General features: G+C 37.0%; 55 protein-coding genes, 2 tRNA genes and 4 pseudogenes (1 of these 61 running past the window's edge). 14 read left to right on the forward strand and 47 right to left on the reverse strand.

All coding sequences use genetic code 11. From position 1 onward, the window contains the following. Positions 1 to 777 (forward strand): polyprenyl synthetase family protein (locus PHO70_05770; GenBank protein ID MDD5432476.1); only part of this gene is annotated, 777 nt, incomplete at its 5' end. 4 nt (positions 778 to 781) lie between these two features. Here PHO70_05770 and PHO70_05775 read toward each other — a convergent pair. Next, positions 782 to 1,660, reverse strand: coding sequence for a tetratricopeptide repeat protein (locus PHO70_05775; GenBank protein MDD5432477.1), 879 nt, complete (start codon positions 1,658 to 1,660; stop codon positions 782 to 784). Then, entirely contained in the window at positions 1,657 to 1,956 is a 300-nt protein-coding gene (locus PHO70_05780) for a lycopene cyclase domain-containing protein (protein ID MDD5432478.1), read from the reverse strand. The genes PHO70_05775 and PHO70_05780 overlap by 4 nt, the downstream gene beginning before the upstream one ends. Positions 1,957 to 2,439: 483 nt before the next feature. Between PHO70_05780 and PHO70_05785 the strand changes: the two genes are divergently transcribed. Together PHO70_05785 and ispH are read left to right on the forward strand one after the other, a co-directional pair. Beyond that, entirely contained in the window at positions 2,440 to 3,300 is an 861-nt protein-coding gene (locus PHO70_05785; GenBank protein MDD5432479.1) for a phytoene/squalene synthase family protein, read from the forward strand. Continuing rightward, positions 3,297 to 4,133 carry a 4-hydroxy-3-methylbut-2-enyl diphosphate reductase gene (gene ispH, locus PHO70_05790; GenBank protein MDD5432480.1) on the forward strand — a complete coding sequence of 279 codons (837 nt, stop codon included), beginning with the start codon at positions 3,297 to 3,299 and terminating at the stop codon, positions 4,131 to 4,133. The genes PHO70_05785 and ispH overlap by 4 nt, the downstream gene beginning before the upstream one ends. Here ispH and crtI read toward each other — a convergent pair. Genes crtI through PHO70_05810 form a run of 4 tightly spaced genes read right to left on the reverse strand, consistent with a single transcriptional unit; the run spans position 4,130 to position 7,547 of the window. After that, positions 4,130 to 5,578, reverse strand: a complete 1,449-nt coding sequence (gene crtI, locus PHO70_05795) for a phytoene desaturase family protein (protein ID MDD5432481.1) — start codon at positions 5,576 to 5,578, stop codon at positions 4,130 to 4,132. The genes ispH and crtI overlap by 4 nt on opposite strands. Positions 5,579 to 5,583: 5 nt before the next feature. Continuing rightward, positions 5,584 to 6,753: a tRNA pseudouridine(13) synthase TruD gene (gene truD / locus PHO70_05800; protein MDD5432482.1), complete on the reverse strand. Its 1,170-nt coding sequence runs from the start codon at positions 6,751 to 6,753 to the stop codon at positions 5,584 to 5,586. A 60-nt stretch (positions 6,754 to 6,813) separates the two neighbouring features. Next, entirely contained in the window at positions 6,814 to 7,200 is a 387-nt protein-coding gene (locus tag PHO70_05805) for a DUF3568 family protein (protein ID MDD5432483.1), read from the reverse strand. Positions 7,201 to 7,220: 20 nt separating this feature from the next. Then, positions 7,221 to 7,547: a hypothetical protein gene (locus PHO70_05810; GenBank protein ID MDD5432484.1), complete on the reverse strand. Its 327-nt coding sequence runs from the start codon at positions 7,545 to 7,547 to the stop codon at positions 7,221 to 7,223. 74 nt (positions 7,548 to 7,621) lie between these two features. Between PHO70_05810 and PHO70_05815 the strand changes: the two genes are divergently transcribed. Further along, the gene (locus tag PHO70_05815) at positions 7,622 to 9,400 is read left to right on the forward strand and encodes a carbon starvation protein A (GenBank protein MDD5432485.1); all 1,779 of its coding nucleotides are present in this window, start codon (positions 7,622 to 7,624) and stop codon (positions 9,398 to 9,400) included. Here the strand turns inward: PHO70_05815 and PHO70_05820 are convergent. Continuing rightward, positions 9,392 to 10,609, reverse strand: a complete 1,218-nt coding sequence (locus tag PHO70_05820; GenBank protein ID MDD5432486.1) for a glycoside hydrolase family 1 protein — start codon at positions 10,607 to 10,609, stop codon at positions 9,392 to 9,394. The genes PHO70_05815 and PHO70_05820 overlap by 9 nt on opposite strands. Before the next feature lie 90 nt (positions 10,610 to 10,699). Here PHO70_05820 and PHO70_05825 point away from each other — a divergent pair, with 90 nt between their 5' ends. Further along, positions 10,700 to 11,983, forward strand: a complete 1,284-nt coding sequence (locus tag PHO70_05825) for a flippase (GenBank protein ID MDD5432487.1) — start codon at positions 10,700 to 10,702, stop codon at positions 11,981 to 11,983. A 6-nt stretch (positions 11,984 to 11,989) separates the two neighbouring features. Here the strand turns inward: PHO70_05825 and PHO70_05830 are convergent, their stop codons facing one another. Further along, positions 11,990 to 13,102 (reverse strand): glycosyltransferase, encoded by a 1,113-nt coding sequence (locus PHO70_05830; protein MDD5432488.1) that lies wholly within the window; start codon positions 13,100 to 13,102, stop codon positions 11,990 to 11,992. 57 nt (positions 13,103 to 13,159) lie between these two features. Next, a complete protein-coding gene (locus tag PHO70_05835; GenBank protein ID MDD5432489.1) occupies positions 13,160 to 13,885 on the reverse strand; it encodes a UbiA family prenyltransferase in 726 nt (241 codons plus the stop codon). On the opposite strand from PHO70_05835, the gene PHO70_05840 reads away from it, so the two are divergent. Then, on the forward strand, positions 13,875 to 14,054 hold the full coding sequence (locus PHO70_05840) for a hypothetical protein (protein MDD5432490.1): 180 nt from the start codon (positions 13,875 to 13,877) through the stop codon (positions 14,052 to 14,054). The genes PHO70_05835 and PHO70_05840 overlap by 11 nt on opposite strands. A 7-nt stretch (positions 14,055 to 14,061) precedes the next feature. Here PHO70_05840 and PHO70_05845 read toward each other — a convergent pair whose 3' ends face one another. From PHO70_05845 to PHO70_05895, 11 genes and pseudogenes are all read right to left on the reverse strand, one after another. Continuing rightward, complete coding sequence (locus PHO70_05845) at positions 14,062 to 14,931, reverse strand: VIT1/CCC1 transporter family protein (protein MDD5432491.1); 870 nt, start codon at positions 14,929 to 14,931, stop codon at positions 14,062 to 14,064. Between the two features lies 1 nt (position 14,932). Beyond that, positions 14,933 to 15,295 (reverse strand): hypothetical protein, encoded by a 363-nt coding sequence (locus tag PHO70_05850; GenBank protein MDD5432492.1) that lies wholly within the window; start codon positions 15,293 to 15,295, stop codon positions 14,933 to 14,935. A gap of 120 nt (positions 15,296 to 15,415) precedes the next feature. Next, positions 15,416 to 15,508: pseudogene (locus tag PHO70_05855) on the reverse strand (DNA-directed RNA polymerase). Between the two features lie 342 nt (positions 15,509 to 15,850). Further along, a complete protein-coding gene (locus PHO70_05860) occupies positions 15,851 to 16,426 on the reverse strand; it encodes an NAD(P)H-dependent oxidoreductase (GenBank protein ID MDD5432493.1) in 576 nt (191 codons plus the stop codon). A 19-nt stretch (positions 16,427 to 16,445) separates the two neighbouring features. Continuing rightward, a complete protein-coding gene (locus PHO70_05865) occupies positions 16,446 to 17,414 on the reverse strand; it encodes a permease (protein ID MDD5432494.1) in 969 nt (322 codons plus the stop codon). Positions 17,415 to 17,673: 259 nt separating this feature from the next. Further along, the gene (locus tag PHO70_05870) at positions 17,674 to 18,123 is read right to left on the reverse strand and encodes a cupin domain-containing protein (GenBank protein ID MDD5432495.1); all 450 of its coding nucleotides are present in this window, start codon (positions 18,121 to 18,123) and stop codon (positions 17,674 to 17,676) included. 211 nt (positions 18,124 to 18,334) lie between these two features. Further along, a complete protein-coding gene (locus PHO70_05875) occupies positions 18,335 to 19,699 on the reverse strand; it encodes an ATP-dependent Clp protease proteolytic subunit (protein MDD5432496.1) in 1,365 nt (454 codons plus the stop codon). A 35-nt stretch (positions 19,700 to 19,734) separates the two neighbouring features. Continuing rightward, positions 19,735 to 20,823: a HigA family addiction module antitoxin gene (locus tag PHO70_05880; protein ID MDD5432497.1), complete on the reverse strand. Its 1,089-nt coding sequence runs from the start codon at positions 20,821 to 20,823 to the stop codon at positions 19,735 to 19,737. Next, positions 20,820 to 21,146 carry a type II toxin-antitoxin system RelE/ParE family toxin gene (locus PHO70_05885; protein MDD5432498.1) on the reverse strand — a complete coding sequence of 109 codons (327 nt, stop codon included), beginning with the start codon at positions 21,144 to 21,146 and terminating at the stop codon, positions 20,820 to 20,822. The genes PHO70_05880 and PHO70_05885 overlap by 4 nt, the downstream gene beginning before the upstream one ends. 540 nt (positions 21,147 to 21,686) lie before the next feature. Continuing rightward, positions 21,687 to 22,040 carry a hypothetical protein gene (locus tag PHO70_05890; protein MDD5432499.1) on the reverse strand — a complete coding sequence of 118 codons (354 nt, stop codon included), beginning with the start codon at positions 22,038 to 22,040 and terminating at the stop codon, positions 21,687 to 21,689. 1 nt (position 22,041) lies between these two features. After that, positions 22,042 to 22,257 carry a hypothetical protein gene (locus PHO70_05895; GenBank protein MDD5432500.1) on the reverse strand — a complete coding sequence of 72 codons (216 nt, stop codon included), beginning with the start codon at positions 22,255 to 22,257 and terminating at the stop codon, positions 22,042 to 22,044. A 111-nt stretch (positions 22,258 to 22,368) separates the two neighbouring features. Between PHO70_05895 and PHO70_05900 the strand changes: the two genes are divergently transcribed. From PHO70_05900 to PHO70_05935, 8 genes are all read left to right on the forward strand, one after another. Then, positions 22,369 to 23,457, forward strand: coding sequence for a hypothetical protein (locus PHO70_05900; protein MDD5432501.1), 1,089 nt, complete (start codon positions 22,369 to 22,371; stop codon positions 23,455 to 23,457). Between the two features lie 270 nt (positions 23,458 to 23,727). Beyond that, complete coding sequence (locus tag PHO70_05905) at positions 23,728 to 24,027, forward strand: septation protein SpoVG family protein (GenBank protein ID MDD5432502.1); 300 nt, start codon at positions 23,728 to 23,730, stop codon at positions 24,025 to 24,027. Beyond that, entirely contained in the window at positions 23,993 to 25,144 is a 1,152-nt protein-coding gene (locus PHO70_05910; GenBank protein MDD5432503.1) for a hypothetical protein, read from the forward strand. The genes PHO70_05905 and PHO70_05910 overlap by 35 nt, the downstream gene beginning before the upstream one ends. A gap of 31 nt (positions 25,145 to 25,175) precedes the next feature. After that, positions 25,176 to 25,370, forward strand: coding sequence for a helix-turn-helix transcriptional regulator (locus tag PHO70_05915; protein MDD5432504.1), 195 nt, complete (start codon positions 25,176 to 25,178; stop codon positions 25,368 to 25,370). Next, complete coding sequence (locus tag PHO70_05920; GenBank protein MDD5432505.1) at positions 25,354 to 27,159, forward strand: N-6 DNA methylase; 1,806 nt, start codon at positions 25,354 to 25,356, stop codon at positions 27,157 to 27,159. The genes PHO70_05915 and PHO70_05920 overlap by 17 nt, the downstream gene beginning before the upstream one ends. 3 nt (positions 27,160 to 27,162) lie before the next feature. After that, a complete protein-coding gene (locus PHO70_05925) occupies positions 27,163 to 28,047 on the forward strand; it encodes a DUF5655 domain-containing protein (GenBank protein ID MDD5432506.1) in 885 nt (294 codons plus the stop codon). An 8-nt stretch (positions 28,048 to 28,055) separates the two neighbouring features. Then, on the forward strand, positions 28,056 to 29,420 hold the full coding sequence (locus PHO70_05930; GenBank protein MDD5432507.1) for a restriction endonuclease subunit S: 1,365 nt from the start codon (positions 28,056 to 28,058) through the stop codon (positions 29,418 to 29,420). Next, positions 29,417 to 30,910 (forward strand): recombinase family protein, encoded by a 1,494-nt coding sequence (locus PHO70_05935; protein MDD5432508.1) that lies wholly within the window; start codon positions 29,417 to 29,419, stop codon positions 30,908 to 30,910. The genes PHO70_05930 and PHO70_05935 overlap by 4 nt, the downstream gene beginning before the upstream one ends. Before the next feature lie 368 nt (positions 30,911 to 31,278). Here the strand turns inward: PHO70_05935 and PHO70_05940 are convergent, their stop codons facing one another. The 27 genes and pseudogenes from PHO70_05940 to PHO70_06070 all read right to left on the reverse strand — a co-directional run. Then, positions 31,279 to 33,207 (reverse strand): ABC-F family ATP-binding cassette domain-containing protein, encoded by a 1,929-nt coding sequence (locus tag PHO70_05940; GenBank protein MDD5432509.1) that lies wholly within the window; start codon positions 33,205 to 33,207, stop codon positions 31,279 to 31,281. A gap of 3 nt (positions 33,208 to 33,210) precedes the next feature. Continuing rightward, entirely contained in the window at positions 33,211 to 33,807 is a 597-nt protein-coding gene (gene recR / locus PHO70_05945; protein ID MDD5432510.1) for a recombination mediator RecR, read from the reverse strand. Between the two features lie 2 nt (positions 33,808 to 33,809). Next, positions 33,810 to 35,390 (reverse strand): DNA polymerase III subunit gamma/tau, encoded by a 1,581-nt coding sequence (gene dnaX / locus PHO70_05950; protein ID MDD5432511.1) that lies wholly within the window; start codon positions 35,388 to 35,390, stop codon positions 33,810 to 33,812. Positions 35,391 to 35,436: 46 nt separating this feature from the next. After that, positions 35,437 to 35,525, reverse strand: a tRNA-Ser gene (locus PHO70_05955). A 6-nt stretch (positions 35,526 to 35,531) separates the two neighbouring features. Next, on the reverse strand, positions 35,532 to 35,999 hold the full coding sequence (gene tadA, locus PHO70_05960) for a tRNA adenosine(34) deaminase TadA (GenBank protein ID MDD5432512.1): 468 nt from the start codon (positions 35,997 to 35,999) through the stop codon (positions 35,532 to 35,534). A gap of 20 nt (positions 36,000 to 36,019) precedes the next feature. Then, positions 36,020 to 36,093 (reverse strand) — tRNA-Arg (locus tag PHO70_05965). A gap of 99 nt (positions 36,094 to 36,192) precedes the next feature. Continuing rightward, on the reverse strand, positions 36,193 to 36,564 hold the full coding sequence (locus PHO70_05970; protein ID MDD5432513.1) for a response regulator: 372 nt from the start codon (positions 36,562 to 36,564) through the stop codon (positions 36,193 to 36,195). Between the two features lie 14 nt (positions 36,565 to 36,578). Next, entirely contained in the window at positions 36,579 to 37,352 is a 774-nt protein-coding gene (locus PHO70_05975) for a HAMP domain-containing sensor histidine kinase (protein MDD5432514.1), read from the reverse strand. Positions 37,353 to 37,368: 16 nt separating this feature from the next. Then, on the reverse strand, positions 37,369 to 37,761 hold the full coding sequence (locus PHO70_05980) for a response regulator (GenBank protein ID MDD5432515.1): 393 nt from the start codon (positions 37,759 to 37,761) through the stop codon (positions 37,369 to 37,371). Between the two features lie 20 nt (positions 37,762 to 37,781). Next, positions 37,782 to 38,165 carry a response regulator gene (locus tag PHO70_05985; GenBank protein MDD5432516.1) on the reverse strand — a complete coding sequence of 128 codons (384 nt, stop codon included), beginning with the start codon at positions 38,163 to 38,165 and terminating at the stop codon, positions 37,782 to 37,784. Positions 38,166 to 38,203: 38 nt separating this feature from the next. Beyond that, the gene (locus tag PHO70_05990; protein MDD5432517.1) at positions 38,204 to 40,738 is read right to left on the reverse strand and encodes a PAS domain S-box protein; all 2,535 of its coding nucleotides are present in this window, start codon (positions 40,736 to 40,738) and stop codon (positions 38,204 to 38,206) included. 2 nt (positions 40,739 to 40,740) lie between these two features. Next, positions 40,741 to 41,127 carry a response regulator gene (locus PHO70_05995; protein MDD5432518.1) on the reverse strand — a complete coding sequence of 129 codons (387 nt, stop codon included), beginning with the start codon at positions 41,125 to 41,127 and terminating at the stop codon, positions 40,741 to 40,743. Between the two features lie 3 nt (positions 41,128 to 41,130). After that, a complete protein-coding gene (locus PHO70_06000) occupies positions 41,131 to 41,499 on the reverse strand; it encodes a response regulator (protein MDD5432519.1) in 369 nt (122 codons plus the stop codon). Positions 41,500 to 41,511: 12 nt separating this feature from the next. Further along, entirely contained in the window at positions 41,512 to 42,537 is a 1,026-nt protein-coding gene (gene cheB, locus PHO70_06005; GenBank protein ID MDD5432520.1) for a chemotaxis-specific protein-glutamate methyltransferase CheB, read from the reverse strand. Next, on the reverse strand, positions 42,537 to 44,684 hold the full coding sequence (locus tag PHO70_06010; GenBank protein MDD5432521.1) for a hybrid sensor histidine kinase/response regulator: 2,148 nt from the start codon (positions 44,682 to 44,684) through the stop codon (positions 42,537 to 42,539). Before PHO70_06010 ends, cheB begins: the two co-directional genes overlap by 1 nt. Before the next feature lie 18 nt (positions 44,685 to 44,702). Continuing rightward, positions 44,703 to 46,583 (reverse strand): methyl-accepting chemotaxis protein, encoded by a 1,881-nt coding sequence (locus tag PHO70_06015; GenBank protein ID MDD5432522.1) that lies wholly within the window; start codon positions 46,581 to 46,583, stop codon positions 44,703 to 44,705. Then, the gene (locus tag PHO70_06020) at positions 46,580 to 47,107 is read right to left on the reverse strand and encodes a chemotaxis protein CheW (protein ID MDD5432523.1); all 528 of its coding nucleotides are present in this window, start codon (positions 47,105 to 47,107) and stop codon (positions 46,580 to 46,582) included. The genes PHO70_06015 and PHO70_06020 overlap by 4 nt, the downstream gene beginning before the upstream one ends. Next, positions 47,100 to 47,567, reverse strand: coding sequence for a chemotaxis protein CheW (locus PHO70_06025; GenBank protein MDD5432524.1), 468 nt, complete (start codon positions 47,565 to 47,567; stop codon positions 47,100 to 47,102). The genes PHO70_06020 and PHO70_06025 overlap by 8 nt, the downstream gene beginning before the upstream one ends. Further along, the gene (locus PHO70_06030) at positions 47,558 to 49,093 is read right to left on the reverse strand and encodes a hypothetical protein (protein ID MDD5432525.1); all 1,536 of its coding nucleotides are present in this window, start codon (positions 49,091 to 49,093) and stop codon (positions 47,558 to 47,560) included. The genes PHO70_06025 and PHO70_06030 overlap by 10 nt, the downstream gene beginning before the upstream one ends. A gap of 15 nt (positions 49,094 to 49,108) precedes the next feature. Continuing rightward, the gene (locus PHO70_06035) at positions 49,109 to 50,299 is read right to left on the reverse strand and encodes a C45 family autoproteolytic acyltransferase/hydrolase (protein MDD5432526.1); all 1,191 of its coding nucleotides are present in this window, start codon (positions 50,297 to 50,299) and stop codon (positions 49,109 to 49,111) included. A gap of 440 nt (positions 50,300 to 50,739) precedes the next feature. Beyond that, positions 50,740 to 50,949, reverse strand: a pseudogene (locus PHO70_06040) (hypothetical protein). Between the two features lie 132 nt (positions 50,950 to 51,081). Continuing rightward, positions 51,082 to 51,363 (reverse strand): annotated as a pseudogene (locus PHO70_06045) (hypothetical protein). A gap of 29 nt (positions 51,364 to 51,392) precedes the next feature. Further along, positions 51,393 to 53,867, reverse strand: coding sequence for a glycogen/starch/alpha-glucan phosphorylase (locus PHO70_06050; protein MDD5432527.1), 2,475 nt, complete (start codon positions 53,865 to 53,867; stop codon positions 51,393 to 51,395). 10 nt (positions 53,868 to 53,877) lie between these two features. Then, positions 53,878 to 55,005 carry an ABC transporter permease gene (locus PHO70_06055; protein MDD5432528.1) on the reverse strand — a complete coding sequence of 376 codons (1,128 nt, stop codon included), beginning with the start codon at positions 55,003 to 55,005 and terminating at the stop codon, positions 53,878 to 53,880. Then, positions 55,006 to 56,148 (reverse strand): ABC transporter permease, encoded by a 1,143-nt coding sequence (locus tag PHO70_06060; protein ID MDD5432529.1) that lies wholly within the window; start codon positions 56,146 to 56,148, stop codon positions 55,006 to 55,008. It abuts the gene before it with no gap. Beyond that, positions 56,120 to 57,076: an ABC transporter ATP-binding protein gene (locus tag PHO70_06065; protein MDD5432530.1), complete on the reverse strand. Its 957-nt coding sequence runs from the start codon at positions 57,074 to 57,076 to the stop codon at positions 56,120 to 56,122. The genes PHO70_06060 and PHO70_06065 overlap by 29 nt, the downstream gene beginning before the upstream one ends. 89 nt (positions 57,077 to 57,165) lie before the next feature. After that, positions 57,166 to 57,671: pseudogene (locus tag PHO70_06070) on the reverse strand (ABC transporter ATP-binding protein) (it continues 157 nt past the right edge of the window).

Genomic DNA, 57,671 nt, shown 5'->3' on the forward strand with positions numbered 1-57,671 from the left:
ATTGACAAATCCGATACCCGCAGAGGAAGGCCCTCCATGCACAAAATGTTTAACCAAAACTTAACAAAACGCAAAGATTTGAAATTCTCCGGGGAAGATCTGGCGATAGTTGCAGGCGACGTAATGTATGCGATGAGCATGCTAGCCTTTCTTTCAATAAAAGAAAACTTGCAACGAAAAGAATTAGCTTTTAAGAAATTGATGGAAGCTGCTTTTTTTACAGGAAGCGGAGAATTTATTGAGATTCTATTCGGCCTAAATGAACTTGACCGGATTGAGAAAAAAGATATTTACAAAATCTATGACTACAAAACCGCAAACTACACATTTGCCTCTCCTCTTGCCATTGGAGCGACTTTAGCCGGCGCTAAAAAATCAGAAGTAGATAAACTTTTTAACTTTGGAATTTATTTGGGCCGCGCGTTTCAGATTAAAGACGATATACTTGGAATGTTTAGCGAAGAAGCTGAAATTGGAAAATCTATTCTTTCTGACCTGCAGGAGGCAAAAAAAACAATTCTTATCTGGTATGCATTCAACCACTCAAACAATAAAGATAAACAAGAAATCAAACAAATGCTGTCAAAAGGAAATATTGATAGGGCTGATTTGCTAAAAATGCGCGAGATTATGAAAAAGACAGGTTCGCTTGATTACGCTAAGAATGAAGTCAATCTTGCTATAGAAAATGCAAAAAAGATACTTAATTCCTCAAGGATGCTTCCTCGTTACAAAGAAATGCTTTCCAGTTATTACAATATAATCTTAGGCCTATAACCTTTTATTTCCCAACACAAATAAATCTACACTTTCCTTCTTTTATATCCAAAGCCAATTCATTCTTTGGATCAATTTCCAACGCTTTATTAAGATAAAAATTATACTTTTCAGTATCACCTTTAACTTTATAAACCTGAGCCAACCGGACAAAGGCATCACTTAAGTTTGGGTCGATTTCAACAGCTTTCTTAAGATAAATTTCCGCTTGCGCCAAATCCCCTCCTGCAAGAGAAGGAGCAAGAAGATAAAAACTTCCTATGCCAAACATTACGGCAGCTGAATTCGGCTGAAGCTTCTGTGCTTTCTTCAAATTAGGGAATACCGCAGTTCCATTAACGACCTTTGAAATCGGGCCGCCGTAATGCGCAATCATTCCTTTAGTTCCGCCGTAAATTAGATAAGCCCGCGTATAATTGCTTAGATCCACATTCTCCCTGCCCTGCTCTATTACCTGCAAGGATAACCTCACCGCGGCATTCAAATCAAATTGCCTGTATTTGATATAAGCAAGTGTAATTTTTGCCGGAACAAAATCTGGTTTTGTCTTCAATACTTCTCCAATAAGATCCTGAGCTTCTTGAATATTATGCTGCCTACGCAACACTTCTGCCACTCCCCACTTCGCCTCAATAATATCGGGCTGCAAGCTTAAAACTTTTTCAAACGCTTCTTTTGCTTCTTTATCTTTATGTTCATTTAAGTAAAATAAACCTAAAACATACAAACTATCAACTGAAGCTGGGTTACTTTGTAAAAGATTAGCTACTTGCGATTTAGTTATGCTGTCTGCCTCTTCATGCAGCCTCTTCCAATCCAGAGCAAAACAATTTAAACCCGTAGAGAAAATAAATATGGCTACGAACAAAGATATTTTTTTCATCTTCCTTCCTTTGCCTTAAAATATTCCCAGAAAATTATCGCCATAGTAACCATACTAAAGCCAAATAAAAAATCCTCTATTGGTATCGAGCCGATTCTAATACCCAGAAAATATTCCGGATTGTAAATAACTATTTGTTTCCCGGTTAAGAAACCATTCACAAGGAATTTAAAGAATACGATTGCGACAAGGAATAGATAAAAGATCGGGCGTAGCAAAATCTTAGTCTTTAAAAGAATATCTAAAAAAACGGTAACAAAAATGGAAAGTATTGCGATAATTGTGTATTCTCTCATTTTTTATTTTTTATTAATAAATTAATTGCTTCCCAAGTAAATATGCAGCAAAATGTAATTACTATGAAAAATAACACTTCTTCAACAGGCAAATTTATGATTCTATAACACCATACCCCCTCCGGACTAAAAGACCAGTGCCCGCGAAAAGTGGCAAACACATCCCAAGAACCAAATAATAGCAAAATTAATGTTATTGAATAAATAAGGGGACGTAAATGACGATAGAACTTCAAAGGCGGGTAAAAACTTAGAATCAAGGGAACGATTCCTGATATTATCAAAAGGCCCATGTATTTTGACATTAGCTTATTTTATTATGTTAATTTTAGTTTTACAAGCAAAACATTAACGTGTTAGGCGGGTGACGCCGAGTCGGGGCACCCCGCCGAGCGCAGTGGGCGAGCACGGCGGGGTGACTCGGCGGCAGGACCCGCTCAAAAAGGACTGGATTAGCTTAAAAAAGGTTGTAGAATATTTATCATGAATGGTCCAATATCACAAGGATACAAAGAAGCTGAAGGTATCACAAAAAAATTCGCTAAAACTTTTTATTTTGCCTCAAGATTCTTGCCAAAAGAAAAAAGGTTAGCCTCTTATTCTATATATGCGATTTGCCGGATTAGCGACGAAACTGTTGATAAGGCTAAATCTGAAAATTATGCGAAAGACTTGGATGAACTGCAAGAAACAATCAACAATGCTTACTCTCAAACAGAACAAAAATCAAGCCTTCTTCTCTGTTTTCGTGAAACTGTAAAAAAATACGAAATCCCAAAATTATACTTTGATGAGCTGATATCCGGAATGCGTATGGATTTAGAAAAATCCCGTTATCGCAATTTTGAGGAATTATATAAATATTGCTATAAAGTTGCCGGGGTAGTCGGGCTGATGATGGCAAAAATCTTTAAAAGCAACAATCCTGACTCTGAAAAATATGCTGTTAATCTGGGAGTTGCAATGCAGCTAACCAACATCCTTAGAGATATAAAAGAAGACTTGAATAGAAATAGAATCTATTTACCCGGGGATGAATTAGAGAAATCTTCAGTCTCAGAAGGTAATCTCAACAAATCAATCATTGATGAAAATTTTAAACATTTGATGGAATTCCAAATTAACCGTGCAAGGCAATATTATGCAGACTCTTCTATTGGAATTAAAATGATTGGTGATTTAAAAAGCCGTTTTGTGGTTTTAACAATGAGAGAGCTCTATTCTGGGATATTAAAAGAAATAGAAAGAAATAAATTTGATGTTTTTACCAAAAGAGCGCACGTTAGTTATTTTAAGAAAATATTCCTCATTCTAAAACTAATATTTAGGGGAGAAAACTTATGAAAATTAATCTTGCTAAATCAGCAGGGTTTTGTTTTGGGGTAAAAAGAGCTTTAAAGATTGCCCTTGAAACCGCCACAGTCGGCAAAGAAATATGTATGCTTGGAGATATAGTACACAATGAAGATGTGGTAAAACAGATTAGCAAAGCCGGGGTAAAAAAAATTGGTAGGCTTTGCCAAGGGAAAGAAAAGATTTTATTGATCCGCGCGCACGGTGCAAGTTTAAGCACAATTAATAAAGCAAAAAAACTTGGATACGAAATCGTTGATGCCACCTGCTTAATGGTTAAAGAAATCCATAAAATCGCGCAGAACATGGAAAAAAAAGGTTACCGCATCATTGTCATCGGAGACAAGAAGCACGACGAAGTGATGGGAATTGTTGGACAGTTAAATTCAAAAGCAATTGTAATAGACGGCCTTGAAAGCATCCCTCCAACAATTAAAAAGATTAAAAAAGCCTGCGTTGTATCGCAATCAACGCAGAATATCAAAAAAGTAAATCAAATAGTTGATGCCCTTAAGCTCCAGATAAAGAACCTTAAGTTTTTTAATACAATATGCGTCCCGACAAAACTAAAACAAGAGGAAATAAAGCTAATGCCCCTTCAAAACGATGTCATGATTATCATCGGATCAAGAAAAAGCGCAAACACAAGAAGGCTTTATGAAATTTCAAAATCGCTTAATCAGAATAGTTACTGGATAAATTCCAGCAAGGAAATAAAACGAAGTTGGTTTAACGGAAAAAATTCGGTCGGAGTTACCGCAGGGGCTTCAACACCTGACACAACTACTAAAAAGATTATAGAATATTTAAGAAAGATAGGCTAAATATTCTTGTTGTTAATTAAATCCGCGACAATCCTTGAACCTGCAATTACTACCGGAAGCCCTCCTCCCGGTTGAGTACTCGCTCCCACGAAATATAAATCCTTTATCTTGGAATCAAAATTCGCCGGCCTAAAGAATGCGCTTTGCATAAGATTATGTGCTAAGCCGAAAGTTGCTCCAAATTTAATATTATAGCGCCCGATGAAATCCTCTGGATAAAATTTATGCTCAAACTCAACCAAATCTTCAAGATTAATCCCGAGAGTTTTATTTATTTTATCAAAAATAATCTTTCTTAACTTATCCTCATAATCTTTTATATCCTCCTGTGCATTTTCAAGATTAGGGACTGGCACGAGGATATAAAACAAATCTTTGCCTTCAGGCGCCAAGGAAGCATCGGTTACCGTAGGAACGTGTATGTAAAACGATGGGTCGTCAGGCATTGCTTTTTGATTAAATATCTGATTCAAATTCCTCTTAAGGTCTTTGGAAAAGAATAAATTATGGTGAGCTAAACCATTGACTTTTTGTTTTAACCCCAAATACATAAGATAGACGGAACAGGAATATTTAAATTTAGGCAGCCTCCTTGATAGCAAATCACTTTGCGTATAGGCATAATCGGCATTTACTACGACTTTGTCAGCTTGAACCTCTTTATTACTGCTTCTTAGGATAAACTTGCTGCCATTCTTTTTGATTTCTTTAATTTCATAATTGTAATTAAATTTTGCGCCGAATTCTTTTGCCAATCTTTCCAATGCTAAAGGTATTCTGTACATTCCTCCCATAGAATGGAAAATTTTCTGCACATGGTCAGTATAGCTAATTATGCTGTAAAATGCCGGGGCATTAAAAGGCGAAACACCCATAAACATTGCTTCAAAAGTAAATGCGTAACATAATTTCTCCGACTTGAAATATTTTTGAGCTAAGTGCCAATATGACTCAAAAGCATGAATCTTCCCGATTAAAGGCCAATAAGCAGGATTGACTAATGACTTGGCAGTAAAACATTTAAAAAGAAGCGGCCTGACAGCCTTATAGATTTTCTCAGCTTCTTTGATAAATTTTCCATAAGCCTCCACACTCCCCTTCTCTATTCTTTCAAGCTCACCCTTGGTTAATTCATTGTCTTTGTAAACATTCAGTATTTCGCCATCCGGATAATAAATCCTATAATTAGTATCTAAGGCTTTTAAATTAAGGTAATCTGAAATATTCTTTCCGCAGTAAGTAAAAACTTCTTCAAAAAAATCCGGCATCATCACAAATGACGGGCCCATATCAATTTTAAAACCGCGGTCCTCAATTATATTATTGCGCCCGCCGCAATTAGGAAGTTTTTCAAAAACTTCAACCTCCCAGCCATCTTTGGCAAGCCGGGCTGCTGTTGCCAGACCGCCAACCCCTGCTCCAATAATCGCAATTTTTTTATCCATTAGGTTTATTTATTTGAAAATATTCTTTTGATAAACATAGTAGCAAAGCTACCGCGCAAAAGCATAAAACTTAATACTAATTTCTTTTTCCTTGAATAAAGCTCGTCATCAACTACATTATACTCCAAGCCTTGCGGCTTAACAATTGCTTTACGCAAGAAAGATTTGAAGAACGCCCGCCTTAATTTAATTTTATTAAACATGGGGTTCTTAATTCCGTTCTGCTCTAAAACTTTATCGTAAGCTTCCTGAGCGATACAATCGGGCAATGAGGGCTTGTTTCCCGGAACAGGCAAATTTAAGCCATTCAAATAACGATAGCTATCCTCATCTAAGCTCTCATAAAAAACATATTCCCCGCAAACTCCCGGATAATGAAAAGTTTTATACTTAGAAAAAGTTAAAATAATATTTCTTAATACCTCATTCCAAAGAAATGACTGGTATGAAGAAAAATAAGTTGCCAGGGCTTCATGAGGAATTAATTTTAATACTTCCAAAAAATTATTTGGCTTTGCGCTTAACAGATCAAATGAATTCTTTTCAAAATCAGTTTTTGCTTTTAGCTTACATGCTTTCCAATCTCTCCAGTTATCAAAGAAATATTGTTTTCTATCCCTGTCTTCTTTTCTTTCATTGGCATTAGTAGATGTAAGAAATATTTTTAATGCGCCGTTAAATTGGTTCTTTAATATTTTCTCCGCAAAAAAACCTTGCCGGGAATCAAAACTGCCAAACCGCTGGTCATCAAAATAATTGGGAAACCCCAATGAATTCACTTCTTCCATTATAATTAATGCCTTCTTAACATCCTCTATATTCAAATCTCTTATTGTTATTTTGAATTTATTTTCCTTTATTAATGCAGGGGCCATTGGCTTACCCATTAGGCCGATAAATTTAAGAGAATAATCTTTTTCTTTTAATTCAATTATCTTTGGATTTTTTATGGTTATGTATTGACTAGTTAAGCCATATTTATCTTTTCTTCCTCCGTATGAAAAATACTTAAACTGGATTTTTGACCTTTGCGCAATTTCTTTTAAGAGCTCAACAGTATTTCTTCCTTTTTTCTCCAGTAAATAAACCGCATAATCGCCTTTTTTAACAAAAGGCAAATTAGCTATCTCTTCAACCACAAAATCTTCCGGTTTAACTTTAATTTTTACTTTCATTTGATTGCAAATAATAAACCCCTCTGCAAAAAATTGCAGAGGGGTAGTTTGAAAATTATCTTATAAGTATTTTAAAATCTGATTTAACACTTTTTCTGTCGCGGCCTTATCGGAAATCATGCCTACCCTTACTTCTACCCTTGAAGCCCTATCTGAAATACGACGGACATCAATCCAGATTGTTTTTCCGTCAGTATAATTACTTTTAATCTGAGTAATCTCATCTTTTCTGGTTTCTTTCGTGATCCTTAGCTTCATTGATTCAAGTGCGCGTTTGCAACCATCTATCGCCCTGTCATACGAAGCGTTGACCTCTTGAGACAACTTCCCTGATAACCAAGTAGAAGTTCCTGCTCCACCAGCAGCACCGGCAACCACAGCCACACAACCGCAAATATTCATTAGCATAAAGACTGCGATAATCAACACTACAAAATTTTTAAACATACCCCCTCCTTATCTTAACTTTAACGCTTAACCGTAATCCTTAATGCTTTTAAACCTGCCATTGTATTAATGTATTCTACAGTAACTTCATCAGATATAAGAATATCTCCTAAGGAAATGCTCTTCGTGCCTCTTGTAATCTTTGTTTCGTTCGTAACAACAAAAGTAATTTCATCCGAATATAGGCCCTGACGAATAAATATAATTAATTTATCTGCGACCCAATCGGTTTCCCTGACCTTGCCTGAAACGATATTTATTTGTTGCTTCGGATTAGATTCCTGAGAATAGGCAGTAGCAATTAATGAAATACTTAAGAAAAGAATAAACAAGCCAGTCTTTACCATTTATCCCTCCTTTGTTTTAATTATAAAGATTTATCAATAATTGACAAGTAAAATTTAGTTAATATAATATCTTTATGCATGCCTTAACATTAATAATTACCAGTTTACTTATTTTTGCCCTAGCATATAGATTTTATGCGAAATTTATCATTACAAAAGTGCTTGTGGCAAATATCCACCGCCCCACCCCAGCTCATACTTTCCGAGACGGAAAAGATTACCATCCTACTAATAAATACATATTATTTGGCCATCATTTCGCGGCTATTTCCGGGGCTGGCCCGCTTGTTGGCCCAGTTCTGGCAGCGCAATTTGGGTATCTTCCCGGATTCCTTTGGATTTTAATTGGAGCTGTTTTGGGGGGAGCCGTCCATGACACCGTAATCCTTTTTGCAAGCGTAAGGATGAAAGGCTACTCGCTTACCCGCTTGGCAAGAAAACATATCGGCCCGGGTGCCGGATTTATTACGGGCATTGCAATTCTTTTTATTATTATTACAGCTCTTGCAGGACTTGCATTAGTCGTAGTTAATGCGCTTAATGAAAGCTCATGGGCAACATTTACAATCGCAGTTACTATTCCCGCAGCACTACTAACCGGGTTATATATGTATAAAATCCGCCCGGGGAAAATTATTGAGGCCTCGCTAATCGGAGTATCAATTGTAGTTTTAGGCGTAGTTATCGGAGAACCACTCTCAAAAACAAGTTTTGGATCATATTTCCTTCTCTCAAAACAATCTCTTTCCATAATTCTTCCTGCGTATGGGCTGATTGCTTCAATTTTACCGGTCTGGCTACTCCTTTGCCCGCGCGACTATTTAAGCTCTTACATGAAAATAGGAACAATTCTTTTCCTTACTCTTGGAATATTTATTGTTAACCCGCATATTCGCATGCCCGCGTTTACCCCATTTATCCATGGGAATGGCCCGATAATCCCGGGAAAAGTCTGGCCTTTTGTCTGCATTACTATTGCCTGCGGAGCAATCAGCGGATTCCATAGCCTGGTAAGTTCCGGCACAACTCCAAAAATGATTAACAGCGAAGCTGATATCCGCTTAATCGGATTTGGCTCAATGTTAACAGAAGCAGTGGTTTCAATTATGGCGCTCATTGCCGCAACCGTCATGCTTCCGGGAGATTATTTCTCAATAAATTTACCGGCGGATGTTTTCCAAAAATTAGGATTAAACATTTCGCAATTGCCACAAATAGAACAAATGACAAAAGAAACCCTCTCTGCCCGGCCGGGTGGCGCGGTTTCGCTTGCCGCAGGAATGTCCCTCATACTTTCCTCTATACCCGGGATGAAAAACCTAATGGGATACTGGTATCATTTTGCAATAATGTTCGAGGCATTATTTATTTTAACAACAGTAGACACGGGAACACGGGTTGCAAGATATATCCTTCAGGAAATGATTAAAACATTTAACCCGAGGGCAAAATTAGCAAAAGGAACGTGGATTCCCGGAGTAATTATATGCGGTGTGGTTATAAGTTTTCTTTGGGGGTATCTAGTTTATAACGGAGATATATCTACTATCTGGCCGATGTTTGGTGTGGCAAACCAACTCTTGGCAACATTAGCCTTGGCAATCGGGACGGTTTATATACTGAAGCACTCAAAGAAATGGTATTATGGATTTATTACTTTTGTTCCTTCGGTATTTATGTTTGTAACTACTTTTGTCGCAAGCTTATATAATATATTCAACAATTACCTGCCTAAACAAACATTCCAGGGAAATCTAAACGCCAGCCTCTCTATTATTATGCTTATTCTAGTAGTTATCATCTTCTACCACTCTTTAAGAAAATCCTATCAACTTTTAAAAGTTTCACTCTAAAATACCTGTTTTACAAACTTGGGAAAATTTTAACGCGCTCTCTCTAACAGTCCTTTTATAAGTACTATAATCAATCTCTATTAATCCAAACCTCGGGCCAAAACCTTTATCCCATTCAAAATTATCCATTAGCGACCAGTAAAGATATCCCGCCACATTAACACCTTTTTCTATTGCCTGGTGGACATTTTTTAGGTGAGCGTAAATAAATTCCCAGCGCTGGCTATCATCCAAAGTACAAATTCCGTTTTCTGTGATAGTTACCGGAAGATTATATTTTTTAAGCATCAAAAGTAAATCAAAAATCCCTTCAGGATAAATGTCCCATCCGAGAGAATTTTTCTTAAGCGGATGATGGTTATTTTGACAGGCATCCCAGACCAAATTACCAATCCCCCATTTTTTTAATTCCACTAGCTGCCGCGAGTAATAATTTAAACCGATAAAATCCATAGCCTTATGCCGGGATATTTTATTAAGGATAGAAAAATTATAAAGCTTATTTCTTAGCTTAGCAGCGAACTTGTCTTTAAAGCTCTGCGTACAAGGCACATAGGCTTGCATATGCTGGGCAATGCCTATAGACGGCTTTTCAAGATTTAATTCTTTATAAATTTCATTTATTAACCGGTAAGCCCTGATGTGCGCTGAAACTAAATTATCTGAGACTTTTTTTGCTCTTAAATACGACTTTACCTGCGGGGGCCAAACTCCGAAAAGATAGGAATGAGACAAATATATTGTAGGTTCATTTATGGTAATCCAAAAATGAAGATGTTTTGCTAATGAACGCACTACAAAATCACAATAACGCAAAAAATAATCAACAGACGCTTTATTCTCCCACCCGCCAAGTTTGCTAAACCAAATCGGATTAGTAAAATGGTGCAGAGTAACTAACGGCTCAATATTCCGCTCTCTTAAAGAAAGGATGACCTGAACATAATGCTTTAATTCTTCTTCGGAGAACTTACCCTCCTCTGGCTCAATACGGCTCCATTCAATGGATAACCGGTGGGCGTTGTGATTCAGGCTTTTAGCAAGATCAAAATCCTGATTAAATAATTCGTAATGACGGCAAGCCTGCCCGGAATTTTCTTTTCCGGCATCTTTCTCCCATTGCCACCAATCAGAATTTGTATTATTACCTTCCACCTGATAGCTGGATGTCGCAGCGCCCCATAGGAAATTCTGCGGAAATTTAACCATACTAAAATTATATCATTATAAAATAAAAAACATAACGAAATTAACATCCATAAGCTTGACAGAGGGATTAATACAGTGTAAATTGTTAGCATGCGCTTCTTAATTAAGTTAATAAAGAAAACTTACAAAATGGCCTCACCGAAAGAGCGCAAGACAGTTATGAAAAATGTCGCTTCTCTTTCGGTTTTACAGTCTATCACCTACATCCTTCCTGTAATAATCCTACCTTATCTTTTTAGGGTAATCGGCCCGGAAAAATTCGGTTTGATCGCGTTCGCTCAGGCATTTGTACAATACTTCATGATTTTGACTGACTATGGATTCGGGATCTCAGCTACAAAAGAAATCTCTATATGCCGCAACGAACATTCTAAAGTCTGCCAAGTGTTCTCTTCAGTAATGATAGTAAAAATCGGGCTTGCTTTTATAAGCTTAGGGATACTCGGAGCAGTTGTTTATTTCATACCAAAATTTAGAAATGATTGGATGGTTTATGTTTTAAGCTTTGGCGCTGTTGTAGGAAACACGTTATTCCCCATCTGGTTTTTCCAAGGCACTGAAAAAATGAAACATATTGCAGATTTGAATATCTTAGGAGGATTCCTCTACGCGATTTTTATCTTCGTTTTTGTAAAAACCCCGGGCGATTATATAATGGTCCCTCTTATTAATTCCGCCATATTCCTGATGACCGGGCTTATGGGGCAATATATAGTTTTTAGAAGATTTGGAGTCGCTTTTAAATTCCAAGGTTACGAAAACTTAAAGAAACAGCTTAAAGCCGGCTGGGATATTTTTATTTCCATCGTAGCAATTAATGCTTATACAACTACGCGTATTTTTACAGTTGGGCTTCTCACAAATAATACTATCACAGGATTTTATTCTATCGCCGAAAGAGTAGCTAATCTTTGTCAAACCTTTCCGCTGTCATCTTTCTCTCAGGCTATATTTCCAAGATTAAGCAAGATATACCACAAAAACAAAATCAAAGCATTTGAAATTATGCAAAGAGTGCAAAAAATCACGATCATTATTTCAATAATCTGCCTTCCTATTATTTTTGCTTTATCTAACCTGATTGTAAGGGTTGTCTGTGGCGGGTATTACCATGAAACAATTTTGTCCTTAAGGCTGCTGCTTATCTCGGTATTTTTTGTAAGTGCAAATGCTTTCCGTGTGCAGTTTTTATTAGTTTGCGGAAAAACTCATATATATTCCAGAATCCACGTGGTTATGGCGATGGTGGGCTTACCTCTTATATTTCTTTTGATTTATGCTTTTTCTTACAAGGGAGCGGCCCTTGCAACAGTGCTTATTGAAGCGGGGATTTTCACTATTACCTATCTAACGGTAAGAAAACTTAAACTTTAAGATTTTTTATTCATATTCTTTAAATACCGTTAATAATTTATTGACCATTTTCTCTTTTGAAAAATCTTTTACAACCTTATCGTATGCTAAAATCCCCATTGATTTACATAAATCCCTATCCCTGATAAATGAATGTACAGCCTTCACGAACTCTAGCTTATCATAAGGGCTAATCAAAACACCATTAACTCCATTGGTAATAAAATTCTTAATTCCTCCCACATCAAAAGCAATTGCGGGAATCTTAAAACTAGCAGCTTCCAGTAAAACATAACATTGTGCTTCCCAAACTGAAGGAATGACAATAAAATCTTTATCCTCAAATATTTCATTTTTATTTAAAGACCTGCCTTTAAGATGTATATATCTAGATAACCCCTTCTCTAATACCTGTGCCTTTATGCGACTTTCTAGCTCTCCATCTCCCCAGAATTCAACTTCAAAATTTTGTTCATTGACCTTATTAACTAACTGATCAACCATTTCAATAAAACTTAATTGGCCTTTCTGTTCACATAGCCTTCCGACCAAAGCAATCCTTACAAGTTTATTGTTATTACGAATTGATAAATCTCCTATCCTTGACAAGTCAATACCATGCTCTATTACTTTTATTTTTTCCGAAGGATAATGATAATAAGAAATACAAAATTCTTTACACTGCACCGTAGAACACAAAACACATTCCACATTAAACATCACTAATCGGATTAAAAACCTTAAGATTACTGACCTTAACCAATTATTAGATGCAACCGGTCCGGGCAAATGTTCGAAACAAACAACTTTCTTTCTTAATAAAACCCCGGAAATAATAAATAAAAGGCTCTTTGTCGGATAAATCTTGTTAATAAAGACTACGTCCGAAGAAAGCAACAATTTTAACGCCTTTTTGATATGCACGGGCGTTAAACTCAAAAAGTTTTTAGGCAAAGAAAGAACTGGACAATTGAGCCCTATAAAGAAATTACGTAATTCAGATATTACTTTAAAATCTCTACAAATAAGATTAACCTCATAACCGTGATCTGTTAAATATGGGAGCACCTCCATTAAATACTTTTCAGCTCCCCCCATTGCATAAGTATCAGTCTGGATAAGGATTCTAAGTTTTTTCATAAATTAGGTATACTTATTATTATTCCAAGAAATAAAAGTGCAGAGCCTTTTAACAAATCATTTGAAGATTAACACACTGTAAACAAGAAGAATTTCTCTTATCAGAGAATACAACTTCTGTATCGGGCTATTTTGATTAAAAAATCTGTCAAGTAATAAAGCTACAAGCATTAAACAAGAGAAAAATACTGCAATTCCCTTAATTTGCAACAAACCATTTGATTCGCTTAAATAAAACCCTAAAGTTAAAAACATTACTCCTATCAAATCAACAAATAATTTAATCCTTCTGGAAGATTTCACCCCTAGGCGCACGCTAAAAGTCTTACAACCAGATTTAGAATCAAAATCATAATCTGTAATTGTATGCAAAATTTCATGCCCCGTAAAACAAAATAAAATTCCTAAAAATAAACAAACCGTTACAAGTGAAATTGAAGAATAGTTTATTATCAATATTAGCGGGGCTCCGGCGAATAAACCCAATGAAGCAGCCAGTGGGCCAGCCAATGTTTCTTTAAGCCTTAACTTAAAACCATTATAAAAAAACCATAATAAGCAATATGCTAGGAATGCTAAGATCGACCATACAGAACGACTAACTAATAAAAAAGAGGCAACAGAAAGAAAAGTAAAAATAAATACCAGAAATATTGCTTTTTTCCGCGGCAACCCACCGGTTTTAATAGGATTCTTGGTATCAGGATCAACCTTACAATCACATAAAGTATTATGGATGAATCCGGAGATCATCTGAAAAAAGAAAGGAACTATGAATAACAAATCAAAATATGAGGAAAAGTGTTTTTCTCGAAAGGCTATTGCTATGAAAGGAAGAAGATATAAAAAAAAGGAATGGTACGGGAAAACGCTTCCGTGTGCTGCAGATAATATCGCAGAAAACTGCTTTTTGGCCATAACTTTACTGACAGCAATAAAACTTAAACTTTAAACAAAAATCACACTTCAATACCAAATACTTTTCTTATTATTAAGCCAATCCCAAAATTAATCGCGGCTATCCCTAAGCTAATCCCTGCCATTTCAAGAAACCTCTTTTTAAAAGACAGCCCCTTAGCAACAGAGATATAGAAAGTAAATATTAGTATTATTAAAATGGCATCGATGACAACAAAGGACAAACACAAAAATATATTTTTAAATATAAAATACGGAGCAACTAAGACAATAACCGTCCCTATATAGACAATCCCCGTATAAACACTGGCCTTAAACGGATTTTTTTGAGTATCTTCCTGCTTTGTAGACAAATATTCCGAAGCCGACATAGACATTGCAGCCGCAATACCAGTAATGATCCCTACAATTCCCACTAATCTGGTATTTTGTAAAGCCAGAGTAAAACCAACAAGAGCGCCGGTTAATTCCACTAACGCGTCATTTAAACCCAGCACCATAGAGCTAACATATAAAAGGCGCTCTTCATTTATGAGGCTGATTAATTGGTTTTCGTGCCTTTCTTCATCAATAATTATCTTCTCAACTTCCGGAGAAAGTTCTTTTAAAGTAGAATAATTTTCCTGCGCCTGCCCCTCTCCGCTCTCCATCAGCTTTATCCCAAAAGTAATCCCAAATATCCGGTTAATTAATACATAAAAGAATACTTTTAGTTTATCGGGAGATACGGATTGCTGAGTAAGGCTCTTCCAGAAATTGTAATGCTCGAGCTCTTCCTGCGATATCTTCTCTAATAATTCCTTGTTCGCCTTGTCCTTAATAATACAGCTAAGCTCTTTATAAATCAGGTGCTCGGTAATCTCGCTTCTTTGAATAGACAAAATCTTATTTTTAATGCTTTGTTCCAGCATCCTATTTTGCCTCTTTGTAAACCTCAAGGACATCGCCGGTATCTTTATCAATAAATACCCAGACATCCGGAAGCGGATCTTTGAAATCAAATAATACTATTTTATAATTCTTAAGGAAACCTTTTCTTAGAATCCCATGGTTAGGCGATTTATCTTCTCCTGCAAGATAACCAACTCTTTCTTCCCAAAGTTTTCCGCCTTCATCATAGACAATATTAGCTTCTCCTATCTCAATATTCTGGCCCTTCGCTGCTTCAGTCGCAATAGTAATAACTTCATCTTTCATTTTTTCCTGGGCATACAAACAAGTTGCCATCGAAAACAAAGCTGCTGCCATTAACAGAATTACTGTTAGCTTCTTCATCTTCTCTTCTCCTTTTTATTTACGCTTTCGGAAAGCTGGTTTTTTCCCTACGGGCCTGCGATTTTCCCTGGCTTGTGGTTTATCAAAATTAGGCTGGAATGATCCGCCGCCTTCCTTGCGCTTAGCAAAACAGTCCTTACAGTATACCGGGCGGTCTCCTGTAGGCTTAAAAGGCAATTCGCATTCAGTGTGGCACTCCGAGCAGATTGCTTTAGTAAAGCTTCTTTCCCGAAAATTTTCCCTGCCTCCCCTTCCAAAACGTTGTGAATTATCAAAACGCTTAAAAGGCCGGGAGTAATGATCCCCTCCGGAAGGCCGAGCTGAAGACTGAGTAATTAAAGTATCAATTTTCTTCTCCAAGGCAACCAGCTGCTGTTGCATTTTATCAATAAGAACCGCTACATCCGGACCAACCTGTGGCTCAACTGTAACACTTTTACGCTTAATAACTTTTTTCATCTTGCTCCTTATCTAAATAGATTAACCTGCCAATTCCAAGGTTCTTATTATACAGTCCTTTCTAATATAAAGCAAACTTCTTTGAAGCCTGCATCCCTACGCTGCTATTTTTTTCCCAAGATGAATTGCTCTTTTGCTTATCCCTTTTAAATTAACAATCTCACCAGATTCTTTGGCATTCGGAACAAGGAGAGAATAAAATTTCATATCGCTGTAATCGGCTATCAGTTTAAATGATTTCTCAATAATATCCAAACCGATATCCTCATACGCACTTAACAATAAACACATGGACTTTCCTCTCATCGGGGATTCAAACGTATCCGTTGTATTATCCCATTTATAGAGAGAAAACATTCTATCAATGATAAGCTTAAGCTGAGCACTTGGCCCATAGAAATAAAGCGGTGTTGCAAAAACAATTACATCAGCTTGCGCCATTTTTTTAAGCACTTCTCTTATATCATCTTTAATAACACACTCGTATTCCTTCATCTTCTGGCATGACCTGCAAGACGTACACCCATTTGATTTAGATTTAAGCAGAGCTGCCCGGATTATTTCAACTTTTCCCTTCTTTATTCGAGCGCCCTTCGCGAGCCACTCCACAAGCTTAGCAGTATTTCCGTTTCTTTTCGGGCTGCCATTAAGAATTAGGATCTTTTTAGGCATATAGGCCACCTTTGAAATTTTATTTTAATATCAAATTAAACAAATAACCTGTAAACATAATCCCTATACCCACAATCCCCGCGAATATAATCAATAGCTTTAACTTCATCGCCTTGCGTAAAATCATGAACTCAGGCAAAGAAAGTCCGGTTACTGCCATCATAAATGCCAATGTAGTGCCGATTTTAACACCTTTTTCTGTAAGCACGCTTACCAAAGGAATCACACCTGCAGCATTAGAATAAAGCGGTATACCTATCAAAGTAGCTAACGGCACTGCATACCATTTGTTGCCACCTGCATATTTTGCCAGGAAATCGCTTGGGACATATCCGTGTATCCAAGCACCTACCCCGATACCAACAATTATATAAGGCCAGACTCCTTTCATTATGCAAAGCGTGTACTCCACAGCCAACCTAATCCTATCTTTCCAAGATAATTCAAGATTGGCTACCAAAGAACTCACGGGAGGCTTAAAAGCAATACGCTCAACAAGATTTTCTACTTTTAACTCTCCGATAATTATTCCTGAAATAATAGCGATAACAAGCCCACTAACCGTATAAATTAAAGCTATCTTCCATCCAAACATCCCTAAAAGCAAAACAAGGGCTACCTCATTAACCATCGGGGAAGAGACAAGGAAAGAAAACGTAGCTCCCAATGGCACCCCTGCTTCTATAAATCCCAAGAAAAGCGGAATTGCACTGCAGGTACAAAAAGGCGTAATGATACCGAATAATGCTGCCAGAATATTACCTGTATATTTATGTTTATGAGAAAGTATCCTTCTTATTTTTTCTTGAGGCAGAAACGAACGGATTATTGATACAGCGAAAATTATTACCGCAAGTAGAATAAAAATCTTTATCGTATCGTAGATAAAGAAATCCAATGCTTCCGCCAAAAGCGTTTTTGGCGGGATTCTAAAAAGTTGATAAGTCAATAAATCTGCCAATAATTTTACCGGGTAAAAGATATCCATAATGTATTCTATATTAATATAAATAAAAACCCTCTGCAAGCCTTTTACTCGCTTGCCCCTTGTAATTGTAATCTAATAGTGTATACTTGATTAGGAAGAGGAGTAGAATAAAGATGGTTATAGTTATGACTCTTCCGGGACAAGAGTGAGGCTACTGAATTGAAACAGTGAACCTCAACTCTTGTTTTTTTATGTGCAGAAATTAAAAACCCCGCCATGTATTATGGCGGGGCTAATTTTAATTTATTCTAAACCCTGATCAATCCGGCTTGTAAACTGTAATCGGCTCATCTTTGGAACCGGCGTAAAAAACGGTAATTTCTACTGGTTCCTCTCCTTCGTTCTTCCCGTAATGCAAGGTATTAACTACTTCCACAATGCCTTCCCCAGCCCTTAGGTGCAAAGTCTTTCCGTCTTCGGTTTGAACCATTAACTTACCCTTCGTTAATACGCCAGCGTTAATAACCGGATGTTTATGCTTTACCAAGGTTCCCCCAGGAGGAATAACAATGCGCAGAATGGTAATTTCCGGTTGTCCTTTAGGATAAGCAGGCAGAAGCGCACCATCCCAACTAACAGAGGATTTTGCCAACTGACAAACGCTGGGTTGTTGAATTGATTTATTACCTGTTAATCCGCCACAACCGGCAGTTAAACAAAGCAACACAACAGCAAATAAAAAACTAAGTTTACTAAGAATTTCTCTCATATTTGTTTCTCTATATTCTACTTGCTTAATTGTTCCATCTTAATTCTGGAGACATCATACTTATCTTTTTGAATCAAGTATTGTGTACTCGGAATTCCCGGGAGGGTATGATGCGGGCATGCCCCCATACCTACTTTTCCGCCACCAAAAATTTACCCTTTTGTGCATTTGTTCAGCTCCAACTTACAGGATTAGAAAGAAAACTTCAGCTTTATTCATAATTAGGCTGAGTCTTACGCCATTCTCGCTTGCTTTGAATAAGCCCGCCTCCAAGAACTTCATCTATTAATCCTAATAGCTGAGCATCATAAGGAGTCAAGAAATGATCGCCTCGACAAAGGCATTTACAAATCAAAACTATGTAATACCAAAAAATACGGGCCTGAGAGTAAAAAGGAGCAAGTAGTTTATTTCGTTCTTCTTCATTGCCAGCAGAACGAATTTTATCCGCCGTGTCTCTGTCAAATAAAGCATGTGCATGATTAACCATCATTCTTGTAGTCGCTTGGATATGGCTAGGACTCTTTATATCTTTCATAAAAGAAAAATCTTCTATAACTGTATCCAGCCAACTATCATTAATATTCTGATTCTTATCGATAGCAAGACGTCTCGCCAATACTTCAAGTAACAGCCTAATGTCATTACGAGAAGCCTCCTCTAGTTCGGAACCCGTAGTGGACTCAGGGACTTGTGGAGGACTAGTTTGCTCCAAATCCATCTTTTTTATTACATCAATTAAGCTGCTTATTACTTTTGTAGGATCTGTTTCTTTTTCTGATTCTGCTTTCGAAAATCTCTGTTCAATTCTTTCAATTTGTATCCACGATGCTAATAGTTCCAAGGCTCGTATCGCGATTTTTTGATCATTAGGACTAGAAAGTCTTGAATAAAGCGCCAAAGATAGACCAACAACATCTACTATTTGCTGTTGATCTTTAGGAATTAATTCACTAAATACTTTATCGTACTGTTCTACAAACTTTTTCCAACGCTCTCTGACTTTGCTAAAAGTAGGTTTCAAATCTAAATAAACCCAAATCAATCGCTCTTGCACACGGTTAGCAAGCTTTAATGAAAATACTGCGTTACTTCTTTCCAATCGGCGCGCGGCCTCTAGCGCTTTAGAAGGAGTAACGTCATCTATGTCAGAGTAACGAACATCATGATACAAAATGTTTGAGTGTGGAAAACCAACGGAATAATCACCAAAAGCTAGAAAACTTGCTGCGGCACTAAAAGCTCTGTTAGTAGCGACAGTATAAATCTCAACCCCCTTCCCATCCTGATCGGGGCAATTTAATAAACTAAGCAGAGATTCCATTGTGCTTACGTTACCACCAGGACTATCAATCCCAACGGTAATCGGATCGGAGCTTTTCTGTTTCATTTGGAGAATAACAGGAGTCAATTCTTTCATTAAAGTGTCATCTATAGGTTTGTTTATATAAATCGCCCGCTCCCAATTTAAAGTCAGTCCAATTTTTCGTTTTGGTTCTTTAGCTACATTTGGAGTTTGACTGCTCTTTTTTGACTGAGTTTTTGTTTTTTTATTTGTTCGAATTTTATTGCTCATTTATCTCACCCATCTATCTCTATCTAAACGCCACATCAATTATCTTTCTCCTTAAACTTCAATCTCTTGCGTAAATAGGACCATGTTTGCCAATCTTCATGCTCATGAGCCAATCTCCCAGCAACAATTCCTGGAGCAATGTTCAATTTCTGAGCAAACACAGAAATAGCCTGATTAGAAAAATCACCTACTGAACAGAATTGCGCAAACTCATGTTTAGGAATTAAGGTACCTTGGGCAAATTCATCTGCTTCTCTTTCTTTTTCATTTGATTCAACGTTCTTTTTATCTTCGAATTCTATAAATTGTTCTTTTTTTCCATGTTTAATAAGATGCCCTAGCTCATGAAAAAAAGTAAACCAGAAAATATCCTCATAACTTCCACGAAGACTTAGCTGAATCATGGCCTTGTTTGCAGTAAGCCATCGAGTCATTCCGTTAACGCATGTGTTTCTAAAATGCGGAACAAATGCAACTGCCACCCCACATGAAGCACAAATTTCAATTATTTTCTTAGGGAAGACTGACGCATCTTGTCTCGTAAGTTTCTTCAAATCATCTAAAGCTGCATTAAGCTTGTCTTTGTCAAATTCTTGAGTTTGTGTCTCTTGGGCGTCTAATTCCCCGCAACGTAACCAAGTAGCGATACATTCATTAGAAATTCTTCCTTTATCTGACCTTCTAAAAGCGATTTCTTGAACTTTAGGTACAAAGGCTAAAGAACTAACGCCAAAAAAATTGAGTAACCTACTCACTTTTTCCTTAGGAGTACGCGCCGGTCCAATATATTTCCATTTAACTAATTCGTTAAAACAAGTGAATTTTACTAATAAGGGGATTTCTTGTACTAATTTCTCTTCCATCTCTATTCTAGTAAGTGTTTCCTCATAGTTTCTCTGTAAGTTATTCCAAAAATTTGCTGACATACCAAATACTGAAGATAATTTTAACGCGGTATCAGTAGTAATCGAGGCTTTACCTTGAACAATCTCATTAATATGTTTTGGGGTCAATCCAGTGCGTTGCGCTAAATCAAACTGAGTCATATTAGATGCTTCAAGAGTGTCTTGCAGTGTCTTACCAGGATGAATTGCTATGGATGGGTGATAAATGTTTTCTCTCATGAATGCCCCCTATGATAATTCCTAACTCCATCAATTTGAATAGAAGTAATTGATTTTAAATCGGAAGGATCCCCATTTAATAACTCAATTAACATTCTGTAGGGATGCTTAATATCCACAGACCATAGGCTATTCAAATTCCCGGCAAGAGAATGCAATCTGGCTTGTGGTATTTTTGAAATGTCATAAAGATTTTCTGCAGAGATAAACTCGTTAATTCTTTGAATAATTTCTTTGGATTGTTGAGCGCCATATTCCCTAGTTAATAGTTTATGATCTTCAAATATCTTTTTCATCTTACTATTCTTGAACTGAACATCCATGGCGTGCCTTTCAGAGAAGCAGTTTAACTATAACACAGATATCGGAAATGTCAATAATTTTATTAACCTATTAGGTTAATAAAATAAATCACAACTTCATTCAAAATATATGAATTCTGGTGAAACATTATTTAATTATTATTTTTGAATTAAATTCCCCAAATAGCTATACCAATTAAAAAACCCTCAATACTTTTCAGCATTGAGGGCTTTTTGTCCCCAATATCCGAAAAGATCGGATATTGTTATGGGTAATTTATCCCTTGCGTAAGCGCTCGAAAGTTCCTTAAATTTGCTACCTAAATTTATTAAAGGTATGCAAATTTTGCGGAACTTTCTTCGCACGCTGCGGGATTAATTTTCTACCCGCTATTAAGCGGGAAAATTAACTCCCCCTATATGACACGTTTCGCAACCAAGATATTACTCTGGGAATTGAATTAAATACTATCAAATTACTATTTGAAGAAGCGAATTTAGGGGCAGTTTAACTTTATGCGATATAAGCTGACAGAAAGCTTCACGAGAACCCACGAACCTTTATTTCTTTTTAAGCAAGTTCTCAATCTGCTTCTGTTGCTCAATAATGATTTGTTGATTGGCGTTGTCAATTTTATTTTCTACAGCAGTAATTCTTCTTTCTAACTCAACCTTATCGTTTTTTGACTCAGAAAATTCTCTATACGTTAGATTATTAAAATGTAACTGGTCTATCACTATTGCCCCTACTGAAATCAGAGCGCTCACGACCATTACAACAATGACTATTACAACTACATATAGTAAGGTATTTATGTCCCGAAACTTTTCGTCTGCTTTTTGTTCAAATGGTGATAATTTAACGGAAGCTTCGCTACTTTCGGGAAATTTAACTTTTGGCTTTTCTGCTGGCATCTTAATAGACACCTTTCAAAACGTATACGCCATTCTCAGTTTCAACCTCAAAATCTCTGCCTATATATTGGATGAGGTCAATTCCGCCAAAAGATACCCCTTTTGAAAAACGAACTCCTGGACCGAATTGAACACCGCCTATTTTGATGGGATGGAGTGGCTCAATACTTCCATCGGGATGAGATTGAAATAATTCCCAAAAGGTTATTCTGCTCATATCAATATTATCCTAATAATTATATTGCAATACTATTAAATTAAACAATTGAGAAATATTATACTTTGATATAAAATGATAGTCAATAGATTAAATAAAAAGGTAATGAAAATGAATTATCAAGACAAACTTGACATTATTATCAAGACAATCAGCAAAGAAAGAGAAAAAGACTCAGACAATCCCTTTATTAGCCTTGACCTCGCCAAAAATAAAGAACTTTCCCTAATCCCTATTGACGAAATAGAAGGAATTATTGACTGCCTTCGTAAAGAAAAAGTCTTAATACTTCGCAACATAACATATCCTAAAGCTACCGATACTGAGAATGTTTCTCATTATGCCTTAACTCAACAACCTTGCTATAGTATAGAAATAGCAGAAAGTTTTTCCAACTGGCATTCTGCCTATATCCTCAAAAAATCAACTAAATTAGAAAATCTGAGCTTATTCAATCTTGAAAAAATTTGCTACCTTGTTCACGATATTGAAGAAAAATTTGAAATCAACCCAAATAAACAAATAATTATAAAATTAACCACAAATTCAATAGAACAATTTCCGCTTTTAAGAGAAAAATGCTCAATAAATTCTGATATTATCCCTTATAGAAAAGAAGCGTTGGAATATCTAAAAGACCACAGCATTATCTCTCATTACGAAATTAAACACTCTGAATATGCGGATAGCGAAATAGGCATATTACTAAACGTCAATGAGTTTAATAATTTTAAAAAAGAAATAACCAAAATATATGAAGATAAACGTAAAAAACAAAATAAACAAATTCCTGCCCCTATGATACCTAAAACAGGCTCAGAAACACCAAAAGAATTTGCTAAAAAGCTTCAGCGTGAAATTGTCTATGAAATAAAATATACTGAAAACGGAGAAATTTTTCTTAATAATTTCCTATTTGCCAAAGTGCAGTTTAATGGAGAAAATGAGGCTGTTTTTAGTTACCTTTTCAAACACCCGAATAAGAGAATAACAAAAGCAGAGTTCAAAGAAAAGGCTGGTTACTCTGTTGGAAAACCGCTTCATAAGATTGTTGAAAACTTAGGCTTTACAGGAAATCTCCGAAAAGCTTTCTTTAACGTATCCGAACAGGCTATACTCTTCAGAAATCCTCTCACAAAAAAAGAATTAGAAAAGCTCAATATCCCTCAGTTAAAACTCAAGAAAAAAGCCATTTCTTAATTTAAAAACTACTATTTAATATTCCGAAATTCGTTATAGTTAAAACATTCCCAACCTCTCCTAAACATACCTAAGTTACCCTAAATTAATAAGCCCTGTCGTATTCTTGATATACTTTGAGTGTGAATAATAAAACTGAATTAAAAACACTCATAGCTAACCATATCAAAATTAAAACGGAAGAAGTACCTTCTGATTCCGAATTAACCGATTATGCAGATAATCTTGTATCCTTTGTTAAACTTCTAATTGAAGCGGATAAAAAAAATAATGAACGTAAAAATCTCCGAAATCCAGATATTACCAATTAAGCCTTTAAACGGTTTAGTAGCTTTTGCCAGCTTCTTATTAAACGATAGCCTTTATCTTGGCTCAATCGCCATTATGACCCGCCCTCAAGGCGGTTATAGGCTTCTCTACCCTACCAAAAAAGTAGGCGCAAGAAATCTAAATATTTATCATCCTATCAACAAGGAATTTGCAGAGTTGATTGAAAAAGAAGTAATAATGAAATTTGAAAAGGTAATGAATAAATATGATAGATACAATTGTTTTAACTCTACCGCCTGAGCTTTTTGCTATTACAGAGCATAATAGATTTGACCCTTCTACAAAAGGCTTATTTGAGCGCCCTTACTATACGCTCGGCGGAAGGGGTAATTTCTCTTGTTTCCAGAATCCGACTAAGGAAGAATTTGAAAAAGGCATATACAAACCAAGACTTACCGCTACCAAACGTATGGGAAAAGGCGCATTCATAACAACCTTAAAGATTGAATTTTCTATACCTAAGCTACTCTTCGGAAATAACTTTGACGAGGTTGAAGAACACCACTTTGACAAAATTGTTAACCTGTTACAAAAAAGACTGCAAGAAATGGGCGTATTAGTCTTTGAACACGTTTTAAAAAGTGCTCCTGTCTCAGCAGTGCATTATTCCAAAAATATAGCTCTTACAGACTATTCAACACCTTCTGCTATTCTTAAGGAGCTATCAAAGATAAACCTAAACCAGAAACTTGATTTAAACCAAACGGACTTTAGAAATGAAGGGCATAGCTTGAAGTTTAGGGCTAACTATTTTGAAATATCTCTATACGACAAACTGAAAGACCTTAAAAAAGCCAAGACCAGCGAAAAAAGAGCCATTGAAAGAGATAACGCCCTACAACTGACCCTATTTGACGATTTAAAGCCCAAGAAGCCTTTTGAAGTCTTGCGTATGGAAATAAGGTTAAACAATCGGGTAAAGATAAAGCAGGTCTTTAAAACGCTAAATATATCCTGTGAGATAATCTTCTCTTCTCTATTCAAAAAAGACATCTCTCAGAAAATCCTGCTCTCATACTTGAATGAAATTAAAAACGGTTATTCCCTGCTTGCCTATAAACCCAAAACTATGAAGGATTTTATAATTGATTTTAGAATGCAAAACCCCAAAGTAAAAATAAGAAAAATGCTTCAGGTCTTAGGGCTAAAAATGGCTTGCAATGATATGGGAATACGTGAATTTAGAAAATCAACAGAGTTTTACGGAGACTACAGCTGGTATAGATTAAAAAAGGATTTAACCGCTTATAAATATCCTAAGAGGCAATTATCAGTAATAAAACCAATTGAAAAGGCTTTGCTTGATTTTACTCCTCTAAGATTAGCTGACTTTGAAGAAAAGAAACAAACTACTTGACTTATAAACATTATGTTATAGGATGTTATATATGGAACTAATAAAGAGACTGGAAACTTACCGATTAGAAAATAGACTCACCCAACAAGAACTTGCCAAGAAGCTCGGAGTTGCTTTTGCTACAGTTAATCGCTGGTTTAACGACAGGACAAAACCTAACCACATTCAGACTTATCAAATTGAGAAGCTACTAAAAGAAAGGTCTAAAAATGCCAAAGGAAAATAAAAAAGAAATCCAAGAATCAATCTTTATGCGTAATATTCAAAGAGGCATTGATAAAGGCATTATCTCCCTCTCCCCTGACCAATCAAAAATAACTTACCATTGCTCACGAGAATATACAACTGGCTTTAAGAACCCAGAAGAAAAAGTAAGGGCTTCTTACTTTGCTGAACTTATTTTAGATTATGATTACCCGCAAAAAAGAATAGATTTTGAGGTAACTGTTCCCAGAAGAACCCCAGAAGACAGGGCTGATATTGTTGTTTATGAAGACGATGAATTAAAGAAGCCTTATTTAGTAGTTGAGTGTAAGAAGGACGGTATAACCGAAGCAGAGCGTAAACAGGCGATTGAGCAAGCTTTTGGCAATGCCAATAGCCTAAGAGGACAACTTGCTTCTGTTGTAGCAGGAACAACAAAGACCGCTTTTGATGTTGCAGGATTTAAGCCAAAGGAACGAGAAAAAAATGTTATTTCGGATATACCTAAAAAATACGGCAGAACTCCGAAATATAAATTTGTAAAAGGCGAGCCTGAAAAGGAGTTAAAGACAGTTTCCAAAGATGAACTTATCAGCGCATTGCAGAAATGCCACGATACAGTCTGGCAGGGCGGAAGGCTTGCGCCGACAACAGCCTTTGATGAAGTATCAAAACTTCTCTTCTGTAAACTAAAGGATGAAAAGGACACTCCTAAAAATGAAAATTATCAATTCCAAATAGGAACACACGAAAGTGCCGAAGAAATATCTAACCGAATAGGTAAAATATACCAAAAAGCCAAAAAACAAGACGAAGAAGTATTTAAAGAGGATATACGGCTTGAGCCGAAAGTTATTTATAACGTAGTTGAGCATTTACAGGGCTTAGCTATAAATAAGATTGATTTAGACACCAAAGGAATCGCCTTTGAGAAGTTTATGGAAGACTTCTTTAAGGGTAAAATGGGACAATTTTTTACTCCGAGAGAGATAATTAGATTCTGTATTAAAATGCTGAACCCAGAAAAAGATGAATCGGTCTTAGACCCTGCCTGCGGAAGCGGTGGCTTTCTGCTTAATGCAATGGATAAAATTAGGGAATTTGCCGAACAGCACTATGACGAACAAGAAGCATATAACCATTGGCACGAATTTGCCAAGAATAACCTTTACGGTATAGAAATAAATGACCAAATTGCACGAGTTTGTAAAATGAATATGATAATCCACGATGACGGACATACTAACGTTATTAGCACTGACTCGTTACGTGATTTTGAAGAAATAAACGATATGCACCCAAAGTTTAACAAAGATAAATTTGATATTATTCTTACAAACCCCCCTTTTGGCGCAGTGGTTAAATCAACCGAAAAAGACTACTTAGATAAATATAGTCTTGGAAAGGATAAAGATAATCAGAAAACCGAAATAATGTTTATTGAGCGTTGCATTGATTTTATTAAGCCCAAGACTGGAAGGATTGCCATAGTTTTACCTGACGGAATATTGACTAACTCTTCTTTGCAATATGTAAGAGACTTTATTATGGAGCGGTGCCAGATTTTAGCGATTGTGTCGCTTCCGCAATTTGCCTTTACCCATTACGGAGCTGGTGTTAAGTCCTCTCTTGTATTCCTACGCAGGAAAAGCGAAAAGGAAAAAGCGGAAAATTACCCTATCTTTATGGCTATTTCCGAACATATTGGCTATGACGCAACAGGCAGAACTGACCCAATAAACGAATTAGAGACGATTTACGAAGAGTATCAGAAATTCCTAAAAAATCCGAGTGGATATAAAGGAGATTAAACAATGGCTATATTTAACGTTACCAATGATACCTTAAAGAAATTAACCATAAAAAGGTTTAAAAACGAAAAAGAACTGCAAACTCTCTTTGAAAAGAATACTGAGACTATTTTTGGAGTTAGGCTTCTTGCTTCTGAATTTGAGACAACTCACGGTGGTAGAATTGATACGTTAGGCATAGATGAAGATAATGCGCCCGTAATCATTGAATACAAAGAAAATGAAAAAGACAATATCATTAATCAAGGTCTCTTCTATCTTGATTGGCTTATTGACCATAAAGGAGACTTTGAGATGTTGGTATATAACAAATGCGGAGAAAAGATAAAAATCAACTGGGATGAACCAAGACTAATTTTAGTAGCACAAAATTTTAACGATTACGATAAATATGCGGTAAATAGGATTGCTGAAAATATAGAGTTATGGAAATATACAATCTATGAAAATGACGTCCTACTTGTAGAGCGCATTAACCTACCTAAAGAAGATAAACAAAAACAGAAAGTTAAATCTAAAAAGATAGTATTTGAAGAATATTCTTATGATGACCATTTGAAAGGAAAAAACAGTAATATAAAAAATCTTGTTTTAAAACTTAAGGAACAAATTCTTAGTTTAGACTCACATATACAAGAAAAGGTAAAAAAACACTATATCGCTTTTGCGCTTGAAAGGAATTTCTGCGAATTTGTTGTTCAAGTCAACTCTGTAAGAGTTCATCTTGATATTGAGAAAGATAGACTAAAAGACCCTAAAAATATCGTAGAAGACCGCTCGCAAACAGGTCATTGGGCTACAGGGAATAGCGTAATAAAAGTAACGAACGAAAATGAAATCCCTTATCTTATGGGATTGGTAAAACAAAGTTACGAAAATAAACTGTAAGGGAAAATATGGAATGTTTTAAGATTAATTCTAATGAGGTTGAAGGACGACTTGACTGTTTCTACTATAAACCAGAATTTGTTGAATTAGAGAAACGAATTAAGCGCTTAACTTCTAAAACACTGAGAGATTATATTGTAAATATCGCTGGCGGTGCGACACCAGATAAAGATGAAAGCGAAAAATATTATTCAGATGAAACCAATGGTATACCATTTTTAAGAGTTCAAAACCTATCCGAAGAAGGTTTGAATTTTGACAATATTAAATTTATAAATACCGAAACTCATAATGGTATGCTTAAAAGAAGCCAAGTTAAAGAAGGTTATCTTCTGACGAAGATTACAGGCGTTGGCAGAATGGCAGTATCTTCTGTTGCACCAAAAGGATTTGAAGGAAACATAAACCAACATATAGTCGCAATCAAAACAGAGAGCTATAAAACAAGCGAAGTATTAGCAAATTTTCTTAATTCAGATATAGGCGAACGGTTAGCCTTCAGACGTTCAACTGGTGGCACGAGACCCGCCTTAGATTACGAAGCGTTAAAAACTATTCCTATTGTATTTGAACCAAAAATTGTCTCAATTATGCAGTCTGCCTTTGAGCAAAAAAAACAAAAAGAACAAGAAGCGGATAAATTATTAAATTCAATGTATGGATTTGTGCTTGATGAACTTGGTATAAAGTTACCAGAGCTGAAAGATAAGAAATGTTACTCCGTAGATTCTGGCGATATTAAAAGCCGTCTTGACCCATATTATCACAAACCATCTTTTTTAAATAGATACAAGGCTATCAAAGCGTCTAAATATACTGTTTATGATTTCAGAGAGTTGTTGCTTGAAGTAAAAAACGGCGTTGAAATTAGGACATACTCCGAAAAAGGTAATAGATATATGCGGGTAACGGATTTAGGAGAGACAGGAATAGTTGACCATAATCCCCGATATGTATTTGCAAAGGAAATCCCTGAAAGAATCAAGCTAACAACTAAAGATTTTCTTATATCTCGGTCTGGCTCTTTAGGCTTGGTATCTGTAGTAACAGAGAATATGCTCAATTATATTTTAAGCTCTCACATATTTAAAATAACCCTTGATTTCGCAAAGCTAAATCCTTTTTACTTACAGGCTTTTCTCAGAAGCAATATTGGACAATTTCAATTCTTCCATAATAATAACGGCGGTATTATTCCAGAAATAAACCAAGAGGCTTTAAAGTCAATAAAGATTGTAGTCCCACCTTTAGATATTCAACAGAAAATTGCTAACGAGGTTGAAAGGCGTATGGATGAAGCAGGAAAATTGAAAAGCGAAGCCAATAACTTAATTGATAAGGCAAAAAGAGAAGTAGAAACGTTAATCTTATGAATAAAGCCGTAATATTAGCAAGAGTCTCAACACTTAAACAGGAAGAAGAAGGTCTTTCTCTTGATAATCAGCTCAATACGTTAAGAAGCTATGCAAAACAGAATGACTTTGACGTTATTAAGGAATTTAGGTTTAGCGAAAGTGCAGATTCAAAGATAAGAAAAAAATTCTGTGAAATGATTGAATTTGTCAAAAATGACACAAATATTAAAGTTATTATTGCCTACCGAGTTGACCGTATTACCCGCAATTACAGAGACGCAGTCTTAATTGACGATTTAAGAACAAACTTTAATAAAGAAATCCATTTCGTTTATGACCGCTTAGTTATCGCCCCTAAGACTGTTGGAAGGGATATTACAGATTGGGATACAAAAGTTTATTTGGCGAAGCAATTTCTTAACCGCCTCAAGGAAGACGCTGTTGTTTCTATCAAACACAAGCTAAACAATGGCGAATATCCAAGTATGGCTCCTTATGGTTATACAAATATCGTAAATGAAGACCGTAAGAAATGGATAGCGCCAGATTCCCTTGAATCTAAAGTTGTAATAAAAATATATGAGTGGTATGCAACAGGCGCTTTTTCTATGGATTTAATCAGAAAAAAGCTAAAAGAGGAATTTTGTTTAGATTTTCATAAAGGCACGGTTGACTCTATCCTTAAAAATCCCTTTTATTACGGAGAAATGCTTCACTGTGGCAAGCTTTACCCACACAAATACAAAACAATCATTTCTAAGGAATTATTTGATAAAGCTCAAGAAGTTAAAGCGGGATTTAATAAAAAATCTTTTAAATTTGTGGGTCTTCCATATCTTTACAGGGGTTTGATAAAATGCGCTAAATGCGGTTGCAGGATTACTCCTGAGAAGAAAAAAGGGAAATATGTATATTACCACTGCACGCAATACTACGGCAAACACTCTGATAAATGGATACGGGAAGAAGATTTAACAAGGCAATTTGCCGACCTTATGAATAAAATACATCTTCCCGATGATATTGTTGAATCTATTAGTAAAACGCTCAGAGAATCTCACGAAGACAAGGTAAATTATTATAACAACTTAAATTCAGAGCTTCAAACCGAGTATGGTAAATACGAAAAGCGAATTGAAAAGATGTATGAAGACTATCTTGACGGACGTATTACTGAAGATATGTATAACAAATTAAGACAGGATTATAGAATAAAACAAGAAGAAATTCAGGATAAGCTAAACAGTCTTCAAAAATCCGATGAAGAGTATTACGAAACGGCTTCTTATATACTTAAAGTCGCAAATAAAGCCCCACAGTTATTTGAAAGTTCTGAACCAGAGATAAAAAGGCAACTTTTGAAATTAACACTTCAGAACTGCGAACTAAAAGACGCAACTCTATGCCCCACAATAAGAAGACCCTTCAGCATATTCGCCGAAGGGTCTTCTCGTCAGAATTGGCTCCCCCTCGTGGACTCGAACCACGGACCTGGTGGTTACACTTGACCCGAAATTACTTTCGGAAGCGGACTATATCTTTGCCACGGCTTGCGCCAGAGGCAGCAGGTACATAGTCTCTGAACCTTCCTCGCATTTCTGCGAGGCTCGGCTGCTGATTACCCTTGCTTGCGCATTAGGGCTTCCAGCAATTCTCCTGCAGTTTCAACTACGGTTTCCCGTAGAAGCTGCGCTTAATCGCCCGCCTATGGCGGGACTCGCACAGCCACTCGCTCTACCTACTGAGCTAAGGGGGAATAGATCTATAAAGAACAAAACAAATATAAACTTACTAGCCTTCCCTATCTTTCCACCTACGGCGGGAAGGGGGAATAAGTGTTGTTTATTCTATATTAAAAGAACGGTAAAATCAAGCGCTAAATAATGCCAGACTCAAGGGCTTTGGTTTCAGTATCAATCTCAATAATCTGCCTTTCTATCTCTTTCATCCGCCTGCCATACTCTTTGGCGGTTTCTTCATCGCGATAAAGCTTAGGATTTGATAAAGCGCGCGCCTTTGCATAGCTTTCCAGCTGCAAAGCTTCTTTTTTCTTTTGCAGTTTATCTATTTTCTCACGGATAGACGCATTATGCGCCTTACGCTTCTTCTCTTCTTCTTTTCGCTTCTTCTCATCTTCCTTAGCTTTTTCCTTTAAGAACTCAGCGGATGATTTATCATGCACAACTTTTACTTTCTTTACATCAATCATTACTTCTTTCTGATCTTTTTTCTCAAAATAATAATCAAAATTCCCGGGAAACTTTCTTACTCTTCCCTCTTTAACCTCAAAAACAACATTTGCTACGGAACGCACAAAATAAATATCATGACTGATAAATACGAGCGTCCCTTCATAATTCTGCAAAGCCCTTACCAATGCCTCAACAGCATCCACATCAAGATGCGTTGTCGGCTCATCAAGCAAAAGTAAATTCGGCGGGTCAATTAGGAGCTTTGCCAAAATAAGGCGGCTCTTCTCTCCACCTGATAAAACTTTTACTTTCTTATCAGCATCATCTCCGGTAAATAAAAAAGCTCCGAGAATTGTGCGGATAGTTTCCTCTGACATAAAGCCCGGAGCTGCAGTATAAGCCTCCCGTAAAACAGTATTCTCCGGATTTAGCACATCCATACGTGTCTGAGAAAAATACCCTGCCTCTACATTATGCCCTACAGTTCTAACTCCAGAATCAATATCAATCACACCGGCTAAAATCTTTAAAAGAGTTGATTTCCCGGCGCCATTTTCTCCGGCTAAAACTGCTTTCTCGCCTTGGAAAATTTCAAAATTAAAATCCTTATAAACCTGAATTTCCCCGTATGACTTTGAAATATTTTCTAAAGTCATAACACGATGCCCGCTTCTTTTTGCCTGCGGGAAATGAAAGCTATTAATACTCTCACGCGTATCAGGAGGCAAAACAATTTCTTCTTCCTCCATTCTCTCAAGGACTCTTCGTTTTGCGCGCACTGACGCAGCCTTATTCGGCTGGGCGTGAAAACGCTCTACAAACCTCTCTAGCTGCTTACGCTTTTTTTCCTGTTCTTTAAATTGTTTCTCAAGATGAGTTTTCCTCTCGGATTTAATCCGTTCGTATTGTTCATAATTTCCGTGGACCTTGGCAACTGAGCCGTTTTCAAGAATAAATGTATAATTAGTTACGTCCGTTAAGAAAGCCCGGTCGTGCGAAATCATAATAAATGTTCCTTCAAAACCCGCAAGATAATCCTTAAGCCATAAAGCAGCATTTAAATCCAGATAATTTGTAGGCTCATCAAGAAGTAAAAGGTCATAGTGATAAGTTAAAAGTTTCCCCAAGAGAGCGCGCATCTGCCAGCCTCCGCTCATCTGAGAAATCTGACGGTTGAAGTCTTTTTCTTTAAAACCTAAACCCGCAAGGATTTTTTCCGCTTTATGCTCAAGCTCAAAAAAGCCAAGATTTTCTAATTTATGCATAACCTCGCCATAATGCTTTGAGCCGGCATCATTATTCTCTTCAAGCCTTTCTTTTTCTTTTTTTAGCTCCAGAATCCTTTCGTCGCCTTCAGTTAGCTCAGCTAAAACCGTACGGTCTGATTTAAAACTGGATTCCTGTGCAAGGTGCCCAATATGAATATTTTTATTAACCCTTACCTCTCCGGAAGAAGGCTCCATCTCCCCCAACAGCAAAGAAAAAAGCGTACTTTTTCCTGCTCCATTTGGCCCAATAAGGCCAATCTTCTCTCCGGCATTAATGGTCAGAGAAATATTCTCAAATAATGTTTTCTTACCGTAATTTTTTGAAAGATTTGATATAGTAATCATGGATTAAAGAACCCGGCGAGCCTCTAAGGATTTGGACAAAGTAGAAGAATCCGCGTATTCTAAATTTGAACCGACTGGAAGGCCTAAACCAATACGCGTTAAATTCACACCTAACGGCTTTATAAGTTTGGTAAGATAAATTGCGGTAGTTTCGCCTTCCGTATCCGCATCTGTGGCTATTATAACTTCTTTTATATTATTCTCCTGAATTCTTTGGATTAAACCCTCAATCTTTAAATCACTCGGGCCCCTGCCCTCTAAAGGAGAAATAGCGCCTAATAAAACATGGTAAACGCCATGGAAACTCCCTGCTTTTTCTATGGCAGTGACATCGGTGGGCTTTTCAACAATACAAATTAAATCTTTCTGGCGGCGCACATCCTGGCAAATCTTGCACAAGTCTTCTTCGCTAAGGTTATTGCAGACTTTACAAAACCTTACATTCTCTTTTACTTTAGTTATCGCCTCAGACAAAGATTTAATTTCATCCCGAGGAGCGCCTAATACATAGCTAACAATTCTTTCAGCGCTTCTTCTGCCTACTCCGGGGAATTTAGTCAGGCAATCAATCAATTTCTCTATGGAATCGGTGTAAGACATTTTTATTCATCCTTATTAATTACTCTGCCGTTAAATAAATCCAAAGCGGAACGCAAAAAAGGATGATTTTCATCATTTTCTTTGTGTTTCTGCTCTTCTGACAAAATAAAATCAGTTCTTAAGTTTACGCTAAATATGTCAAATAAGCTTTTTTCAACAAGCGCCCTGTTATCCTTTCTTTCCAATGCTTCTTTATGTAAAGAAAAATTCTTCGGGAATGAAACCACCAAAATATTTCCGTTAAGCTTAAAAGGTTGGCCTTCGTTTAAATAAGACGCTACCGATATCTTTATCTTTCCAAGGCTGTCAATAAGGCTATTCCAGGCATCCTTGACATTATCTATAGTTATTGAATGTGTTGGTTCAGGGGGCTTAATCGGAGGAATTATTTTCTTAACTTCTACTTTGGCTGGAGTTACTCTCGCAGCCGGAGGCGGCGTTTGTTTCGGTAAAACTTTTTCCGGTTGAACTTGCCTAGCGTCAACCGATGAGCCTTTTTTCTCATTTGCCAGCCTAACCAGAGTAATCTCTAAAGGGATACGCAAAGATTCCAACTTTTTAGTCATCTCTTGTGTTGATACAAGAATATTAAACGCACTAAAGATCTCCTCAAGCGTAAATGCATTGCTTTGCTTAAGCAATCTCTCGCAGGTTTCCTGAGGTAAATCAATTAATTTGGAATCTCCCTTTGTAACCTTTGCAATCATAAGATTGCGGAAATGTTCAATTAAGTTCACAAGAAACACACCGACATCTTTCCCATCATCAATTAATTTATTAAGCAGCGCTAAAGCTGAAAGCGCATCTTTTTGAATTATTTTATCGGTTATCTCAAGCAAAGCTTCCTGCTCAACAATCCCAAGCATAGAAATTACATCCTTAAGCGAAACCTTATCCTTGGTAAAAGAAACTAACTGATCCAAAATTGACTCAGCATCCCTTAAAGACCCGTCGCTGCTTTTTGCGATGGCAAACAAAACTTCCTTTTCTACAGATAGCTTCTCCTGCGCAACAATCTTTCCCAATTGTTCAACCATTTCTAACGCTGGGATTCGCCTGAAATCAAGGCGATGGCAACGTGATAATATCGTAGGAATTACTTTTTGCGGATGAGTAGTTGCAAAAATAAATTTTACATATGGAGGCGGCTCCTCCAATGTTTTAAGAAGGGCATTAAAAGCCGAATCGGAAAGCATATGCACTTCATCTATGATATAAATCTTGAATCTTCCCTGGCTGGGAGCAAACTTTACGCTTTCTCTCAAATCCCTGATATTATCAACACTGTTATTGGAAGCTCCGTCAATTTCAATAACATCAAAGGAGCGCCCTTGGGAGATCTCCAAACACGATGAACACTTCTGACAGGGTTTTTCTGAAGGGCCTTCTTTACAATTAAGCGCTTTTGCAAGAATCCTTGCGCAAGAAGTTTTACCTACGCCCCTTGGGCCGGAAAATAGATAGGCGTGCGCAACGCGATTGTTGGCAATCGCACTTTTAAGCGTAGTTACGATATGGTTCTGGCCGACGATATCATCAAAATTCTGCGGCCGCCATTTTAATGCATAAACTGTGTAGGACATAATAAGAGTAGCCTCTTTCTATTACATGCTTAAGGGCGAAAAAGAACGGAGAGGCTGGGATTTGAACCCAGGGACCCAGTTTCCCAGGTCAACTCATTAGCAGTGAGTTGCATTCGGCCACTCTGCCACCTCTCCAAAAAACTAACTCTGTTTGATTTTACGTTTCTTTTTAAAAAAATCGCTTAATAAACTACCGCATTCTTCGGCTAATATTCCGCTTTTAACTTTAATCCGATGATTTAATTTTTTATGGTTTACAATGTTTATAACCGAGCCGCAAGCACCGGTTTTAGGGTCTTTTGCGCCAAAATAAAGCGACTTTACGCGCGAAAGAACTAACGCACCTGCACACATACTGCATGGTTCAATTGTAACATAGAGACTAGACTCGTTCAACCACTTTGTCCCCAGAGAATTTGCCGCTGAAGTTAAAGCAATCATCTCAGCGTGTGCGGTAGGGTCTTTAAGGCGCTCAATCTGGTTATAGCCGCGGGCAATAATCTTACCATTGTGGACAACTACAGCGCCGACTGGAACTTCGTCTTCCTCAAATGCTTTTCTAGCCTCTTTTAAGGCTTCAGACATGTAAAACTGATCTATCTTCAACATTAATCTTTAGCTTTAGATAATGCGCCCAGCAGGAATCGAACCTGCAACAACCAGCTCCGTAGGCTGATGCTCTATCCAATTGAGCTATGGGCGCGAATTTAACTTATTATTTATAACAGAAATTGACCTAAAAGGCAAATGAATTCTCTTGTTTAAAGGCGGGAAAAGCGCAGAATCTCATATTGGGAAAACCTCATTTCTTTTCCAGAAAACTCTTTATTTTAGAGACTAATTCCATAGAATCATAAGGTTTTGCAATAAAATCATCCATACCGGCAACGCGGCATTTTTGCTCAATATCTTTAATTCCCGCGGCAGTAATCGCTATAATAGGTATATTTTTAGTTGAATCTTCCGATTTAAGACGCTTACTAACTTCAAAACCATCTATTTTAGGTATGATTAAATCCAATAAAATCAAATCCGGCTTTTCTTCAGCTGCTTTTTTTAACCCTTCTTCACCATCCATAGCAAATACAACCTTAAAACCGTTTGCCTTAAGCCTGACGGAAACCATCGTAATCTGGTCCATTTCATCCTCAATGAGAAGTATTTTTTTACTCATTTAAACCTCCCCTCCTAAAATTTCGAGTTATACTTTGGAAGGCTAAAAGTAAACTTGGAACCTTTCCCATGCTCGCTTTCTGCCCAAATCTTTCCATTATGCATCTCAATAAGGCCTTTGGCTATAGAAAGCCCAAGGCCTGTCCCCTTAGTTCCCTCGCCAGTTGAACGTTCAAACTGTTGGAATTTACTAAACACCTTTAGCAAATCATCATTGATTATTCCCTGCCCGCTGTCAATGACACTAAACTCAACAACACCCTCCTTTTCTTCAATATTTACTTCAATAAATCCTTTCTGTGTAAATTTTAGGGCATTACCAATAAGATTAATTACTACTTGCGTTATCCTACCAGCATCAGCATAAACTATTAACTCTTTTTTGGGGAAATTTGTTCGAAGCTCAAGGTTTTTATCTATTAAATTAAGTTTAAACGAACTGACAACCCGTTCAACTAACGCACAAATATTGACTAACTCCTTCCTTAATACAATTTTACCGGATTCAATCTTAGCAATATCCAAAAGATTATCAATAATACGCGCAAGCCGGTCAATATTGCTATTTGCGGTTTCAAGAATCTCTTCCTGCTCTTTATTTATTTTACCCGGTATTCCGTCGGAAACAAGGCTTATTCCCTCTTTAATTATGGAAAGCGGAGTACGCAGCTCATGCGAAACAACAGAAATAAAGTCAGTCTTTAACTGATCAACTTTTTTAAGCTCTGCTTCAAGCTGAACATTACGCCTCTTTAATTCTTCAAATTCTTCTCTTTCTGCTTGCGTCACGAAAAGAAGCCTCCAATTACTTATTCTGGCCTTTATATTTATCCGCTATGTTAAGCGCAATATTAATATTATCTATTTCTTTTTTCAAATCACCTGTCTTTACCATAAATCCGGAAGCATTAAACTTATCTGCGATTTTAAATCTTTCATCATTTGAAAATGCCGTAAGCATAAAAACAGGAAGGTTTTTATCCTGTTTTCTAATCCTCTTTAATACTGAAAGCCCGTCAAGATTTGGCATCATGATATCAAGCAAAACTGCGTCAGGATGGTCTTTTGCAACCCTATCAAGCGCCTGCGCACCGTCATAAGCAGTGATAACCTCAAAGTTCTCCGACTCAAGGCGAAGCTTAACTATGTCAACAAAATCTCTTTCATCATCAACCACAAGAATTTTCTTTTTCTCCATATATTCCTCCTTAAGCAGCACTATTTCTCAAATCTTCCCAAAACTTTATCTAATTTTTCCTCTAGAATCTTAACGCTTATTGGCTTCTCAATAAAACTTTCATCATACAAGCCTGCTGATATTACTTTCGCTTCTTCTGTTGTGATTGCGCTTAGCATGATAACCGGTATAGAAATAGTATCTTCATCTTTTTTTAACAAATCCAAGACTTTATAACCATTTATATGAGGCATAAGTATATCAAGCAAGATAACATCCGGCTTAAATTTCTTTGCGGTTTCAAGCCCATGCGAAGAGTTATTCTCAATCTTAATTTCATATTTGCCTGTCAATTCAAGATTAAGCTTTAAGATTTCTGTAAAATCTACTTCGTCATCAATAATCAAAACCTTCTTCTTTACCATGACCCCCTCCCCTCCAATCCTTACTGCATTAATTGCCCCTATTTATTCCCTTCTTCAATAACAGGCAAAATAACAATCACCTTGGTTCCTTTGCCTTCATGGCTCTCCATATAAATATCCCCCCGGTGATTTTCCATTATGGTCCTTGAAATACTAAGGCCTAAACCAGCGCCCTCTCCGGGAGGCTTGGTAGTAAAAAAAGGGTCAAATACTTTATCCAATATGTGTTTTGGAATGCCTTGCCCTGAATCTATTACTTCAATAACTACTGCCTGACTCGTAGGATTCAAAAATCTTTCATCTTGATACCCGATTATGCTTTTTAATTCAGGAAAGCTTTTATTATAAATATTAATGGTTATACTTCCTCCTTGCGGCATTGCCTGAAGGGCGTTAATAATAATATTCACAAAAACCTGTTCAATCTGATTGCGATCTACTCTAACCTGATTTTTAACAGCTGTAAAATTTTTAACAATCTTTACATTCTTTAGCGCCATTTGCTTTGAAACAAAACCTATTGACTCCTCAACAATCTCCGGCAACTGGAAGAACTTAAACTCAAGCCTTGATGGCCTTGAAAAATCCAATAAACCTTTTACTATTCCGTCTGCTCTTCCTACAGCCTCTTTTATCATACCCAAAACTTCACGTTGCTCCGGCTTAGTAAATAATTTTTTACGTTCAAGAAAATTCACCCCTTGCAATATTATAGCTAAAGGATTTTTAATTTCATGCGCTACCCCTCCCGCAAGAGTCCCTACCACGTGCATCTTCTCTGCCTGTATAAGCTGAGACTGGGCTTCTTTCAATTTAGAATAGGCTTTTTTCAATTCATCTACGGCTCGCTTGCGGTCATCCTCCACATTGCATTGTTGAATAATAAAAGCGGTGGTTGTGCTAAGGCTATCTAGTATCGCATCTTCAGGAGGCAATATTTTATGTTTGGCAAAAAGAGCAAGCACCCCTAATATCTCCCCATCAGGGACACGTAATTGATAACCCACAAAAGACACCAGCCCTAATTCACGTGCCCATTCATGATTATGCACACGAGAATCATTTACTACATCATTTGTAATAAACTTATGGTCCTCACCTGAGGCTACGCGGCCAATTTTATAACATCCAAACGGTACACGGCCGTGGTCTTTACCGTCTATATGCGTGTACCTGCCGGAACTTGCCATTAAATGCAGGCACTTCTCCCGGAAACGACAAACATGCGGGCCTTCCTTAATTTTCGCATGAACACAACCTTGCTCACATTTATCTCCCGGACGAATCAACCAAATTCTGCAGAAATCGGCATTAAAAATACGCACAATACTATCAGTAATGATTTTAAGTTTAATGGCAAGTTCTCCCGGGGCGATAAGAGATTGGCGAAGCGCATTAACTTCCTCCTGCCATTTTAGCATCCCTTCGCGCTCAGCCTCCATTAATTTACGCTCAGTGATATCTTCTCCGATGCTACTTATGCCTAAAATCTTGCCATTCGGGTCACGTAAGAGCGAATTATTCCAAAGCACCAAACGCTGCCCTTGATCGCGGGTTTGAATATAAACCTCATAATGCAAAGGCAAAGGATCCTCTCCTGATAACACTTTACTAAACACTGATTTGACTCTTTCACGCGATTCAACGGGGAGAAAAACATCAAACCCGTTACGGCCGAATATCTCTTCTTTCTTCCATCCGGAGAGTTTCAAAAAAGCATCATTGCAAAAAATAACCCTGCCTTCAACATCAAGCTGCACGGCAGACAGGTTAAGATTTTCTAGGGTATCCCTAAACCTTCTCTCTGATTCCTTTAGCTTAGCTTCAAATTGTCTATTTAGCGTAATATCCCGGAAGAAGCCAACAAGATACTTCTTCCCGGAAATTACTACTGGGGAAGAATTAATATCAGCATAAAAAATACTGCCGTCTTTCCTTTTAACCGGGATATCTTTGGCAAGAATACTTTCTCCTCTCGCCTGCTTTTCAAATTCCTGGATGACAAAAGGCAAATCGCTTTCCGGATGAATATCATTAACGCCCAAAGCCTTAATTTCCTCAAGGCTATAACCGAGCATCTGGAGAAATACCTTATTGCACATATAGAATTTCTTACTTTCTATTTCTACCAGGATAATCCCATCTGTCGCATTATCAAAAATAGTCCGGAACTTTTCTTCGGAAGCTTTCACTTCCTGCTCTGTTTTTTTCCGCTCGGCAATATCTACATTAACTTCCGCAACCAACCACTCCCCGTTTTCTGCCTGAAAAGGGATAGTAGTTACCTGAATCGGCCTATTATTCTCTTTAATAAGGACTTCTTCTGCAATAACAGTACTTTTCGTTTCAAGCGCTTTTCTTATTCCGCAATGTTCACAAACTTGGTTTCTATCAACAAAATACTCGTAACATTTCTTGTTCTTAAAATCGCCGTAAACCTTAGCCCATTCCGGGTCTATATAACGGATATTATAATTAGAATCAATTATATCAAGGCCGGTTTTAGTAACCCCTAAGATAAACTCAATTTGTTTTAATAAAATATTACTGTTGTTTTCATTATCCATTTTCATAACTAAAGAATCTTGGCGTCTTTTACTACAAGCAGCTCTGCTATTTTGGCAAGAATAAATTCGGGGTCAAAAGGCTTAGGGATATAGAGATCTGCGCCAACTTCTTTTCCAATTTTTATATCTTTTTCCTCCGCTCGCGCGGTAAGCATGACAATCGGGATATTTTTATACTTTTCATCAAACTTCAAGAACCTACAGACCTTATATCCATCTAATTTTGGAAGCATAAGATCTAAAATAATTAAATCCGGATTTTCTTTTTTTGCTTTATCAAGCGCTTCCTGTCCGTCGGAAGCAGTAATAACTTCGTAACCCTTAGACTCAAGCACATCTTTAATCATAGCTAAAATAGTAGCACTATCTTCAGTAACAAGTATTTTCTTTGGCACTTCTTACTCCTTTAATACACGCCTAATTTCTTTTACCAATTCTTTTCCTTCGTAAGGCTTGGTAATATAGCCTTCGGCAAGAAGCTTTTTCCCTTTTTCAACATCAACTTCTTGTGCTGCTGTAGTAACAAAAATTATCGGGATACTCTTTATCTCAGGGTCATCTTTTGCAATTCGGCATACTTCAAAACCATCTATTCCCGGCATGCGCACATCCAGAAGGACTAAATCTGGCTTAAGATCTTTCATCTGTTTTAACCCATCTTCTCCATTATAAGCTGCTAAAACTTCATAGTTTGCAGCTTCAATCCTCTCTTTAAGTAAAGCCACTGTCGTCTGGCTATCTTCAATCAATAAAATTCTTTTTGCCATAGATACCCCTCCCTAACCTTTAGTTAATCCGATAATCTCATCAGCAATTTCATTTAAAGGAATTACTTTATCAATACAACCGCTCTCTATGGCAAGTTCATTCATCCCAAATATTACAGAAGAAGCTTCATTTTGCGCAATCGTAATCCCTCCTGCATTCTTTATTGACTTAATACCTTCAACTCCATCATTTCCCATACCGGTCATAATTATTCCAATTGCATTTTCCCCAAAAGATTTGGCAACAGAATTCATCATTACATCAATAGAAGGTACATGAATAAGTTTACGGGTAGTATCTTCTTTCAAGCTTATCCTTGAATATGCATCAATAAGAATGTTGAATCCATCCGGTGCAAAGAAAACCATCCCGCTTTTTAGAACATCCCCTGCCTGTGCAACCTTAATCTCAAGATGAGTTAAATCCTTTAACCACTCAACTAAACCATTAATAAATCCAGCTGAAATATGCTGGACAATAATTAAACCAAAAGGCAAATCATGTGGAAGCTTTGATAATAGAACTTGCAATGCTTGCGGCCCTCCAGTAGAAACACCAACTGCAACTACTTTCGTAATGTTTTCTTTCTTGGGGATAGACGTTCTCACAATTGGCCTAATTTTCATTCTTCGTAAAGGCTTAACCCGCGAAGCAATCTTTACTTTACTAATCAAGTCATGAGAAATCTTTTCGATATCAGAAGAAATCGCTACAAAATCCATCGCTCCGATACTTAGAGCCTTTACAACGACATCAACATCCATGCTACTTACAACAATTATTGGAATCGGATTATCCTCCATAATCTTTTCAACAGCTTCAAGCCCAGACATAACAGGCATTTTTAAGTCCATAGTTATAACATCGGGCTTTAAAAATGCTGCTTTTTTCACTCCTTCATCCCCATTAGCAGCTAGACCAACAACCTCAATCTCAATATCACTTGATAAAATTGCCTTTAATGCCTCTCTAATAAGCGGAGAATCATCCACAATTAGAACTTTAATCTTTCTTTCAACCTTATCATTAATAAACATTAGCCTATCAACCTTTCTAGTGTTTCCAACAATCCTTCGGAAGTAAAATCACTTTTTAAGATATACGCCTCAGCACCTGCTTCTAAACCACGCCTCTTATCAGCATCGCTTTCTCTTGTTGTAACAATTACAACTGGCACATCCTTATAGATATTATCCTTTTTAAGCCTTGAGGTCAATTCAAACCCATCCATCTTTGGCATTAAAACATCAGTAATTACAAGATCAAATTTCTCCTGTGAAGCACGATCAAGTGCCTCTTTCCCATCACGAGCGATTACTACAGAATACCCTACGGACTCAAGGATATTCTTCTCAAGCATAGCTGTGCTTAAAACATCCTCAGCCAAAAGAATTGTTTTCTTTTTTTTGCCTTTTAGCTCTGGCTGCGAGACGCTAACCGGCCTTCTTACGATGACTCCTTCGGAAGATTCAATAATTGACGGGATATCTAAAATAAGGATTACCTCGCCATTTCCCAAAATAGTTGCTCCAGAAATATTCTTCACTTTCTTCAAAGGCTCTCCTAAAGATTTAGTAACGATATCTAACCTACCTAATAGCTCGTCTACTAAAATCCCGATTCTTTTTTCAACTGACTGCACAACGACAACAGAGAAAAACCTTTTCTCAAAAATCCCTCTTTTACAAAGCCCGAATAAATCGCACAGCCTGACAAGTGGCAAAATATGCCCTCGCACAGTTATCGCTTCTTTAGTTTCAACTGTCTTAACATCCTCAACGTTTACCCTGATAGTTTCTACTACTGTATCAATAGGGATAGCAAAGGTATCTGTCCCTGCAGCGACAAGTAAACTTTCTGTAACTGCTAAAGTCAAAGGAAATTTCATGGTGAACTTAGCGCCTATCCCAATTTGAGAATTAACTTCGACTGTGCCTTTTAACTTAACCACTCTTTCTCTTACAACATCTAATCCAACACCTCTTCCGGAAATATCAGTAACTACTTTTTGCGTACTAAAACCGGGAGTAAAAATAAGCTGCATCGCCTGTTCGTCAGCCAATTCTTTAATCTTTTCACTTGCTACCAAACCCCTTGCTACTGCTTGTTCTTTTACTTTATTTATATCTATGCCATTCCCGTCATCAGAAACCGAAATCACAATTTGCGAACCTTCCTGACAAGCAGACAAAATAATCTTCCCCTCTCTTGGTTTATTTTTAGAAAGGCGCTCCTCTGGCGATTCAATTCCATGGTCAACTGAATTCCTCAAAAGATGCATGATAGGATCCTTTAACTCATCAATTATTGTTTTGTCTAACTGCGCCTCTTCTCCACGCAACTCAAAATTGATCTCTTTGCCTTTAGTTTGAGCCAAATCCCTCATTGAACGGGGAAAGGTATTAAATAAAGTTGATACTGGCAGCATCCTGACATTCATAACTTCATCTTGTATTTCCCCGGTAAGAAAACTTATCAAACCATCTACTGAACGTAAATCACTAACTAAATTACTAAGCGCTTCGTCATTAATCCCCTCTAAATCAGCTTTGTCGCTTAAATTTTTAACAACATCATCAAGCCTTATTTTGGAAATCAAAAGCTCTCCTGATAAATTCATTAACTTATCCAATTTTGCCTTATCAACACGCAAACTGCCTTCAATTGCCGCAGCTACATCATTACTAATAGTTGATTTAGCTACCTTTGGTTCTTCAGTTAAAACAGGGGCTGCTATAATTTCTTCGTGGATGATACCATCTTTAGATTTATGTGTTTTTTTCTCATGTTTTTCAGAGAATTCTTCTTTTACTTGCCTACATAATTCTTCCGCAAAAGGCCTTTCAATCCCTTTTTCTTCCCATGTAACTTTATCTTCTAAAAAGCCTTCAATTGCGTCTAAACATTTAAGAAGAATATCAATATGCTTCTTTTCTAACTTAATTTCTTTATTAAGCGCTTTTTCTAAGCCACTCTCCATTTCATGGCCAAGGTCTGCAATACGCTTATACCCCATCATGGTTGCAGAGCCTTTAATTGTATGCGCTTCCCTCATCATACTATTAAGCAGCTCATGGTTTTGAGGTGCTTTCTCAAGCTTTAACAAACCCAAGCTTAAGGCTTGAAGATGCTCCCTTGTCTCTACCTTGAATCCTTCAATAAATTTTGACTTATCAAATACCATTTTTAGTTCTTTAAAAAATTATTCAATTTTGAATTTGCCGGAAACATTCTTTAAATCCTGGGCTAAACCTGTAAGCTGCTTAACTGCAACCTGTGATTGTTGAGAACTTTGAGCGATCTGTTTCATTGCTTCATCAATATTGCTCATAGCATCAGCAATCTGCTTTGAACCAGCTACCTGCTGTGTCGTACCCATTGATATTTCTTTAGCTCTCTCCGCAGATTCCTGCGACAACTTTGTTTCTTCATCAACACTTGTCACGCTTGTTTCCATAGACATAATTACATTAGACATCTCATGTTGGATTATTTCAATAAGAGCTGTAATATCTTTGGTTGACTTTGCAGTTGAATCAGCAAGTTTTCTAATTTCATCAGCGACAACTGTAAAGCCTTTACCTTCTTCCCCTGCACGAGCAGCTTCAATCGCAGCATTAACTGCCAAAAGATTTGTCTGATCAGCAACATCATCTATAACTTCTGTAATTTTGCCAATCTTTTGAGATTTTTCACTTAAGGAAGCAATTATCTGGCCAGTTTTACCAATAGCTTCTTTAATCTTAGCCATTCCTATCATGGCATGAGCAGCTACTTCTGAAACTCTTTTGATGTTCTCGCCTACCTGCTCGGCACTCTTAGATAATTCTTTTGAAGCTGATGTAGTTTCAGATACAGCGGCAGATTGTTCCCTGGCACCTGCTGCCTGCTGCTGGCTTGCAGCAAGGATTTCGCTAGAAGCGGAGGTAATCTGGTTTGCTGCATCCCTGATCTTTGACATAATTTCTTTAAGATTTAACTGCATAGTATTAAAACTAGCTGCTAACTGGCCAATCTCGTCTTTGTTATCTATAGAAATTTCACTAGTTAAATCTCCTCCAGAAATCGTATTAGCAACACCAGCTAACTTTTTAATTGGGTTAGCAATATTATTGGAAACAGTTAATGCGAAAATTATAACTAAGATAACTGTAATCAACATAATAAGCAATATAATTCCACCAAGTTGTGCAGCCGGAGCAAAAGCCTCTTTGGCATCCATCTCTGAAACAACAACCCAACCCAAATAATCAAATGCCTTGTTAAGCTGCTCACCGGAAACTGAACCCAACACAAGGCTTTTCCTGTAATCTTGATACACTCCAGCATTATCTTTCTTATTTGTAAAAAAGAACCTTACAGGCTCTGAATCTACCTTTTGACTCAAAGATAAATCTTTATAAAAACGAGAATCCGTAATCATTACTCCATCCTTATTAACTAAATAATTTTCTCCGGTTTCTCCTAACCCCATTCTATTGGCAAGAATTTCATTAAGGACTTGTAAGTTTATGCGTTCGGCAAACACTCCAACGAACTCACCAGTTTTTAAATCCTTAACTGCCATAGAAGCAACAAAACCTATCTTTCCAGTAGTTTTAGATTGATAAACATCTTTAATAAAAAAATCTTTTTGCAGAGCACCAGTAAAATATGGATCCTGAGATTTATCTATCCCCATCTCTTTTTCCTCAGTGCTCGCTATAACTTTACCACGATTATCCATAATGATAAATTCCTGCACTAAAGGATTAATTTTAATTCTTTCTTCAACATAATCATTTAACTCTTTAATTGCTTGAGGCGAACTAATAGTTTTATTATTGATATTTCTCAACCCATCTATAATTGTTTTAGCGTGTCCGTACACTGCCAATGCTCTTTTTGCGCCTATTAGATACTGCACAACAGCTTGTTCCTTACCATTGGAGATGGCATCAAAGTCCTGTGTAATCTGTTTGGTTAACGTAGCCTTGCTAAACATATAAGCAACAGCCCCCAGAATGACTACAGGGACAAGCGCAATTACTAAAAACATTACGACTAATTTTGACTTAATACTACCTAATAAAATGCTTTTCATATCCCCTCTCCTTTTGCTAACCTAACCACTTCTTCGCAATTTAAAATCCTCTCTAAATCTAAGATTATAAAAATTTCTCCTTCAATTTGAACTTGCCCTTTTGTATAAAGTGCTAACTTTTGACTAAGGGTAGCTAATGGTGGCTGTATTAAATCAACGTCAATATCCATAGCGCCTCTTATTTTATCTACGATGAAACCTATATTTGAGCCAGTTACATCAGTTATTATTCCTCTTATTTCTTTTGACTTCCCACCCGAGCTAAGCCCCAAAAAATATCTAATATCACAAAGAGAGACCACTTCGCCGCGCAAATTAATTACTCCTGAAATAAATTCGGGAGTATTAGGAACTCTTGTGATTTTATTAATCTTAGCCACTTCTTTTGCCGATCGGATATCAACACAATAATTTTCTTCACTTAAACAAAAAGACAAAACGCGTATAGCCTTTTTCTTAATTGCCTCTTCTTCAAATTGAATATCGTCAACTTCAAGAATGATTTTATCTTTTTCTTCAGGCATTTTTCTTCCTTACTTCTACTCTCTCGTGGACATTTTTAATCCCAGTCTCATCATCTACACTTAAAATCTTCTCAAAGTCAATAAGCAAAATAAGCCTGTTTCCTATTTTTATAACACCTGTTAAATATGAAGCGTCTTTTAAGAACTTATCTGGAGGCGTAATTGCTCCATGTTCAATATTGGCAACATTTAAAACTTCATCAACAAGGACACCAATTAAATGTTCTTTGATTTGCGTAATAATAATCCTGTTTTCTTTTTTGGAATTTTCTGATTTAAGGCTGAATTTTTTTCGTAGGTTTAATAAAGGTATGACTTTACCGCGTAGGCTGATTACCCCTTCAACAAAATCTGCAGAATCAGGGATTGTAACAATTTCTTTCATCCTGATAACGTGGCGCACTTGCTTAATATCCACGCCATATTCTTTATCTGCGATTTTAAATATGGCTATGTCCATGGGCCCATTTTCAGTCTTTCAATATTGTCACGGCAGACATTCATCAATGTCGCTGTGTCAAATCCTCCACTGTATGGGATTATATCAGAATATAAATTGTTTGACAACAATTTTAAGGTGTTTCTATAACCCCTAATTGCATCTTCAAAACGATTTTCGTTTTTGTAAACATTTGCGAGATAAAAATTTGCGAGAGTAAAATTTTTATCTAAATAAAGAGATTTCTTTAGGCTCTCTTTTGCTTTCTCCCCCTCCTGCTCCTCTATATATATACAACCCAAGAGATAATGCGCTGGAGCAAACATAGGATTAATTCTTAAAATTGCGGAAATCTTATCTTTTGCTTCATTAAACCTTCCCTGGTTGACATAAATTTGAGAAGCCATAAAAAGAGGGTCAACTGCAAGTTTGTCAATCATATGAGCTTCTTCCAAAAGCAATAGTGCCTGGTCATATTTTTTTAATAAAAGATTCTTATTCGCTTGAATCAAGATATCTTCAATCTTTTTCGGTGCTGGATGGACCTTACTTGCCTCTGTTTCAATCAATGCTAAAATCTGCTTTCTCGAGATTTCTTCTAAGATTTCCTCTATTCTAGGCTTAGATATAGTTGTCCTAACTGGTTCAATCTCTTTGACTTTACCTTCTGCTATCTTCCTATAATAGATAGCTTCGTCAGAATAAATCATCTTAAACTTATTCTGCATGAAATGCAGATTTTCTGAATAGCCTATGAAAACAAAACCATCATCAAGCAAACTTGAATAAAATTTCTCCATAATTTTTAAGGTGGTCTCTAACTCAAAGTATATCACCACATTACGGCAAAATATCACATCAAAACCAACAGGATATTCTGAGTCCATCAAATTATGAAAACTAAAAGAAACCAATGATTTTATCGTATCTCGTATCTCATATCTGGTTGTTCGTTCGGAAGCTGATAAAACAGTAAAGTACTTTTCTAAATATTCTGGACTTACAAACTTTACCGCATTTCTTTCATACACCCCTTTTCTTGCTTTCTCTAGCACCTCGCTTGAAACATCAGTTGCAATAATCTGAATTTCCCAATTCTCCAAATCAGGGATAGCCTCTCTAACAATAATTGCAATAGTATACGGCTCTTCTCCCGTAGAACAACCGGCACTCCAGATACGTAATACTTTTTTTTCTTTCTGCTCTTGCCCTGAAGAAAATCTTAATTTTCGTTCAATAATTTCTGGCAAGATTCTTTCTTTTAAAGCTTTAAATTGCGCTTCATTCCTAAAAAAATAAGTGTGATTAATTGTCAATAAGTTTAATAATTCTCTAAGCTCATCCTCTTTTTTGCTTGATGTAGTTAAATAAGAATAATAATTTACTGGGGAGTCAATTCCGCAAGCAACCATCCTTAAAGCTATCTTATCTTCAAGTTCACCTAAATCATGGTCTTTAAAATAAAGGCCGGTTCTATCAGTAATAGAATTTTTAATCCTGTGTTTTAACTCATCAGGAATTAGTATTTTTCCCGTCCTATCTTTCATGCTTTATTGAGATGATTAATTTGAAGAAATAAAAAATTGATTTAATTCAATTCCTGTCCAGTCTTGAAAACGGGGGGCTTTAAGCCAAAACTTTAACTCTGCAGGAACCGCGACAATTTGATAGATAGTTTCTTTTGGGAGAGTGGCGCCTCCATCTTTAACCGAGACATCAAACACCTGCATCATCTTCTTAGCGCTGAAATTCCCACGGTATTTTTCTGCCAAAGCTAAAAGATTCCTGCGCCTTCTAACCGTTAAGTCATCGGTATCATAAATCGGCTCAACTATTCCCCAGGAACTATCCACAAAATGATTGGTTGAAACTAATAATCCCGGCCGGTCAGGTTCTCTTCTTCTTACATCAAAAGGAGGCCATTCATAAGAATATGCTTTAGTTTTATCTGCTACATTTGCAATGAGCGAACAATTTGAGCGGTTAGTATTTATGGAATCTTCCAGATTATCAAGAGTTGAGCAATTAAACAAAAACCCGAGTTCCTGAATAAAAGTATGGATCCTATTGGAATAGAAAACATTCCCTCCGGAAACAATTGCTTCATTATTCTCAATAAACAAACCTTCTTTATTCATACCTGTTGATAAGCAAATTTGTCCGGCATAACCGATAATTGCTGTAGGAACGCTCGAATCGCTCGGATTAAAAACTGTTATCGTTATAAATTCAGCAAAACGTTTAAAATAATTCACGTAATCAAAGTTACGGCCAAATACAAGCGGCCCGCCAGATGTATAATCATCCCAAGCTACTAAAGAAGAACAACCGAAATTGCTTAAAGTATTATTAACGTAAGAAATCGCGATTATCTGATCTAATATAATTAATTTATTTACATCCATTTTTGAAGTCTCAGCCATGCCATAAATAATTTCTTTAAAGCGCTTTGGGTAAGTATCAAATATGGTTTCAGCGATATCTTCTATTTCCTGATACTCCAAATCTTCTCTTCGTAAAAGATTCTTTTCAATAGCGAGTTTATAGAAATTATTTAATTCCTCCTTCATTAATGCGCCGTACTGTCGGCCCATATTCCTGTAATCACCATTTAATTGAAGAAGGTCAAATTTGCCGATTTTATAGCGCTTTCCGCCTTCAAAAGAAGAATGAAAGATAGGGTGGGAATTATCAGAATAAGAAAGGGTTAAAAGGCTTAAGAAAATAATAACTGTTAAAAATATTTTCTTCATACTACAATTATAAACTTAATACTTTTATTGTCAATAAAAACGGATAAAAAAATGGGCGGTTCTATTTTTCTAGAACCGCCACAGTTTTTAATATTTTTATACTTGAGCGGCTACAAAACTAATCTTTTGAGAATAATTTTTAGCCGGGCCGCTCAAGTATTTCGCTCCAAAACTTCTGGTGTTACCCGAGGAGCTCATTTATTTCCGCCTCTACCACCGCCCCTATGCGCTCCACCACCTCTTGGCCCTCCACCTGGAGCACCTTGATGCATAGCACCGCTATCCCTCATATCGCGCTTAAGTTCTCGTTGGTCATTTTTAAGCTCACGCGTATCTCTCTTGAGTTCTTTAAAATCCCCTTGCCTAAGGTCATTTTTAATTTCTCTTTTATCTTGCTGAATCTCTCTTCGTTCAGCCTGAACCTCTCTTTTATCCCTTAAATCAGGGCTTGCACCCGGACCGCCTTGTGGCCCCGGCTGATTTTCCCAATTAGTTCCCGGACCGCCCTTTGGGCCTGGAGGATTATTGTCTCTGTCTTTCCATGGCCTTCTGTCAGGGCCTGCTCCTGGACCTCCCTGAGGCCCCGGCTGATTTTCCCAATTAGTTCCCGGACCGCCCTTTGGGCCTGGAGGATTATTGTCTCTATCCCTTCTCGGAGGCAAATATCCTTCTTGACGGCCTTCTTTAAAATCCGATCTAATTTCCTGGCGAGCATCTTGTAAACCCTTTAAATCCTGTTGTTTTTGCTGAACATTCTCTTGATGCGTTGTTTTAAGCTGTTCTCTTATTTCTCTTGCTTTTTCAAAATCACCTGATTGTATAGCCTGATGCATCTGGTCACGCAAATTCTTTTCTTCTTGTTTTGCTTCCTGAGCATTACTTTTAACTCCTTCTTTTAAACTTTGAATCTGTTCCTTATCAGATTTTAAATCTTGTTTCCATTCTTGCTTACCTGAAACTTCAGAACTCGCTACAGTTGCAGATGTTTCCTCCTGCGCAAATACAGTTGTCGCGCAGAAAACAAAACTAAAAACACTTGAAACAACCAACGCCTTCTTTACCATCTTCACCTTTTCCTCCTCTCTTGTATTTATCATTTAGTTTGCACGCCCCAGATATCTTTAGCATACTCCCTGATTGTCCTATCTGACGAGAATCTTCCGGATTTAGCAACATTAATGATAGACTTCTCAACCCAACTCTTTTTATCTTTATAAAGCTTAGCCACTTTATCCTGAGTTGCACAATAATCCTCAAAATCAGCACAAACAAAATAGGTATCCGTGAAAATTAAATGGTCAGTAATCGGGCGAAATATATCCAACTCTTTGGTAGAAAAATAATTCCCCTGGATAAGCCAAATTATCTCTTTTAAAAGCGCAGAACTCTGGATAAAACTCTGAGGCTGATATCCCGATCGTTTTAATTGATTAATATCCTCTACGCGTTTTCCAAATATAAAAATATTTTCCTTCCCTACCGCCTCGGCTATCTCAATATTTGCACCATCGTATGTGCCGATAGTAAGAGCGCCATTAACCATAAACTTCATACAACCCGTTCCGGAGGCTTCTGTGCCCGCTGTTGAAATCTGTTCTGATAAGTTACTTGCGGGAAAGATCTTTTCTGCTAAAGAAACATTATAATCTTCCAAAAACACTATTTTTAACAAACCGTTTATACTTTTATCATTATTGATTACTTCCGCAACATTGTTAATAAACTTAACAATTAACTTGGCCATGAAATATCCCGGTGCTGACTTTCCCCCAAAAATACAAGTACGAGGAACAAAAGAATTCCCCAAATTATTCTTTATAGTAAGATAACTTGCAATAGCATTAAACGCAAACAGTAACTGCCTCTTATATTCATGCATCCTTTTTACCTGGACATCAAACATAGAATCAGGATCAATTACTATTTTGTTATTTTTATAAATATAATCGGCTAAATATTTCTTGTTTTCTTCTTTAACGCTCTGCCATTTTTTACAAAATGAGCTATCATTTACAAAATTAAGCAACTTTTCTGTTTCATTAAGGTCGGTTATCCATTTATCACCGATAGTTTCCGTAATTAAATTAGACAATCTATGATTTGCAGAAAGGAGCCATCTTCTTTGAGTTATGCCATTAGTCTTATTATTGAATTTTGCAGGAAAAATTAAATAAAAATCCTTAAACACATCAGCCTTTAAAAGCTCGCTATGAAGAGCTGAAACACCATTAACTGAAAATGAACCGATGACAGCAAGATACGCCATACGCACTAACTTAGGGTTTCCTTCTTCTATGATTGAAACTCTTCTTAAGATATCAATATCATTAGGGAATTTCTTTTTAATTTCTTCAAGAAACCTCCGGTTAATTTCATAAATAATTTCTAAATGGCGCGGTAGAAGTGTCTCAAAAAGAGCTACCGACCATTTCTCCAATGCCTCCGACATTACCGTATGGTTAGTATAGGCAAAAGTCTTTGTCGTAATCTCCCATGCAGCCTCCCAGTCTAATTTTTCAACATCTACAAGAAGGCGCATCAGCTCAACAATAGATATAGACGGATGGGTATCATTTAATTGGATAACAACTTTCTCGGGGAATTTTCTTAAGTCCTCATCATCTTCTTTAAACCTCCTGATGATATCCGCTAGTGAAGCTGCGGAAAAGAAATACTCCTGCCCAAGGCGCAAAGTTTTCCCACGGTCTATATTATCATTCGGATAGAGCACTTTTGAGATTACTTCTGACTCAATCTTTCGAAAAACCGCACGCTCATAATCTCCGGTATTAAAATAATCCAAATCAAAATCTTCAGTACTCCGCGCAGACCAAACTCTTAAAGTATTAACTATATCATTTTTATATCCGGGGACAGGCACATCATAAGGCCTTGCCAATACATCTTTGGTATCTACCCATCCAACGCAGAGTTTATTATTTTCATCATTGAACATATGTGTGCGCCCAAAGAATTTTACTCTTACAGTATATTCCTGGCGCTCAAAATCCCACGGATTCCCTTTGCTAAGCCAGGCATCAGGCAATTCAACCTGCCTTCCATTAATTATCTTTTGTTTAAAAATCCCGTAATCATAACGAATCCCGTAACCATAGGCAGGGATATTCAAGGTTGCCATTGAATCAAGAAAACAAGCAGCCAACCTTCCTAAACCGCCATTGCCTAATCCGGCGTCGCGTTCGCATTCACTTAAATCTTCTATCTCCAGCCCAAGCGACTCCATAGCCTCTTTAGCCTTTTCCCACAGCCCAAGATTAAACATATTTGTCTCAAGGAGCCTGCCGATTAAGAACTCAAGCGACAAATAATACACGCGCTTTACGTTCTTCTTGTGGTATCTTTCCTGAGTTACCAGCCATTTCTCAATCAACTCATCGCGCATTGTTAATGCAAGAGCTGTAAATTTATCTTCTTCTGTTGAATTATACTTATCTTTACCAAGCCGATATTCCAAATTGCTCCAGAAAGAAGTTTCAATACCTTTTTTTGTTGTATCCTTGTTAACTTTTACCCAATTATGGTTATTATTGTTTTCTTTTGTCTCCATCAAACCCTCCCTACCCCATGGTCTTGCGGAATTTCAAAGCACTAAAAATAATAACCGATATACCTATGAAAAATAAAGGGACAAGCTGCACCCAAAGGATGTCAATACCTACCCCTTTTAAAAATATACTCCTGATAACTTCCATGAAGTAACGTAAAGGATTAAAATAAGTAAACATTTGGATAAACTTCGGCATATTAGCAATTGGATATGCAAATCCTGACAACAAAACAGTCGGCATATAAAAAAGAAAAACCGACATCATTGCTTCCTGCTGAGTTGACGATATCGTAGAAATAAACAATCCAATCCCCAAGGTAGTAAACAAATAAATACTTGTAGAAAATAGCAACAAAGGTATGCTTCCTCTTAATGGTATATTAAACCAAAGCACGCCTAATATCGTAATAAGAGTAATCTGAACAAGCGCAATTGCAGCAAAAGGAAGAAGCTTACCAACAATAAGCTCAAGCGGCCTTAAGGGGCTTACTATCAACTGCTCCATAGTGCCGATTTCTTTTTCTTTGACTATCGCCATTGCTGTCAGTAACAGAGACATCATAGTTACAATTGTGGCAATTACTCCCGGAAGATAATAATTTCTTGAAACAAGATTTCCGTTAAACCATGCCCGGTCTTTTAAATCAACAAGTGGAATAGGCTTCATCCATCCGGACGACTCCGCCTCTTCCTTCATAAGCGCATACTGGGTACTGTTTACAATCGTATTAGCATAGCCCATAACAACCATAGCCGTATTTGAATCTGTGCCATCAAATGCCAACTGGATATTCCCTCCTCTTCCAGCGTTAAGATCCCTGCCAAAACCACGGTCAATATGGATTACCACACTTGATAAACCTTTATCTAAAACAAAATTCTGTTCTTTATCAGTATAAATAAAACGCTCGGGAATAAAATATTTGGAAAAAGTAAACCTGCGCAGAAGTTCACGGCTTTCTACGGAATTATCCTTATCGTAAATTGCAGTCGGGACATAATTAATATCTTTATTGGCAGCATAACCAAACAGGATTATCTGGATAAGAGGAGTAATAAAAATTACCGTCCGCATCCTCGGGTCGCGGAAGATTTGTTTAAACTCTTTAACTAAAATTGCCAATGCCCTTTCAAACAATTACGCCACCTTCTTTTTGAATTTCTTTATAGCCAAACTAAGCATAACAAAACCAAATAAGAATAGCAGCAATGTCTCATCCCATATAGTTTCCATACCATTGCCTTTTAAGAATAAATCCCTTAATACTACGATATAATAGCGCGCCGGGACTAAATAAGTAACTGCTTGCACAAATTTCGGCATGTTAAAAATCGGATAGATAAATCCCGAAAGAAGCAAGGTCGGTATCATTGTAGTCAGGCTTGCCAACTGGCTTGCCATTAATTGCGTCCGGGCAACTACAGAAATCCATATTCCCTGCGATAATGCGCCGGTTAAAAAGAAAGAACTAACGATAAAGAGCAAGAAATAACTTCCCCGGAAAGGGACATCAAATAGAAATCTTGCCATAACAACTCCAACCGTAAGGTCAAAGAAACCGATTACAAAATAAGGAATGAATTTTCCAATGATTAACTCCGGAGCTTTTACCGGAGTAGAAATCAATTGCTCCATTGTCCCCCTCTCCCATTCTCTGGCGATACAGATGGAAGTAAGTAATGAGGCTATAATCATAATAATCATCGCAATTACCCCGGGGACAATAAACCAGGTACTGGTTAAGCCCATATTAAACCAGACCCTTGAACGGGCATCAATGGTTTTAGTCGGCTTAATATCATTCTGGGTAAATATATTAGTTAAAAGCCTGACGTTATAAGTAGCAACTACGGAACGCACATAATTCATAGCAATAGTCGCGGTGTTAGCATCACTGCCATCTACTATCAACTGCAGGGGCGCGGTATTCCCCGAATTTATTAAACTAGAGAAATCCTTGGGGATAACCATCCCAAGCATAACCTTCCCGCTATTAATACTATGTTCAATATCGCGGTAATTATCCGTATATCCGACTATCTTAAAATATTTGGAATTTTTAAAATTAAGCAGGAAATTCCGCGTAAGCTCAGAAGAAGCATCCTGATTCCAAATAAGCGTAGGCACGTGGTCAATATCAAGAGAAAGCCCATAGCCGAAAATAAGCAACATAAACATCGGAATTCCCAAAGCCAGCCCTAAACTCCGCGGGTCACGCTTAATCTGGACAAATTCCTTCCAGGCTATAGACTTAATCCTTCTTAAGCTGCTCTTTATCATATTTTTCTATAGAATAAACAAACACGTCTTCAAGAGAAGGGAGTATTTTTTCAACGCTAAATTCTCCAACATTCTCTTTTTGCAAAAAACTCTTTATGGTTGGTATTGCCTTTACGCTATCATAAACAAGAGCATGAATATTTGCTCCAAAAAGGGCCGCATCTTTAACCCCTTCAATTTTACTTATCTCTTGAAGCCAATTCTGGGCTTGCGGCAAAACAATCTCAACTATTTCGTCTTTCATAATTTTAGTCTTCATTTCAGTAGGAGTGCCCATAGCAATAATTGTCCCGTGGTAAATTAAAACCATACGGTCGCAATTCTCAGCTTCGTCCATATAATGGGTTGTGACAAAAACAGTTACTCCATTTTTAGCCAAGCCTTTAATAACGCTCCAGAAATTAGCGCGGGTTATCGGGTCAACCCCCGAAGTTGGTTCATCCAAAAAAATGAATTTCGGCTTATGAAGAAGCGCACAACCTAAAGCCAAGCGCTGTTTCCATCCCCCGGCAAGCGTTACAGTAAGAGCTGACTCCATCCCTTCCAGTCCTGCAGTACGGACAGTCTCCTCTAAACGCTCCTTCTTTTTATCATTTGGAATCTTGTATATCCCGCTATAAAAATTAATATTCTCCTCAACGGTCAAATCATTATATAAAGAAAATTTCTGCGACATATAGCCGATGTTTTCTTTAATTTTACGCTGCTCTTTAATTATATCAAAACCCCCAACCCTACCCGATCCCGAAGTAGGAGGAATAATCCCACAAAGCATTCTTATGGTTGTAGACTTACCCGCGCCATTAGGGCCAAGAAATCCAAAAATTTCGCCTTGGTTAACTTCAAAATTAATTTTATTAACAGCGGTAAAACTGCCGAATTTTTTCTCAAGATTTTGTACACTAACCGCTATTGTTTCTGTAGGCATAGGGGGATTTATTTACTTTTTTCCTTTTCTTCGCATTCATTAATTATCTTCACAAACGCTTCTTCTAATGTCTTGGAATTGCATTCTTTCTTTATTTTTCCGGGAGTTTCACATCTTAATAGCTTGCCTTTATGCATCAGCCCCACCCTACCGCAGCGTTCAGCTTCATCAAGATAACAGGTTGAGCAAAAAATTGTTACCTTTTCTTTAAGTAATTCATAAAGGATATTCCAGAAATCCCTTCTTGAAACCGGGTCAACTCCATTGGTAGGCTCGTCTAGAAATAAAACTTTCGGGGTATGTATTAAAGCGCAGGCTAAACCTAATTTTTGTTTCATCCCTCCTGAAAGCTTACCGGCAAAACGTTCTTTAAAGGGGAGTAAACCGGAAAAACCAAGTAGGCGGTCAACTGCCTCCTCGCGATGTTCTTTACCAACTCCATAAACATCGGCGTAAAAATGGATATTTTCTAACACGGTTAATTCTTCATAAAGCCCGAATCGCTGCGACATATAAGCGATATTTTCTTTCAGGCTTTCAGCTTCTTTAACTGTATGCTTATTGTAAACCCAGGCCTCGCCTTCTGTGGGGTCCA

It is taken from the genome of Candidatus Omnitrophota bacterium, from assembly GCA_028715415.1.
Classification (GTDB): Bacteria; Omnitrophota; Gorgyraeia; order Gygaellales; family Profunditerraquicolaceae; genus JAQURX01.

Bases quoted from the DNA above. Each gene is read 5' to 3' on its own strand.
- PHO70_05775 (MDD5432477.1), bottom strand. From the start codon at position 1,660: ATGAAAAAAATATCTTTGTTCGTAGCCATATTTATTTTCTCTACGGGT.
- PHO70_05780 (MDD5432478.1), bottom strand. From the start codon at position 1,956: ATGAGAGAATACACAATTATCGCAATACTTTCCATTTTTGTTACCGTT.
- PHO70_05785 (MDD5432479.1), top strand. From the start codon at position 2,440: ATGAATGGTCCAATATCACAAGGATACAAAGAAGCTGAAGGTATCACA.
- ispH (MDD5432480.1), top strand. From the start codon at position 3,297: ATGAAAATTAATCTTGCTAAATCAGCAGGGTTTTGTTTTGGGGTAAAA.
- crtI (MDD5432481.1), bottom strand. From the start codon at position 5,578: ATGGATAAAAAAATTGCGATTATTGGAGCAGGGGTTGGCGGTCTGGCA.
- truD (MDD5432482.1), bottom strand. From the start codon at position 6,753: ATGAAAGTAAAAATTAAAGTTAAACCGGAAGATTTTGTGGTTGAAGAG.
- PHO70_05805 (MDD5432483.1), bottom strand. From the start codon at position 7,200: ATGTTTAAAAATTTTGTAGTGTTGATTATCGCAGTCTTTATGCTAATG.
- PHO70_05810 (MDD5432484.1), bottom strand. From the start codon at position 7,547: ATGGTAAAGACTGGCTTGTTTATTCTTTTCTTAAGTATTTCATTAATT.
- PHO70_05815 (MDD5432485.1), top strand. From the start codon at position 7,622: ATGCATGCCTTAACATTAATAATTACCAGTTTACTTATTTTTGCCCTA.
- PHO70_05820 (MDD5432486.1), bottom strand. From the start codon at position 10,609: ATGGTTAAATTTCCGCAGAATTTCCTATGGGGCGCTGCGACATCCAGC.
- PHO70_05825 (MDD5432487.1), top strand. From the start codon at position 10,700: ATGCGCTTCTTAATTAAGTTAATAAAGAAAACTTACAAAATGGCCTCA.
- PHO70_05830 (MDD5432488.1), bottom strand. From the start codon at position 13,102: ATGAAAAAACTTAGAATCCTTATCCAGACTGATACTTATGCAATGGGG.
- PHO70_05840 (MDD5432490.1), top strand. From the start codon at position 13,875: ATGAATAACAAATCAAAATATGAGGAAAAGTGTTTTTCTCGAAAGGCT.
- PHO70_05845 (MDD5432491.1), bottom strand. From the start codon at position 14,931: ATGCTGGAACAAAGCATTAAAAATAAGATTTTGTCTATTCAAAGAAGC.
- PHO70_05850 (MDD5432492.1), bottom strand. From the start codon at position 15,295: ATGAAGAAGCTAACAGTAATTCTGTTAATGGCAGCAGCTTTGTTTTCG.
- PHO70_05860 (MDD5432493.1), bottom strand. From the start codon at position 16,426: ATGCCTAAAAAGATCCTAATTCTTAATGGCAGCCCGAAAAGAAACGGA.
- PHO70_05865 (MDD5432494.1), bottom strand. From the start codon at position 17,414: ATGGATATCTTTTACCCGGTAAAATTATTGGCAGATTTATTGACTTAT.
- PHO70_05870 (MDD5432495.1), bottom strand. From the start codon at position 18,123: ATGAGAGAAATTCTTAGTAAACTTAGTTTTTTATTTGCTGTTGTGTTG.
- PHO70_05875 (MDD5432496.1), bottom strand. From the start codon at position 19,699: ATGAGCAATAAAATTCGAACAAATAAAAAAACAAAAACTCAGTCAAAA.
- PHO70_05880 (MDD5432497.1), bottom strand. From the start codon at position 20,823: ATGAGAGAAAACATTTATCACCCATCCATAGCAATTCATCCTGGTAAG.
- PHO70_05885 (MDD5432498.1), bottom strand. From the start codon at position 21,146: ATGGATGTTCAGTTCAAGAATAGTAAGATGAAAAAGATATTTGAAGAT.
- PHO70_05890 (MDD5432499.1), bottom strand. From the start codon at position 22,040: ATGCCAGCAGAAAAGCCAAAAGTTAAATTTCCCGAAAGTAGCGAAGCT.
- PHO70_05895 (MDD5432500.1), bottom strand. From the start codon at position 22,257: ATGAGCAGAATAACCTTTTGGGAATTATTTCAATCTCATCCCGATGGA.
- PHO70_05900 (MDD5432501.1), top strand. From the start codon at position 22,369: ATGAATTATCAAGACAAACTTGACATTATTATCAAGACAATCAGCAAA.
- PHO70_05905 (MDD5432502.1), top strand. From the start codon at position 23,728: ATGAACGTAAAAATCTCCGAAATCCAGATATTACCAATTAAGCCTTTA.
- PHO70_05910 (MDD5432503.1), top strand. From the start codon at position 23,993: ATGATAGATACAATTGTTTTAACTCTACCGCCTGAGCTTTTTGCTATT.
- PHO70_05915 (MDD5432504.1), top strand. From the start codon at position 25,176: ATGGAACTAATAAAGAGACTGGAAACTTACCGATTAGAAAATAGACTC.
- PHO70_05920 (MDD5432505.1), top strand. From the start codon at position 25,354: ATGCCAAAGGAAAATAAAAAAGAAATCCAAGAATCAATCTTTATGCGT.
- PHO70_05925 (MDD5432506.1), top strand. From the start codon at position 27,163: ATGGCTATATTTAACGTTACCAATGATACCTTAAAGAAATTAACCATA.
- PHO70_05930 (MDD5432507.1), top strand. From the start codon at position 28,056: ATGGAATGTTTTAAGATTAATTCTAATGAGGTTGAAGGACGACTTGAC.
- PHO70_05935 (MDD5432508.1), top strand. From the start codon at position 29,417: ATGAATAAAGCCGTAATATTAGCAAGAGTCTCAACACTTAAACAGGAA.
- PHO70_05940 (MDD5432509.1), bottom strand. From the start codon at position 33,207: ATGATTACTATATCAAATCTTTCAAAAAATTACGGTAAGAAAACATTA.
- recR (MDD5432510.1), bottom strand. From the start codon at position 33,807: ATGTCTTACACCGATTCCATAGAGAAATTGATTGATTGCCTGACTAAA.
- dnaX (MDD5432511.1), bottom strand. From the start codon at position 35,390: ATGTCCTACACAGTTTATGCATTAAAATGGCGGCCGCAGAATTTTGAT.
- tadA (MDD5432512.1), bottom strand. From the start codon at position 35,999: ATGTTGAAGATAGATCAGTTTTACATGTCTGAAGCCTTAAAAGAGGCT.
- PHO70_05970 (MDD5432513.1), bottom strand. From the start codon at position 36,564: ATGAGTAAAAAAATACTTCTCATTGAGGATGAAATGGACCAGATTACG.
- PHO70_05980 (MDD5432515.1), bottom strand. From the start codon at position 37,761: ATGGAGAAAAAGAAAATTCTTGTGGTTGATGATGAAAGAGATTTTGTT.
- PHO70_05985 (MDD5432516.1), bottom strand. From the start codon at position 38,165: ATGGTAAAGAAGAAGGTTTTGATTATTGATGACGAAGTAGATTTTACA.
- PHO70_05990 (MDD5432517.1), bottom strand. From the start codon at position 40,738: ATGAAAATGGATAATGAAAACAACAGTAATATTTTATTAAAACAAATT.
- PHO70_06000 (MDD5432519.1), bottom strand. From the start codon at position 41,499: ATGGCAAAAAGAATTTTATTGATTGAAGATAGCCAGACGACAGTGGCT.
- cheB (MDD5432520.1), bottom strand. From the start codon at position 42,537: ATGTTTATTAATGATAAGGTTGAAAGAAAGATTAAAGTTCTAATTGTG.
- PHO70_06010 (MDD5432521.1), bottom strand. From the start codon at position 44,684: ATGGTATTTGATAAGTCAAAATTTATTGAAGGATTCAAGGTAGAGACA.
- PHO70_06015 (MDD5432522.1), bottom strand. From the start codon at position 46,583: ATGAAAAGCATTTTATTAGGTAGTATTAAGTCAAAATTAGTCGTAATG.
- PHO70_06020 (MDD5432523.1), bottom strand. From the start codon at position 47,107: ATGCCTGAAGAAAAAGATAAAATCATTCTTGAAGTTGACGATATTCAA.
- PHO70_06025 (MDD5432524.1), bottom strand. From the start codon at position 47,567: ATGGACATAGCCATATTTAAAATCGCAGATAAAGAATATGGCGTGGAT.
- PHO70_06030 (MDD5432525.1), bottom strand. From the start codon at position 49,093: ATGAAAGATAGGACGGGAAAAATACTAATTCCTGATGAGTTAAAACAC.
- PHO70_06035 (MDD5432526.1), bottom strand. From the start codon at position 50,299: ATGAAGAAAATATTTTTAACAGTTATTATTTTCTTAAGCCTTTTAACC.
- PHO70_06050 (MDD5432527.1), bottom strand. From the start codon at position 53,867: ATGGAGACAAAAGAAAACAATAATAACCATAATTGGGTAAAAGTTAAC.
- PHO70_06060 (MDD5432529.1), bottom strand. From the start codon at position 56,148: ATGATAAAGAGCAGCTTAAGAAGGATTAAGTCTATAGCCTGGAAGGAA.
- PHO70_06065 (MDD5432530.1), bottom strand. From the start codon at position 57,076: ATGCCTACAGAAACAATAGCGGTTAGTGTACAAAATCTTGAGAAAAAA.